Source organism: Streptomyces hyderabadensis (assembly GCF_020404845.1).
Taxonomy (GTDB): domain Bacteria; phylum Actinomycetota; class Actinomycetes; order Streptomycetales; family Streptomycetaceae; genus Streptomyces; species Streptomyces hyderabadensis.
Genome location: NZ_JAIOJZ010000011.1, coordinates 115,344 through 165,476, shown reverse-complemented (window position 1 = coordinate 165,476; position 50,133 = coordinate 115,344). Strand labels below are relative to the sequence as shown.

47 protein-coding genes and 1 riboswitch (1 of these 48 cut by a window edge) are annotated in these 50,133 nt (G+C 72.8%); of the genes, 17 read left to right on the top strand and 30 right to left on the bottom strand.

Annotation, left to right across the window (positions count from 1 at the left end):
- The first annotated feature begins 109 nt into the window (after window positions 1-109).
- Complete coding sequence (locus K7854_RS11610; protein ID WP_226026335.1) at window positions 110-1,030, top strand: MBL fold metallo-hydrolase; 921 nt, start codon at window positions 110-112, stop codon at window positions 1,028-1,030.
- Window positions 1,031-1,036: 6 nt separating this feature from the next.
- Here K7854_RS11610 and K7854_RS11605 read toward each other — a convergent pair whose 3' ends face one another.
- Entirely contained in the window at window positions 1,037-1,747 is a 711-nt protein-coding gene (locus K7854_RS11605) for a TetR/AcrR family transcriptional regulator (protein ID WP_226026334.1), read from the bottom strand.
- Window positions 1,748-1,800: 53 nt separating this feature from the next.
- On the opposite strand from K7854_RS11605, the gene K7854_RS11600 reads away from it, so the two are divergent.
- On the top strand, window positions 1,801-2,925 hold the full coding sequence (locus tag K7854_RS11600) for an FAD-dependent oxidoreductase (RefSeq protein WP_226026333.1): 1,125 nt from the start codon (window positions 1,801-1,803) through the stop codon (window positions 2,923-2,925).
- A 31-nt stretch (window positions 2,926-2,956) separates the two neighbouring features.
- Here K7854_RS11600 and K7854_RS11595 read toward each other — a convergent pair whose 3' ends face one another.
- Window positions 2,957-4,435: an FAD-dependent monooxygenase gene (locus tag K7854_RS11595; protein ID WP_226026332.1), complete on the bottom strand. Its 1,479-nt coding sequence runs from the start codon at window positions 4,433-4,435 to the stop codon at window positions 2,957-2,959.
- Between the two features lie 297 nt (window positions 4,436-4,732).
- On the opposite strand from K7854_RS11595, the gene K7854_RS11590 reads away from it, so the two are divergent.
- Window positions 4,733-5,869, top strand: a complete 1,137-nt coding sequence (locus K7854_RS11590; protein WP_226026341.1) for a PQQ-dependent sugar dehydrogenase — start codon at window positions 4,733-4,735, stop codon at window positions 5,867-5,869.
- A 145-nt stretch (window positions 5,870-6,014) separates the two neighbouring features.
- Window positions 6,015-6,689: a histidine phosphatase family protein gene (locus tag K7854_RS11585; RefSeq protein ID WP_226026331.1), complete on the top strand. Its 675-nt coding sequence runs from the start codon at window positions 6,015-6,017 to the stop codon at window positions 6,687-6,689.
- On the opposite strand, the gene K7854_RS11580 is transcribed toward K7854_RS11585, so the two are convergent.
- Window positions 6,673-8,562 carry a LamG-like jellyroll fold domain-containing protein gene (locus K7854_RS11580; RefSeq protein ID WP_226026330.1) on the bottom strand — a complete coding sequence of 630 codons (1,890 nt, stop codon included), beginning with the start codon at window positions 8,560-8,562 and terminating at the stop codon, window positions 6,673-6,675. The two genes, K7854_RS11585 and K7854_RS11580, sit on opposite strands and share 17 nt — an antisense overlap.
- A gap of 295 nt (window positions 8,563-8,857) precedes the next feature.
- Here K7854_RS11580 and K7854_RS11575 point away from each other — a divergent pair, with 295 nt between their 5' ends.
- Window positions 8,858-9,691: a PIG-L family deacetylase gene (locus tag K7854_RS11575; protein WP_226026329.1), complete on the top strand. Its 834-nt coding sequence runs from the start codon at window positions 8,858-8,860 to the stop codon at window positions 9,689-9,691.
- A gap of 45 nt (window positions 9,692-9,736) precedes the next feature.
- Here K7854_RS11575 and K7854_RS11570 read toward each other — a convergent pair whose 3' ends face one another.
- On the bottom strand, window positions 9,737-10,303 hold the full coding sequence (locus K7854_RS11570) for a TetR/AcrR family transcriptional regulator (protein WP_226026328.1): 567 nt from the start codon (window positions 10,301-10,303) through the stop codon (window positions 9,737-9,739).
- Between the two features lie 119 nt (window positions 10,304-10,422).
- Here K7854_RS11570 and K7854_RS11565 point away from each other — a divergent pair, with 119 nt between their 5' ends.
- The gene (locus K7854_RS11565; protein ID WP_226026327.1) at window positions 10,423-11,565 is read left to right on the top strand and encodes a saccharopine dehydrogenase NADP-binding domain-containing protein; all 1,143 of its coding nucleotides are present in this window, start codon (window positions 10,423-10,425) and stop codon (window positions 11,563-11,565) included.
- Window positions 11,566-11,568: 3 nt separating this feature from the next.
- Here K7854_RS11565 and K7854_RS11560 read toward each other — a convergent pair whose 3' ends face one another.
- Both K7854_RS11560 and K7854_RS11555 read right to left on the bottom strand, forming a co-directional pair.
- Window positions 11,569-12,477: an alpha/beta hydrolase gene (locus tag K7854_RS11560; protein WP_226026326.1), complete on the bottom strand. Its 909-nt coding sequence runs from the start codon at window positions 12,475-12,477 to the stop codon at window positions 11,569-11,571.
- The gene (locus K7854_RS11555) at window positions 12,474-13,031 is read right to left on the bottom strand and encodes a quercetin 2,3-dioxygenase (protein ID WP_226026325.1); all 558 of its coding nucleotides are present in this window, start codon (window positions 13,029-13,031) and stop codon (window positions 12,474-12,476) included. Before K7854_RS11555 ends, K7854_RS11560 begins: the two co-directional genes overlap by 4 nt.
- 109 nt (window positions 13,032-13,140) lie before the next feature.
- Here K7854_RS11555 and K7854_RS11550 point away from each other — a divergent pair, with 109 nt between their 5' ends.
- Window positions 13,141-13,602, top strand: coding sequence for a MarR family winged helix-turn-helix transcriptional regulator (locus K7854_RS11550; RefSeq protein WP_226026324.1), 462 nt, complete (start codon window positions 13,141-13,143; stop codon window positions 13,600-13,602).
- Between the two features lie 72 nt (window positions 13,603-13,674).
- Here K7854_RS11550 and K7854_RS11545 read toward each other — a convergent pair whose 3' ends face one another.
- From K7854_RS11545 to K7854_RS11505, 9 genes are all read right to left on the bottom strand, one after another.
- Window positions 13,675-14,601 carry an endo-beta-N-acetylglucosaminidase H gene (locus K7854_RS11545; RefSeq protein WP_226026323.1) on the bottom strand — a complete coding sequence of 309 codons (927 nt, stop codon included), beginning with the start codon at window positions 14,599-14,601 and terminating at the stop codon, window positions 13,675-13,677.
- 153 nt (window positions 14,602-14,754) lie between these two features.
- Window positions 14,755-15,330, bottom strand: a complete 576-nt coding sequence (locus K7854_RS11540) for a snapalysin family zinc-dependent metalloprotease (RefSeq protein ID WP_226026322.1) — start codon at window positions 15,328-15,330, stop codon at window positions 14,755-14,757.
- A gap of 123 nt (window positions 15,331-15,453) precedes the next feature.
- Entirely contained in the window at window positions 15,454-16,839 is a 1,386-nt protein-coding gene (locus K7854_RS11535) for a cellulase family glycosylhydrolase (protein ID WP_226026321.1), read from the bottom strand.
- Window positions 16,840-17,145: 306 nt separating this feature from the next.
- Window positions 17,146-18,369 (bottom strand): Gfo/Idh/MocA family protein, encoded by a 1,224-nt coding sequence (locus K7854_RS11530; RefSeq protein ID WP_226026340.1) that lies wholly within the window; start codon window positions 18,367-18,369, stop codon window positions 17,146-17,148.
- 124 nt (window positions 18,370-18,493) lie between these two features.
- Window positions 18,494-19,651 (bottom strand): ROK family transcriptional regulator, encoded by a 1,158-nt coding sequence (locus K7854_RS11525; protein ID WP_226026320.1) that lies wholly within the window; start codon window positions 19,649-19,651, stop codon window positions 18,494-18,496.
- A 94-nt stretch (window positions 19,652-19,745) separates the two neighbouring features.
- Entirely contained in the window at window positions 19,746-21,245 is a 1,500-nt protein-coding gene (locus K7854_RS11520) for a glycoside hydrolase family 36 protein (RefSeq protein WP_226026319.1), read from the bottom strand.
- Window positions 21,246-21,313: 68 nt separating this feature from the next.
- The gene (locus tag K7854_RS11515; RefSeq protein ID WP_226026318.1) at window positions 21,314-22,663 is read right to left on the bottom strand and encodes an ABC transporter substrate-binding protein; all 1,350 of its coding nucleotides are present in this window, start codon (window positions 22,661-22,663) and stop codon (window positions 21,314-21,316) included.
- Window positions 22,664-22,699: 36 nt separating this feature from the next.
- Window positions 22,700-23,650 (bottom strand): carbohydrate ABC transporter permease, encoded by a 951-nt coding sequence (locus tag K7854_RS11510; protein ID WP_226026317.1) that lies wholly within the window; start codon window positions 23,648-23,650, stop codon window positions 22,700-22,702.
- Between the two features lie 10 nt (window positions 23,651-23,660).
- A complete protein-coding gene (locus K7854_RS11505; protein ID WP_226026316.1) occupies window positions 23,661-24,614 on the bottom strand; it encodes a carbohydrate ABC transporter permease in 954 nt (317 codons plus the stop codon).
- 202 nt (window positions 24,615-24,816) lie between these two features.
- Here K7854_RS11505 and K7854_RS11500 point away from each other — a divergent pair, with 202 nt between their 5' ends.
- Complete coding sequence (locus K7854_RS11500; RefSeq protein WP_226026315.1) at window positions 24,817-25,098, top strand: DUF1905 domain-containing protein; 282 nt, start codon at window positions 24,817-24,819, stop codon at window positions 25,096-25,098.
- 11 nt (window positions 25,099-25,109) lie between these two features.
- Here K7854_RS11500 and K7854_RS11495 read toward each other — a convergent pair whose 3' ends face one another.
- Entirely contained in the window at window positions 25,110-26,072 is a 963-nt protein-coding gene (locus K7854_RS11495) for a DUF3500 domain-containing protein (RefSeq protein WP_226026314.1), read from the bottom strand.
- A gap of 399 nt (window positions 26,073-26,471) precedes the next feature.
- Between K7854_RS11495 and K7854_RS11490 the strand changes: the two genes are divergently transcribed.
- Complete coding sequence (locus K7854_RS11490; protein ID WP_226026313.1) at window positions 26,472-28,820, top strand: esterase-like activity of phytase family protein; 2,349 nt, start codon at window positions 26,472-26,474, stop codon at window positions 28,818-28,820.
- Between the two features lie 82 nt (window positions 28,821-28,902).
- On the opposite strand, the gene K7854_RS11485 is transcribed toward K7854_RS11490, so the two are convergent.
- The 4 genes from K7854_RS11485 to K7854_RS11470 form a co-directional block, all read right to left on the bottom strand.
- A complete protein-coding gene (locus K7854_RS11485; protein WP_226026312.1) occupies window positions 28,903-29,640 on the bottom strand; it encodes a VOC family protein in 738 nt (245 codons plus the stop codon).
- A 38-nt stretch (window positions 29,641-29,678) separates the two neighbouring features.
- A complete protein-coding gene (locus K7854_RS11480) occupies window positions 29,679-29,966 on the bottom strand; it encodes a DUF6355 family natural product biosynthesis protein (RefSeq protein ID WP_226026311.1) in 288 nt (95 codons plus the stop codon).
- A gap of 182 nt (window positions 29,967-30,148) precedes the next feature.
- Window positions 30,149-31,486 carry a hypothetical protein gene (locus K7854_RS11475; RefSeq protein ID WP_226026310.1) on the bottom strand — a complete coding sequence of 446 codons (1,338 nt, stop codon included), beginning with the start codon at window positions 31,484-31,486 and terminating at the stop codon, window positions 30,149-30,151.
- Window positions 31,487-31,601: 115 nt separating this feature from the next.
- The gene (locus K7854_RS11470) at window positions 31,602-32,825 is read right to left on the bottom strand and encodes a saccharopine dehydrogenase family protein (protein WP_226026309.1); all 1,224 of its coding nucleotides are present in this window, start codon (window positions 32,823-32,825) and stop codon (window positions 31,602-31,604) included.
- A 131-nt stretch (window positions 32,826-32,956) separates the two neighbouring features.
- Between K7854_RS11470 and K7854_RS11465 the strand changes: the two genes are divergently transcribed.
- On the top strand, window positions 32,957-33,721 hold the full coding sequence (locus K7854_RS11465; protein ID WP_226026308.1) for a TetR/AcrR family transcriptional regulator: 765 nt from the start codon (window positions 32,957-32,959) through the stop codon (window positions 33,719-33,721).
- 76 nt (window positions 33,722-33,797) lie between these two features.
- The gene (locus K7854_RS11460; protein ID WP_226026307.1) at window positions 33,798-34,715 is read left to right on the top strand and encodes an NADP-dependent oxidoreductase; all 918 of its coding nucleotides are present in this window, start codon (window positions 33,798-33,800) and stop codon (window positions 34,713-34,715) included.
- A gap of 18 nt (window positions 34,716-34,733) precedes the next feature.
- On the opposite strand, the gene K7854_RS11455 is transcribed toward K7854_RS11460, so the two are convergent.
- Both K7854_RS11455 and K7854_RS11450 read right to left on the bottom strand, forming a co-directional pair.
- Window positions 34,734-35,672: a pentapeptide repeat-containing protein gene (locus tag K7854_RS11455; RefSeq protein WP_226026306.1), complete on the bottom strand. Its 939-nt coding sequence runs from the start codon at window positions 35,670-35,672 to the stop codon at window positions 34,734-34,736.
- 163 nt (window positions 35,673-35,835) lie between these two features.
- Window positions 35,836-38,028 carry a 2Fe-2S iron-sulfur cluster-binding protein gene (locus K7854_RS11450; RefSeq protein WP_226026305.1) on the bottom strand — a complete coding sequence of 731 codons (2,193 nt, stop codon included), beginning with the start codon at window positions 38,026-38,028 and terminating at the stop codon, window positions 35,836-35,838.
- 144 nt (window positions 38,029-38,172) lie between these two features.
- Here K7854_RS11450 and K7854_RS11445 point away from each other — a divergent pair, with 144 nt between their 5' ends.
- Window positions 38,173-38,793, top strand: a complete 621-nt coding sequence (locus K7854_RS11445; protein WP_226026304.1) for a TetR/AcrR family transcriptional regulator — start codon at window positions 38,173-38,175, stop codon at window positions 38,791-38,793.
- Here K7854_RS11445 and K7854_RS11440 read toward each other — a convergent pair.
- Entirely contained in the window at window positions 38,772-39,608 is an 837-nt protein-coding gene (locus K7854_RS11440; RefSeq protein WP_226026303.1) for an alpha/beta fold hydrolase, read from the bottom strand. The genes K7854_RS11445 and K7854_RS11440 overlap by 22 nt on opposite strands.
- A gap of 108 nt (window positions 39,609-39,716) precedes the next feature.
- Here K7854_RS11440 and K7854_RS11435 point away from each other — a divergent pair, with 108 nt between their 5' ends.
- From K7854_RS11435 to K7854_RS11425, 3 genes are all read left to right on the top strand, one after another.
- The gene (locus tag K7854_RS11435; protein WP_226026302.1) at window positions 39,717-40,148 is read left to right on the top strand and encodes a MarR family winged helix-turn-helix transcriptional regulator; all 432 of its coding nucleotides are present in this window, start codon (window positions 39,717-39,719) and stop codon (window positions 40,146-40,148) included.
- A gap of 110 nt (window positions 40,149-40,258) precedes the next feature.
- Window positions 40,259-40,855 (top strand): TetR/AcrR family transcriptional regulator, encoded by a 597-nt coding sequence (locus K7854_RS11430; RefSeq protein ID WP_226026301.1) that lies wholly within the window; start codon window positions 40,259-40,261, stop codon window positions 40,853-40,855.
- 124 nt (window positions 40,856-40,979) lie between these two features.
- Window positions 40,980-41,465, top strand: coding sequence for a potassium channel family protein (locus K7854_RS11425; RefSeq protein ID WP_372481022.1), 486 nt, complete (start codon window positions 40,980-40,982; stop codon window positions 41,463-41,465).
- 28 nt (window positions 41,466-41,493) lie between these two features.
- On the opposite strand, the gene K7854_RS11420 is transcribed toward K7854_RS11425, so the two are convergent.
- Window positions 41,494-42,105: a TetR/AcrR family transcriptional regulator gene (locus tag K7854_RS11420; protein WP_226026299.1), complete on the bottom strand. Its 612-nt coding sequence runs from the start codon at window positions 42,103-42,105 to the stop codon at window positions 41,494-41,496.
- Window positions 42,106-42,155: 50 nt separating this feature from the next.
- Between K7854_RS11420 and K7854_RS11415 the strand changes: the two genes are divergently transcribed.
- Window positions 42,156-42,707 (top strand): GNAT family N-acetyltransferase, encoded by a 552-nt coding sequence (locus K7854_RS11415; protein ID WP_226026298.1) that lies wholly within the window; start codon window positions 42,156-42,158, stop codon window positions 42,705-42,707.
- A gap of 15 nt (window positions 42,708-42,722) precedes the next feature.
- Here the strand turns inward: K7854_RS11415 and K7854_RS11410 are convergent, their stop codons facing one another.
- The 3 genes from K7854_RS11410 to K7854_RS11400 all read right to left on the bottom strand — a co-directional run bounded on the left by K7854_RS11410 (window position 42,723) and on the right by K7854_RS11400 (window position 44,632).
- Window positions 42,723-43,115 (bottom strand): VOC family protein, encoded by a 393-nt coding sequence (locus K7854_RS11410; protein WP_226026297.1) that lies wholly within the window; start codon window positions 43,113-43,115, stop codon window positions 42,723-42,725.
- Window positions 43,112-43,414 carry an ArsR/SmtB family transcription factor gene (locus K7854_RS11405; RefSeq protein ID WP_226026296.1) on the bottom strand — a complete coding sequence of 101 codons (303 nt, stop codon included), beginning with the start codon at window positions 43,412-43,414 and terminating at the stop codon, window positions 43,112-43,114. The genes K7854_RS11410 and K7854_RS11405 overlap by 4 nt, the downstream gene beginning before the upstream one ends.
- Before the next feature lie 96 nt (window positions 43,415-43,510).
- A complete protein-coding gene (locus K7854_RS11400) occupies window positions 43,511-44,632 on the bottom strand; it encodes an FAD-dependent oxidoreductase (RefSeq protein ID WP_226026295.1) in 1,122 nt (373 codons plus the stop codon).
- Between the two features lie 292 nt (window positions 44,633-44,924).
- On the opposite strand from K7854_RS11400, the gene K7854_RS11395 reads away from it, so the two are divergent.
- Entirely contained in the window at window positions 44,925-45,368 is a 444-nt protein-coding gene (locus K7854_RS11395) for an OsmC family protein (RefSeq protein ID WP_226026294.1), read from the top strand.
- A gap of 69 nt (window positions 45,369-45,437) precedes the next feature.
- Here K7854_RS11395 and metE read toward each other — a convergent pair whose 3' ends face one another.
- The 3 genes from metE to K7854_RS11380 all read right to left on the bottom strand — a co-directional run.
- The gene (metE, locus tag K7854_RS11390) at window positions 45,438-47,756 is read right to left on the bottom strand and encodes a 5-methyltetrahydropteroyltriglutamate--homocysteine S-methyltransferase (RefSeq protein ID WP_226026293.1); all 2,319 of its coding nucleotides are present in this window, start codon (window positions 47,754-47,756) and stop codon (window positions 45,438-45,440) included.
- 168 nt (window positions 47,757-47,924) lie between these two features.
- A riboswitch (cobalamin riboswitch) is annotated at window positions 47,925-48,146 on the bottom strand.
- 34 nt (window positions 48,147-48,180) lie between these two features.
- Window positions 48,181-49,236 carry a nitronate monooxygenase gene (locus K7854_RS11385; RefSeq protein ID WP_226026292.1) on the bottom strand — a complete coding sequence of 352 codons (1,056 nt, stop codon included), beginning with the start codon at window positions 49,234-49,236 and terminating at the stop codon, window positions 48,181-48,183.
- 14 nt (window positions 49,237-49,250) lie between these two features.
- On the bottom strand, window positions 49,251-50,133 hold the 3' portion of the coding sequence (locus tag K7854_RS11380; protein ID WP_345604018.1) for a YbfB/YjiJ family MFS transporter. Its footprint extends 233 nt past the window's final position; 883 of the gene's 1,116 nt are visible here — the last part of the coding sequence; the start codon falls outside the window, past its right edge — the gene reads right to left on this strand; the stop codon is at window positions 49,251-49,253.

Genomic DNA, 50,133 nt, shown 5'->3' with positions numbered 1-50,133 from the left:
GTTAGGTGGACTCTAGGTCCTACCGTGGTCTAAACGCAAACGCATAGCTTTTAGTGCGAAGGGTCTCGCCCCGCGCCCACCGACACCCACCCGAAGGAAGCGACCGACCATGAGCACCGCCCCCGCCCCCGACCGGACCGCCGCCCCCTCCTGGACGGTGGGAGACGTCACCGTCCACCGCATCGACGAGGTCGCCCTGCCCGCCGCCACCGGATCATGGCTGCTGCCCGGCGCCACCCCGGACCTCGTCGCCGGGCAGCCCTGGCTGCGGCCCCACTTCGCCGCCGACGACGGCACCCTGCACCTCGACAGCCACAGCTTCGCGTTCACCGTCGGCGGGTCGCGCATCCTGGTGGACACCGGCATCGGCAACGGCAAGCAGCGGGCCAACCCCGCCTGGCACGACCTGCGCACCGACTACCTCCAGCGCCTTGCCGACGCCGGCTTCCCCCCGGACTCCGTCGACCTGGTGCTCCTCACCCACCTGCACGCCGACCACGTCGGCTGGAACACCCGGCAGGAGAACGGGACATGGGTCCCCACCTTCCCCAACGCCCGCTACCTGACCGCCCGCGTCGAGCGTGAGTTCTGGGCCGGGTACGGCATGGAGGAGGCGCGCAGGCAGATGTTCCGCGACTCCGTGTTCCCGGTGGAGGAGGCGGGGCAGCTCGACCTCGTCGACGTCCCCGCCGAAGGGCTGGAGGCCGCCCCGGGAGTGCGCCTGGTCCCCACCCCCGGGCACACGCCCGGCCATGTCGCCGTCGAGCTGACCAGCCGCGGCCGGACGGCGCTGATCACCGGCGACTGCCTCCACCACCCCGTTCAGCTCGCCCACCCCGGCGTCGGAGCCTGCGTCGACATCGCCCCTGAACGGGCCGAGGCCTCCCGCCGCGAGCTGCTCGGGTCGCTGGCCGGCACGGACACCCTCGTCCTGGGCACCCACTTCGCGCCGCCCACCGCCGGCCGGGTCGTCGCACACGATGACGCCTACCGGCTGGTGCCCGTCCCCGCTCGCCCCGGCCGGAGGTGACCGACGTCAACGCCCCGGCGCTCCACGCCCGTCGATGCCCGTGAGTCTGGCGGCCACGGCGTCGAGCACCCAGTCCAGGCCGGTCGCGAAGGTCTCCTCCGCGTCCACGTGCGCACCGTCGTACACGGCCTTGGCCAGCGCCGGGAATCGGCCCGTGTCCAGCATCCCGGTCAGGTACGGGCCGCGGGTGCGCTGCCACTCGGACCTGGACAGGCCCGTGGCGTGCTCGGCCCGCAGGTCAGCGAGCTCGCGCCTGATCGCGCCGGTGAAGTAGGCGCTGACCGTCTCCACGGCGCGCATGGCCGTGTCGATGTCCGCGAGGCCGTCGAGGGCGGCCAGCGTGGCCTCGCTCACGGCGAGGGCGTTCGGGCCGAGGGCCGGCCGGCCGCCGAGGAGATCGGCCAGCCAGGGGTGCCGCAGCGCGGCCCGCCTGGTGCGGTGGGCCAGTCCGTGCAGCGCCTCCCGCCAGTCGCCGGGCGGCTCCCCGGGCAGGATCTCGGCGTACACGGCGTCCATCATGAGGTCGAACAGCTCGTCCTTGGTGGAGATGAAGCCGTACAGCCGCATCGGGCCGGCGTCCAGCCGGGCGGCCACCTTGCGCACGGACACCGCCGCCAGTCCGCCCTCGTCGGCGAGCGCGACCGCCGCGGCGACAATCCGCTCCCGGTCGAGCGGAACGGGGCGATGCGGCGGCTCCGGCCGGTCCCAGACAGTCATGCCCCCACCGTACTGTTGCGAGACACCGTAGAGCGACAATACAGTGTATCGACATGAGACAACGTATCGCCGTGGTCGGCGCCGGTCCCGCCGGACTCGCCTTCGCCCGCGTCCTGCACCGCCACGGCCACCTCGTCGCCGTCCTCGAACGCGACCCCGGCCCCGACGCCCGGCCCACGGGCGGCATGCTGGACCTGCACGAGGGGCTGGGCCAGCTGGCCATGGACAAGGCGGGGCTGCTCGCGGACTTCCAGGCCGTGTCCCGTCCCGAGGGGCAGGCCATGCGCATCCTGGACACCGACGGGACGGTGCTGCGCGACTGGCGACCGGGTCCGGACGACCGGGCCAATCCCGAGATCGACCGCGGGCAGCTTCGTGACCTGCTGCTCGGCCCCCTGGACGTTCGGTGGGGGCAGGGCGTGGCGAAGGTGGTGCCGGGGGCCGGGGGCGGCGCGCGGGTCCACTTCGAGGACGGACGGCAGGAGACGTTCGACCTCGTGGTCGGCGCGGACGGCGCCTGGTCCCGCACCCGCCCGGCGGTCTCCGCGGTGACGCCGCACTACACCGGGGTCACCGCCATCGAGACCTCCCTGGACGACATCGACACCCGCCACCCCGGCCTCGCCCGGCTGGTCGGCGACGGTTCCGTGGCCGTGTACGGCGTGAACCGGGCGCTCGTCGCCCAGCGCAACAGCGGCGGCCACGTCAAGGTGTACGCCCAGTTCCGCGCGCCGCGGGACTGGCTCACGCATCTCGATGCGGCAGACGCCGAGGCCGTGCGGTCGAGTCTGCTGACGCTGTTCGACGGCTGGACCGTCCCTCTCCTCGACCTTCTGCGCCACGGCACCGCCTTCGTCCACCGCCCGCTGCACGTCCTGCCCGTGGCCCACACCTGGACCCACGTCCCCGGGGTGACGCTCGTGGGCGACGCCGCCCATCTGATGCCTCCCCTGGGGGCGGGCGCGAACCTCGCCCTGCTGGAGGGCGCCGAGCTGGCCGAGGCCGTCGTCGCCGCCGGTGACGGGGACCTGGACGGGGCGGTCCGCGCCTTCGAGGAACGGATGTGGACGCGGGCCGAGCGGTGGGCCCGGATCACGGCGGACGGTCTTCAGCGCCTGGTGAGTCCGGACCCCGCCGAGGCCCTCGCGGTCTTCGACCGGGTCCAGCCCTCCCGCTGAGCGGCGGCCCCCGTCGGCCGCCCGGGGCGCGTCAGCCGGCGGGCTCGCCGAACCAGCGGGACAGGTGTCCGTCGAGGTCCCGCTGGTCCGCGCCGATCCAGGCGACGTGACCGTCCGGGCGCAGCAGCACGCACGGCGCGTCCAGCGCCGCGGTGGGGTCCGCGAGGTGGTCCACGCGGTCCGACCAGCCGCCGGGGGTCAGGCGTCCGGTGCGGTCCAGCAGCAGGCCGCGTCCGCGCCGCAGCAGGCCGTAGAGGCGGCCCTGGGCCACGTCGACGTCCGGCATGCGGCGGCCGAGCAGGTCGGGGCCCTCGCCGAAGTCGTAGCGGATGCCGGTCGCGGTGATCTTCTCGGTGAGACGGCGGTTCACCTCGTCGATGTCCATCAGCTCGGTGAGCAGCCTGCGCACGGCCCGCGGACCCGGTTCGGCGGAGTGCAGTTCCAGCTGGGCGCGGGTGTTGTCCAGCACGTCCTCGGCGACCGGCCGACGCTCGGTCTGGTAGGTGTCCAGCAGAGTGTCCGGTGCCCGGCCGCCGATCTGCGCGGCCAGTTTCCAGCCGAGGTTGAACGCGTCCTGGACGCCGAGGTTGAGCCCCTGTCCGCCGGTGGGCGGATGGATGTGTGCCGCGTCCCCGGCCAGCAGCACCCGGCCGACCCGGTAGCGCTCGGCCAGCCGGGTGGCATCCCCGAAACGCGACAGCCAGCGCGGGGAGTGCACGCCGAAGTCGGTACCGGCGACGGCCCGCAGCCGCTGCCGGAAGTCGTCGAGGGTGGGCGGTTCCGCGCGATCGCCGACTCCCGCGGCGGGGACCACGACGCTGTAGACGCCCGAGCCGAAGGGGCGCAGCCAGAACCGCGTGCGGCTCTCGCGGACCCGGGCCACCCCGGCGGCGACCTCCTCCCGAGGCACGCCCACTTCCATCTCGCCCATCAGCGTCTCGTTCCGCGAGGGCTCGCCCGGGAAGCCGACCCCGAGCAGCTTGCGCACCGTACTGCGCCCGCCGTCACAGCCGACGAGGTAGCGCGCACGCAGCCGTTCACCCTGGGCCGGCTCCACGGTGACGCCCTCGTCGTCCTGCTCGAAACCGGCGACGGCCGCCCCGTGCCGGACCCGGGCCCCCAGGGCGACCGCGTGTTCCTCGAGGAGCCGGACGACGACCGGCTGCGGGATGCCCAGCAGACAGGCGTACGGGGAGTCCAGGTCCGCGGGAGCGGGTGCGGGGATGGCGGCGAAGAGTCCGCCGGCCGGGCGCCTTCTGCCGTGCCTGAGCAGACGGTCCAGGAGCCCGCGCATGGCCATCAGTTCGAGGCTGCGCATGTGCAGGGCGACGATGCGGACGAACGAAGCGGGCTCGCTGTCCCGCTCCAGGACGAGTACCCGCACCCCGTGCAGCCGCAGTTCGGCGGCCAGCGTCGCGCCGGTCGGTCCGCAACCGGCGATGATCACGTCGAAGTCGTACCCGGCCGGGTCCTTCGACGACGGCTCGGGGGTGAACAGTCCGGAGTCCATGGGTGTTGCCTTTCGGGAGTGCCTGGTGGTCGAGGCGCTCCCGGCGACACCTGGGTCAGTCGCCGGCCATGACGGGAAGGGGGAGCACCCACGTCGATACACGGTTCATGGGTCTCACCTCCTCGGGCGGTGTCACGGTCCAGCGCAAGCTACCGGCGCGGGCGGCACCCGTCCAGTTCTTTTCGGCCCTTGCCATCGCGCCGGAGCATTGGTCTGGGCCAGGATGCCGCGGCCCCCTATTCTCGGTGGTGGCCGGCGACGGAACTTCCCCCCACTCACCGCCTCCGGGAGGCCATGGTGAAAGTTCGCACCCGCATTTCGGCGATCATCGGCACGCTGGGACTGGCCGGGTCCCTGGCCCTGGCCACGGCATCCGCCGACGAGTCCCGCGCCCCCGGCACCGCGGCGCAGGTCGCGCTGACCGAGGTGGCCCGGGCCGAGAACCCGACGGCCGGTGCCGCGGGACCCGAGGACACGGTCTGGATCGCCGAACGAGCGGGCACCGTCCGGGTCCTGGACGACGACGGACTCGGCGAACCCGTGCTCGACATCTCCGACGAGACCACCACCGACGGCGAACGCGGCCTGCTCGGGATCACGTTCGACCCGGACTTCGCGCACCTCTACCTCTCCTACACCGACCTCCAGGGCACCAGCACCATCGACGAGTTCGCCGTCCAGGACGGTACGGTCCGGCAGGACACCCGGCGCACCGTCCTCACCCAGGAGCAGCCCGAGTCCAACCACAACGGCGGCGACATCACGTTCGGCCCCGACGGCCACCTCTACATCGCGTTCGGCGACGGAGGGGGCGGCGGCGACCCCCAGGGCAACGGTCAGCGGCTCGACACCCTGCTCGGCAAGCTGCTGCGCATCGACCCCCAGGGCGGCGACCCGTACGCGATCCCGGAGGACAACCCCTTCGCCGGCGACCCCGGAGCCAAGGGCGAGATCTGGGCGTACGGGCTGCGCAACCCGTGGCGGTTCTCCTTCGACTCCGCAACGGGCGACCTGCTCGTCGCCGACGTCGGCCAGAGTGCCTGGGAGGAGATCGACTGGGCGCCGGCGAGCAGCCCGGGCGGCGAGAACTACGGCTGGTCGCGGATGGAGGGAACGCACCCCTTCCGCGGCGGCACCGAGCCCGCCGACCACGTCCCGCCGATCCACGAGTACGACCGCACCGGCCTCGGCTGCTCCGTCACCGGCGGCTACGTGTACCGCGGCGCGGCGATCGCCGGCCTCAGGGGCCAGTACGTCTACAGCGACTACTGCGACGGCACCCTGCGCTCCCTGGAGATCGAGAACGGCGAGGTGACCGCCGAGCACGACCTCGGGGTGAACGGCGGCGAGGTCGTGTCCTTCGCCCAGCGCGGCGACGGGGAGCTGTACGTCCTCGCCATCGGGGGTGCGGTGTCCCGCGTGGACCCGGCGTGACCCCCGCACCGGCCCGGCCACCGGGCGCGCGTCGGCTCACCGGCCTCGGCGACGCCACCCTCCACGACCGGTGGGGCACGGCTCGTCCCCGGCGGCGCGTGGCACAGTGGAGGTGCCCCGTCGTCCCCCGGAAGGTCCCCGTCGCATGCGTCTCCTGCTCGTCAGGCACGGCCAGACTCCGTCCAATCTCAAGCACCTCCTGGACACGGCCGAGCCGGGCCCGGGGCTGACCGCCCTCGGCCAGGAACAGGCGGCGGCGCTGCCCGGCGCACTGGCCTCGGAGCGGATCGACGCCCTGTACGCGTCCACTCTCGTACGCACGCAGCTGACCGCCGCCCCCCTGGCCGCGGCGACCGGCCTGGAGGTGCGGATCCGGGCCGGTATCCGGGAGCTGACCGCCGGCGACCTGGAGATGCGCGGCGACGAAGAGGCGGCCCACACCTACATGCACACCGCCTTCGCCTGGTCCGAGGGGGACGTACGGCTGCGGATGCCCGGGGGAGAGAACGGGGCGGAGGCCCTGGCCCGTTTCGACGCCGTCGTCGCCGAGGCCCAGGAGGGCGGCGCGCGGACCGCGGTGATGGTCAGCCACGGCGCCGCGATCCGCATGTGGGTCGCGGCGCGCGCCGACAACGTGGACGTCGCCTACGCCGCCCAGCACCCCCTGGCGAACACCGGAGTCGTCGTACTCTCCGGCGCGCCCGACCAGGGGTGGCGGGCGCTGCTCTGGGAGGGCGAGTCGCTGGGACCCCGGCCCGTCACGCCGGGCCCGAACGATCCCACGGGCAGCACCGTGACGCCGTTCAGTCCGGGGGAGTGAGGAACTCCCGCACCGGCAGGGCACGCCCGACGATCCGGGTGTCGCCCAGCCAGCCGTAGAAGCCCTGCCCGAACCGTTCGTCGAACTGCGTGCCGCCCAGGACGAACGGTTTGCCGAGGGTGGCGATGCCGGTCGACGGCTGGGCGGGGTTGCGGGCGATCTTCGAGCCGTCCACGTACATCACCGTGCGGCGGCCGTCGTTGACGACGGCGATGTGCATCCAGCGCCCGACCGGCACCGCGTGGCTCCACGACGTGGGGTCGGCGTCCTGACGGTGCGGGTAGACCACGAACTGGAGGAAGCGCTCGGGGGAGAGGTTGAGGCTGCACGTCGGTTCCAGCGGGGACCAGCCCGTCGTCTTGCCCGCGTCGCCGTTGCGGCCCTCCCAGCTGAGGATGCCCATCCAGTCGTGGTTGCCCTCGAACGGCTCGGGCAGCCGGACGAAGGTCTCGATGGTGTAGCCGCGCGGGAACTTCTCGCTGTTCAGGGCCGCCCCGTCGGCGGTGGTGAGGACCGCGCCGCGGTCGGGGCCCTGACCGCCGTCGAAGCGGAGGCTGGCGTGCGCGGGCTGGCCGCGGTGGTGGTCCTGCGACCAGGTGAGCGCGTCGGCGCCACTGGCGTGCAGCCGGCGCACCGTCAGGTCGTTCCCGCGGCCGGTGAGGTCCCGCACCACGGTGCCGTCGGGCAGGGGCGCACCCGGCCGCTGGGCCGCGTCGGTCCCGGACGCGTCGAAACGCCAGTAGGCGAGCGTGCCGCGGGGCATCACGGCCCGGGCCGGCCGGGGCTTCGGCACGGGCCTGGGGGCGAAGCCGGCGAACCGCTCGTCGAAGTCGATGTCGAGCGTGAACCGGTCGGCGGGACCGGTGAGTTCGAGCGTCTCGGCCGCCAGCGGGGAACGCGCCCCGGGGTCGCGGGCGAGGAACCAGGGCGAGAACGTCTCCACGTCGACGACGCCGCGCACCAGGTCGAAGCCGTAGGTGCGGATCATTCCCGCGCCGCCGTAGTAGCGGTCCTGGTAGTTGGTGATGTGGACGTGCACGTCGTGCCCGGCGTCGTTGGTCAGCACGGTGCGCCCGGGCGGCCAGTAGTGCCCCCCGAGTGCCAGGAAGATCTGGTCGTTGCCCTTGATCAGGCCGTCCCACAGGCGTCGGCCGTGGTCGGACAGCACGGCCTCGCCGTCCTCCCCGGACCAGGCGATGTCGTGCGTGGTGAGCACCGCCGGCAGGGTCGGGTGCCGGTCGAGCACCCCCTGCGCCCACGCCAGGCCCCGGTCGGAGATCCGCCAGTCCAGGGCGAGGACCAGCCACTGCCGGCCGCCGGCCCGCAGCACGTGGTGGCTGTTGTAGCCGTCGGGCGAGGCACCGCCGAACGTCGGCATGGACCGGTAGCGGCCGGGCCCGAACGCGGCGAGGTAGGCGGAGTCGCCCCGCTGGTCGTCGGTGGACGACGGGATGTCGTGGTTGCCCGCGAGCACGCTGTACGGAACCCGGCCGTGCAGGACGCGGAAGGTGTCGGCCGCGAGCCCGATCTCGTCCTCGGTGCCGTGCTCGGTCACGTCGCCGAGGTGCGTCATGAACGCGATGTTGGCAGCGGCCCGTTCGGTGACGAGGTGGCGGAACGTCGCCCGCAGCGGGGCGGGGTCGGCGCTGTCGGCGTCGAACAGGTACTGGGTGTCGGGCAGCACCGCCAGCGCGAACCGGGGACTGTCGGCGTCGAACCGGCCGCCGGACCGCCCGGCGGCATCGGCCGCCTCGGCCGGGCCGGTGGCCGTACCGGCGACCACGGCACCGGCCGCCGGTACGGCCACTGCCGCACGCAACACCCCGCGTCTGTCGGGATGACGGCGACCACTGCTCTGTTCCTCTGCGCTCATCGGGGGCTCCACGGAACGGGTGACGGAAGGGGATCAGCCCGCATGCTGCTCACCCGCGCCGACCGCCCGATGGCGCCGAGCTGAACGCCGCCTGCCCGGCCGACGACGGACCGTGGCGGCACCGGGTCGGCCGTCGCACCCGTGCCCCGATCACGCGTACTGACCATTCGGACCCCGGCGGGGAACAGCGCGGCCTGCCCGTGCTGTTGCATGGGCGAAGGCTGCGGCGCCGGTTCCCGGGACCGCCGTGCCCGCCGTACGCAAGCGATATCTGTGTCCGCAGGAGGACTTTTCCATGACGAACCGACCCCTGACACTCATGGCCGTGCACGCCCATCCCGACGACGAGGCCACCGGAACGGGCGGCGTCCTGGCCCGGTACGCGGCCGAGGGCGTCCGCACGGTACTCGTCACCTGTACCGACGGCGGTTGCGGTGACGGACCGGGGGGTGTCAAGCCGGGCGACGAAGGGCACGACCCGGCCGCTGTCGCCGCGATGCGCCGTCAGGAACTCGAGGAGAGCTGCGAGGTCCTGAAGATCAGCGATCTGGAGATGCTGGACTACGCCGACTCCGGGATGGCGGGCTGGCCGAGCAACGACGCCCCCGGGTCCTTCTGGCGTACCCCGGTGGCGGAAGGCGCCGCGAGGCTCGCGGAACTGATGCGGCACTACCGGCCCGACGTGGTCGTCACCTATGACGAGAACGGCTTCTACGGCCACCCCGACCACATTCAGGCGCACCGCATCACCATGGCGGCCCTGGAGCTGACGGAGCTGACGCCGAAGGTGTACTGGACGACGGCGCCCCGCTCGATGATGGGGCGTTTCGGTGAACTCATGCGCGAGTTCGAGCCGGACATGCCGGAGCCGGACCCGGCCGAGGCCGCCGCGATGGCGGAGATCGGGCTCCCCGACGACGAGATCACCACCTGGGTGGACACCACCGCGTTCAGCGGTCAGAAGTTCGACGCGCTGGCCGCGCACGCCAGTCAGGGCGAGAACATCTTCTTCCTCAGGATGGGCAAGGAGAGGTTCGGTGAGCTGATGGGCATGGAGACGTTCGTACGGGTCCGGGACACCACCGGCGCGGCCGTACCGGAGAACGACCTCTTCGCCGGACTGCGCTGACCCGTCCGCCCGGCGGCAGGGGGCCGGGCCGCCCCCTGCCGCCGCTCAGGTCTCCGCGAGGGCGTCCCGCAGCCGGCCGGTCACCGCGTCCAGGCAGCTGCCGAAACTCGTCCGCCCCTCGGCGTCGATCCACTGCCGGAATGCGTGGCCGAAGGCCACCGTGGCGAGCTGAGCGACGAGTTCGGCCGTCTCGGCCTCGACCTGCCGCTGGACCAGGGCGTCGCGGAGCGCCCGGGTGACCGCGGCCGCCTTGGTCCGTTCGCGTTCCTGCAGCTCGGGGCTGGCGTCGATGACCGCCCGGCGCTCCGCCACGTCCTGCACCTGCTCCAGGAGCCGGGTGCCGACGCGGGACAGCGCGTCGAGGGCGGCGGCGAGCGGAGCCGCGTCCGGGTCCGCCGCGAGAACCGCTTCCGCCAGCGCCGGGGGCAGCCGCTCCGAACCGCCGAACAGGACCTCGCGCTTGTCGGGGAAATAGCGGAAGTAGGAGCGCCGGGTGAGCCCGGCCCGCTCGGCGATGTCCGTCACCGTCACGTTGTCGTAACCGTGCTCCAGGTAGAGCTCCAGAGCCGCCCGTTTCAGGCGCTGCTCGGCACCTGGATCCCACCTTGCCATGGGTCGACCCTAACAAATGATGTCTCACTGTGTCGTCGGTGCTAGCCTGAAGTCATGGCACGGTGTGTCATCACTGGGGCCCGACCCCGGTGCGGACCTGAGCAGGCAGGGGCGTGCGCATGACCGAGACCGGCAGGACGAGCGGAACGAACAGTGGGACGACGAGCGGGACGGCGAGCGGGGACCGGGCCGGCGTCGAGGTGTGGATCGTCGGGGCGACCGGCCGGGTGGGCCGGGGCGTGGCCGCGCGACTGGCCGAGCGGGGGCTGACGGTCGTACCGGTCGGGCGCAGCCGGGAGCGGATGGCCGCCGCCGGTGCCCGGGCCGGTCTGCCCGCGGACGCGAAGGTCGTCGTGGCCGACTCGGCGGAACGGATCGCGGACGAGATCGTCCGGGGACGCCCGCGGGTGGTGGTGAACACCATGGGCGCCTACGCCACCACGGCGCCGGTGATCGCCCGCGCCTGCATGTCCGGCGGCGGCCACTACGTCGACCAGGCCAACGACGTGGGCTCCGTGCAGGGGCTGCTCGCCCTGCACGACGAAGCGGTACGGGCGGGCAGCACCCTGGTCACCGGAGCCGGATTCGGGGTGCTGGCGACGGAGGCGGTGGTGGCGAAGCTGTGCGAGCAGCGCCCCGCGCCGCACCGGGTCCGGGTCGACTCCGTCGCCTCGGTGGCCGCCGAGGCGGGCGTGCTCGGCACGGCCCTGGCGGCCAGCATCGTGGACGCGCTGGTCGCGGGCGGGCGGCGCTACGAGAACGGACGGCCGGTGGCCGCGCGCCTGGGCGCCGACCCCCGGCGACTCACCTTCCCGGACGGGACGTCCGCCAAGTCGGCGGGTGTCGCGTCGGGAGAGCTGGTCGCGGCGCACGCGGTCAGCGGGGCACCGTTCGTCACCGCCACGTCCGCCCTCGCTCCGACCACCCCGCTCGTGCGTGCCCTGCTCCCGCTGCTGGGCCGGGTGCTGTCCGTCCCGGCGCTGCGACGCCGGGCCGTGAGCCGGCTCGGCCGCGTCACGACCAAGGCCGCGCCCCGCCCGCGCGAGCACTCCTGGGGACACGCCGTCGTGGAGTGGGCCGACGGCGCCCGGCGCGAGGGATGGCTCCGTGCGGGCGAGGCCATGGACTTCACCACGGACGTCACCGCCACGGTCACCGAACTGCTGGCCGGCGGCGACGGCAAGCCGGGGGCCTGGACGCCGGCGGCCGCCCTCGGGCCCGCCCTGGCGACCACCGCCGGTGGCGTCTTCGTACTCGACTGACGCTCACCGGGCCCCGGCGTCCGGCCGGGTGAAGTCCTGGGCGAACCGCAGCGACTGGTCGAAGATCTCCTCGACCCGGGCGGCCGGCAGACCGTGCCAGCCGTGGTCCGCGCCGGGCACGGTGCGCAGACGCACCGGCGCGCCCAGCTCGTCCAGCCGCCCGGCGAGATCCCGGCTGTGCGAGCACGCGACCATGGTGTCCTCCTCGCCGTGGACGAGCAGGATGGGGGGCGCGCCCGGATGGGCGTGCGCCAGGGGGCTGGCCTCCCGTGCGCGGTCCGGGCGGTCTGCCGGGGCGCCGCCCAGCAGCAGGGCCTCCGGCGTGCTGGACGACCGCGGATCGAACGGGCCGCGGGCGGTGGTCAGATCGGCCGGCCCGTACCAGACGACGGCGGCGACCGGGGCCGGTCCGGGGCCCGGGGTGAGGGCCAGGAGGGAGGCCAGGTGTCCGCCGGCCGACTCGCCCCACACCACCGTGCGGTCCATGTCCAGGCCCAGCTCGGCGGCGCGCAGACCGAGCCAGCGCAGCGCGGCGCGGAGATCGTCGACGGGCGCGGGGAACGGCGCCTCGCCGCTGAGCCGGTAGTCGGCGCAGGCCACGGCGATTCCGGCCGCGGCGATCCGCGCGAACGGTCCGGGATCCCAGTCCCGGGTCCGCATGCCCATGTCGTCGCGGCGGCCGCGGAGCCAGGCACCGCCGTGCACGAACAGCACCAGGGGAAGTGTCTTCCGCCCGGTGTTCTCGGGCAGCCAGAGGTCCAGCTCCAGGGGCCGGCTCCCGGCGCGTTCGGCGAAAGGGACGCCCCGCAGCACCCGGCTCCCCGACGGGCAGCGGGCCGCGGGCGGCAGGGGAGCGAGGTCCGGATGGGGCGCGGCGATCAGCTCGCGCAGGGGGCGGTGCCCGGCGGTCACGGGGTGCGCCACTGGTGGTCGGGGAGGAACCGCACGTCGTACTCCCGGGGCACTGTGGCGAATCGTTCCGGCTCGGGCACATAGGGCTCGGGCGGCAGTCCCAGGGCCTCGGCGGGCGTGCCGAGGCTCTCGAAGAAGCGCTCGAAGGTGCGGCCCGGGCCGGCGGCGACGCCGACGACCTGGCTGTGGTGGCGTTCCATCCGGTAGGCGTGCCGGCAGTTCTTGGGCACGAAGCCGAAGTCGCCGGGGGTGAGCAGCTTCTCCTGCTGATGGCCCTCGGTGTCCTCGACGAACAGCCGGACCGCGCCCTGGGTGATGTAGAAGACCTCGTGGGTGTCGGTGTGCAGATGGGCCGGGATGATGTCGCCCTTGGGGCCCTCGACGGTGAAGAAGTTGAAGGTGTTCTCGGTCTGCTCGCCGCCGGCGTAGATCGTGATCAGGTCGCCGAACAGGTGGGCACGGTCTCCCTCGCCCTTCTCGATGAAGTACGGCTTGCCCGGTTCGGCGGGTATGCGCGAGGCGCGCCGGTAGCGTGTGGCGTACTCGATGGTCATGGCTCTCCCGTGTCGTCGCCCGTTCGATGTCAGGTAGCCTGACACAACGGGTCGCCGACCGCCAAGTGGGCCGACGGACCGGCCCACCGCCCACCCCCGTGAGGAACTGATGCATCCCGCCGACCGCAACCTCCCGCAGCTGCTGGGCGATGCCCGGCGCTGGTTCGACGAGGCCCTGCTCGCCGCTCTGCGGGAGGCCGGCGCGTCCCAGGTCTCCCTGACGCAGTTGGGCCTCTTCAGCGTGCTGGACGAGGACGGCACGACGGTCTCGGAGCTGGCCCGGCGGATGGGCGTCACCCGGCAGACCGCGCATCAGGCGGTGCACGGCCTGGTCCAGCTCGGACTGCTGGAACAGGCGCCCGACCCCGCCTCCGCCCGGCGGCGGCTGATCCGGCGGACCCCGGAGGGTCGGCGTGCCCATCAGCAGGCCGACCGCGTGCTGCACCGGCTGGAGCAGGCGCTCGCCGAGCGGATCGGCCGGGATGCGGTCGCCGCGCTGCGCGCCGCGCTCGAGGCCCCGTGGGGCCCGGCGCCGACCGGCGGCCCCGGGGCCGCCGGTCCGCGCCCCTGAGGGCGGGCGCCCGGAGCGGACGCCCGCCACGTGCCGTCGCGCGCCTGACATCGTTGTCGAAGCGTGCGCGTCCTACGGCGTGTAGACCGCCTCGCTGCCGTACAGCTCCCTGGTGAAGGCGGAGACGTCGGCGCTGCGGTCGCTGCCGTCGAGGTTGTACGTCAGATAGACGCCGTACCCCTCGTCGACGGTGCGCCGGGCGAGGTCGGCGGCCGTGCTCTGCGAGGTCCGGCCGATCTCGACGGCCGCCGGGGACAGCTGCGCCTTGGGCAGTGCGATGCCGGGGACCTGCCAGGTGCCGTAGTACGGGTTCCAGGCGTAGTCGAACTCGGCGGAGACGTCGACGCCGCCGTACGACAGGCGGGACGCGGCCGGGCCGATGTTGTAGAGGCTGATGATCTTGTCCGGCATGTTCGCGCGCAGTGCCGTCACCAGGTGCACGAACGAGCTGTCGTTGGGCTGGCCGGTGCCGTTGTTGCCGTACTCGGCGTACTCGTCGTCGAAGTCGACGCCGTCGAGGCCGTACTCGGCCACCGTGTCCGAGAGTTGCTTCGCGAACGCCGAAGCCGCCTGCTGGGACGGGAAGTTGGCGAAGCCGGCGCCCTGGTGGTTGCCCAGCACCGACAGCAGGACCTTGATGCCCTTCTGCTGCAACGGCCGTATCTGCGTGGCCGCGTTGTCGAGGACGCGCTGCACGTTCTCGTTGAAGTGCAGGTAGGCCGTCTTCGAGGCGGTGTCGTAGTTGATGTTCGCCGCGAAGATCACGGCGACGTCGAAGGCGTTGCCGCCCCCGTCCGCCAGTGTGTACTTGCCGACGTTGAGCATGCTGTTGTTGTTCACCTCGATGTAGGCCACCGAGGTCGGCCCCTGCTTCACGGGAGCAGGGGCCGCTGGGGCGCCGGTCGCGCCGGTCGCGGTGGTCGCGCCGAGGACGAGGGCCGCGGCGGCCGAGAGCGCGAGCGCCGCTGTCCGCGCTCTTGTCCGTACCAGAGAGAACATGGTCGATCGGTCTCCCAACACTGGGTCGGCGCTCCGCCTGTTCGGTGCGCCGAGCGAGTGCCCCGAGTCTTCCGCCGGGGGTCTGACCTCCCGGAAGTGTGCTCGGATTCTTCACGGCTTCCACGCACGGCGCACCCCGGCGGCCCCGTCCGGTCAGTCCTCGACGAGTACGGGCACCCGTTCCGCGACCGCCGACGGCGAACCGGCCGCCTCACCGAAGTTGTCCTCGACCTCCGCCTTCTCCGCCGCGTTCGGGTACGGGTTCGTGCACGCAGTGCCCGCAGTGGAGCCCGACATCAGGCTGGAGCACGGTCCCGGCTTGCGATCCGGCAGTCCCAGGATGTGGCCGAGTTCGTGGGACGAGATACGAACCGTGTCGTAGCCCTGGTCCACCGCCTGACGGCCGATCCAGACGGTGCCGTTGCCCAGGGAGGTGGTGAGCGCCCGCGGCCAGCCGTCGTCGGCCAGGACGCGGATGTTGGCCCGCTGCCCGGCCGTGGCCGGACGCAGTTCCGCGCCCTCGACGCTCTCGTTCCAGATCGCCGCGCCCCGGTCGACCGCGGCCCTGAACTCGGCGGAGCCGCTCGCGTCGTAGGTGAGGACCCGGGCCGCGGCCGGGACGCCGGCGGCGTCGGCCGACGGGACCGCGGCCACGGCCTCGCCGCTCAGCAGCGGCAACGACAGCAGTGCGGCCACGGCGAGGTGCCCGGTCAGTGTGCGGACGTGCATGCTCGACCTCCTTGTGGGGGAGAGGAGTCGTGTTCATGACACCTGCCTCCCTGCCCACGGGGCGCCGCCGTCAATCAGTCAATTCGCGCGGGGCCCCGGCCGGTTCCGGGGCCCCGGCCGGGGTCAGCTCGTCGGGAAGTTGTCGGCGGTGCTGATCCGGCTCTTCAGCAGAGCCCCGGACTCGGTCAGCACGCCGCTGCTGCCGTAGTCGGTGCCCTCGCAGGTGCCCGGCTTGAACGCCGCGCTGCCCTCGTCGGCGTCCGAGTACGTCCAGTTCGCGTAGCTGATCTTCAACTGGTCGAGCAGGTCCAGCCACGCGATGCTGCTCGTACGGTCCACCGCCCCGCCGCCGGTGGCGCTCACCGTGCCGAACTCGGAGACGAACAGCGGAAGTTGCGCGGCCGCCCGGCTCACCGTCGCGCGGTAGGCGTCCTTGTGGCTCGCGGCGTAGAAGTGGAAGGCGTACATGATGTTGGTCGCGTTCACGGGGTTGGCGACCACCTCGCTCTCGTCGGCGCCGTCCGAGACGCCCAGCGAGGACCAGCCGCGGGTGCCGACGATGACGACGGCGTCCGGGTCGGCGGCCCGGATCACCGGGATGACCTGCTCGGCGTAGCTCTTGACGGCCGTCCAGCTCACGCCGTTGGGCTCGTTGGCGATCTCGTAGATCACGTTCTTCTTGTCCGCGTTGCGGGCGGCCACGGAGGAGAAGAAGGTCTTGGCGCGGTCGAGGTTGTAGTTGGGGTCGCCCGGGGTCAGCGTGTGGAAGTCGATCACCGCGTACATGCCGCGGGCCTCGGCCATGTCGACCAGGGTGTTCACCCGGCCGGTGAAGCCCGCCGGGTCGGTCTCGTAGCCGTCCTCCTGCACGTACATGGCGATGCGCAGCAGGTCCGACTTCCAGTCCTGTGCCAGTGCGTCCAGGGACGCGTCGCTGTAGCAGGGGCCGAACCACTGGATGCCGTGCGTGCTCATGCCGCGGAGCTGTACCGGACGGTCGTACTGGTTGCACAGATGTACGCCGCAGACGTGCAGTTGTCCGTTGACGGCGGCCGGGGTGCCGGCCGCGGGCGGGTCGGTCGGGGGATCCGTCGGCGGCTCGGTGACGGAACCGGTGCAGGTCACGCCGTTGAGCGCGAAGGACGTGGGCGCCGGGTTGGCGCCGGTGAAGGACCCCACGAAGCCCAGGTCGGCCGACGCGCCGGTGGACAGCGTGCGGTTCCAGTCGACGCCTTGGGCGGAGACCGTGGAACCGGACTGTGACCAGGACGCGTTCCACCCCTGGACGACCTTCTGTCCGGCGTCCGGCAGCGTGAACCGGAGCGTCCATCCGCTGACGGGATCACCCAGGTTCGTGATCTTCACCCCTGCCTGGAAGCCGCCCTCCCACTGGCTGGTGACGGTGTATTCGGCCTTGCAGCCGGTCGCGGCCTGTGCCGGTGGTCCGGCGAGTGCTGCGAGGCCGATGGCCGATGCGACGGCCGTGAGCAGAGCCAGAAGTCGTTTCACCGGATTCCTCCCTCGATGACGCGAGCATGACAATAGGAGCGCGATGGGGCGCGACGGGATGGGATGGGGTGCATTATGGGAGCGCTCCCAAAGGCTTCGAGCCGAGACCGTACACCGGTGCGCCGGTGAGCGACAGGTGCCGGACCGGCCGACTGTGCGAGGAAGCCGTGGACCTGCTCGGGCGTCCGGGTGGTAGCGGCCGCTGCCGGCCCGCGCGCGGAACAGCGCCCGCGTCGGACCGCGGGCGACCGCCCCGAAGGCCCGGAGGGGGAGGCCGGGCCGGCGCGTTCGCGTGCGCCGCGCGGGTCAGCTCCGCGGCCCCCGGCCCGCGGGCCGTGCGGGCTGGTGCTGCCGGAAGTGGTCGACGATCGCCGCCGACGGCGGGCGTACGTCGACCGGGGTGCCGCCCGAGCGCAGCGAGGTCGTCGCGGCGACCGCGGCGGCGACCGCCTCGCGCGCGGCCACCGGCGAGGTGTCCGTGGGGCCGCCGGCGGCGGCGAAGCGCAGGAACTCGTCGACCAGCGCCCGGTCCGCGCCGCCGTGGTCGTCCTGGGACGGCGTGGGGACGGGGACGGTGAGGTCGGCGTCGCGCCGGTAGCCGGAGCGGTGCCGGTTCCACACCTGGATCGTCGCGGGGTCGCCCTCCATGCCGTCCCCGAAGTTCTCCAGGCGGCCCTCGTCCCCGATGACGGTGTAGTTGCGCCAGTAGTCCGGCGTGAAGTGGCACTGCTGGTAGCTGGCGAGCACGCCGTTGTCCAGGCGGGTCAGCATCATGCTGATGTCCTCGACGTCGACGACGGGATTCAGTTCCCGCAACGCGGACGGCGGCCAGACCTCCGGGTCGAACCAGTCGGGCATGCGCCCGCCCGCCGGGGCCGGGTCGCCGGCCCCGCGCCGCGGGTTGTCGCCGTACACCGCCAGGGCGCCCTGCGCGACCACGTTCCTGGAGTAGCCCCCGGCGAGCCAGTGGATCACGTCGAGGTCGTGGGCGCCCTTCTGCAGGAGCAGCCCGGTGGTGTTGGCCCGCTCGGCGTGCCAGTCCTTGAAGTAGTAGTCCCCGCCGTGCCCGACGAAGTGCCGGCACCACACGGCCCGCACCCGCCCTATCGCGCCGTCGTCGATCAGCTCGCGCATCCGCCGCAGCACCGGGAGATGGCGCAGGTTGTGACCCACGTACAGGCGGGTGCCGGAGTCGTGGGCGGCCTGGAGCAGCGCGTCGCAGTCCTCGACGGTGATCGCCAGCGGCTTCTCCACGAACACCGGGACCCCGGCGGCCAGGAAGAACAGCGCGGGCCGCGTGTGCACATGGTCCGGCGTGAGGACGAACACGGCGTCCAGCTCGTCGTCGGCCATCTTCTCGTAGTGCTCGTGCAGCGCCACGTCCGGTCCGAACAGGGCCCTGGCGTCGTCCCGGCCCCGCGGATCCGGATCGGCGCAGGAGACGACCCGGGCGACGCCGGGACGGTTCGCCAGCGCGGCCACGGGTGCGCGCTGGCCGACGCCGATCACGCCGACGCGCAGCTCCGGCATCGCTGTCTGGTCACGGTGGCTCACGTGCTGTCCCTTCGTTCCCGGCAGGGGAGGAGTGGTGGATATGCGGTGTTCGGGCGTGCCGGAGCGGTACACCGGGCCCCGGCTCCGGTGTGCCGGGTGCCTATCGGCGTGGTGCGGCCGGCGCCGAGAGCCCGTCGCCCAGCAGCCGGTCGTCGACCTCGTCCAGCGCCAGGCGCACCGCGCCCAGGGCGACGCTCTCGTCGCCGAGCGTGGAGGCGCGCAGTTCCGGCAGGCGCAGGCAGTGCTTGGTCAGTTCGCGGCGCAGCGGTTCGAGGACCACGTCGGCGGAGCGCGAGAAGCCGCCGCCGTAGACGACGACCTGCGGGTCCAGGGTCAGCACCAGCGCGGCCACCCCCACCGCGAGGTCGCGGGTGTAGCGGCGCACCGCGGTCCTGGCCTCGCGGTCGCCGTCCCGGGCCGCCTGGAAGACCCACGCGGCGGCCTCGCCCGGGGCGGCCGTGGCCGGGATCCCCGGGCAGGACTGGAGGTGGTCCGGAGCCGTGAGCCAGCGCACCGCCTTGAGGGCGCCGATCTCCCCCGCGGCGCCGCCGTGGCCACGGCGCAGGGTGCCGTCCAGGATCAGACCGGCGCCGGTGCGCAGTCCGGCGAGGAGGAAGACGATGTCGTCGGCGTCCTGTGCCACCCCCTTCCAGCGCTCGGCCACGGCGGACAGCTTGCAGTCGTTCTCCACCCGGACCGGGCAGGAGAAGCGGGTCGCCAGGTGGGCGACCGGATCGGCCTCGGTCCAGCCGGGCAGCGGAGTGGACAGGCTGGTCCGCCCCGCGGCGTCGACCGGGCCGGTCACCCCGACCGTCAGCGCCCAGACGTCGTCCGGTGTCTTGCCGGTCGCCCGGAGCACGTCGTCGATCACCCCGTCGACCTCCGCCAGCCGTGCCGCGGGCGGCGCGTCGGGGTCGACCGGCCGGCGCAGCGTCCGTACGAGGTTGCCCTCCAGGTCGCTGAGGACCGCCAGCACCTTGTGCACACCGACGTCGATGCCGAGCACATGGCCGGCGTCGGCCCGGAACCGGTACCGGCGGGCGGGGCGCCCCACCACGCTGCCGGCCCCGGGCTCCTGCACCTCCGCCCAGCCCTCGGCGACCAGCGCCTGCACCAGTACGTCCACGGCGGGACGCGACAGACCGGCCCGGCCCGCGAGTTCGGTGACCGTCGACGGGGGGTTGCCGCGCAGCGCCCACACGATGGTCAGCTGGTTCATCTCGCGCATCCGGGACAGATCTGTTCCGGTCGTCGCCATGCTTGGTCACTCCCTGCGAGGGTTGCCGTGCGCGCCGCTGGATAATGCTGAGGAGTTTACTAACTCGGTTCGGCGGACGCGTTCGTGCCGGAGGTCAGGCGATCGGATACCGCTGTTCCGTCTCCGGGGAGACGGCCGGGGTGAGATCGACCTCCCGTCCGTCGAGGGCGAAGCGGTACCGGCCGAGCCTGTCCACCACCGGTCGTGCCTCCAGATAGGCGGTCATCGCTCGCAGCTCCTCGGGGCGCAGCCACCCCGGCGGGTCCGAGACCGCCCGGAACCCGCACACGTCGGCGAGATCGCGCAGCCACCGCTGCTGCTGTTCGGTGAGCAGGTTGAGGCGGCTGCGGAAGTACACCACGTCCGGGTCCACCTCCAGGAGCGGCTTCTGCCAGAGCCGGTGCACCGTGTTGACGACGGCGTTGCGGGCCAGCGCGTCAGAGGGGTCCTGGGTGGCGTAGTGCTCCCACATGGGGGCGACGTCCGGGCCGCTGCGCACCCCGTCGGCCAGGCCCAGCGACGGCAGCAACGGCGCCCCGCTGGCGAGCAGGTACACGTCGGGGCCCGCCGCCTCGCGGATGATCCGCAGCCCGGTGCGGTACGCCTCCTCGCGGCCGACGTCCGCCGACCGGGCGCCGGGCACCGCCCCGGCCTGCAGGAAGTCGAGCTTGAGATAGGTGAAGCCCCACTCCCCGACGACCCGGTGAACGATCCCCCGCAGGTGCTCCTGCGCGGCGGGGGAGGTGAGGTCGAGCGCCCAGTATCCGGTGCCCCAGTTGTGACCGGCGACCACGGGGGCCCCGTCGTCGCCGCGCAGCAGCAGCTCGGGCCGCTCCCGGGCGGTGCGCGAGGCGGGGTGGACGATGAACGGCGCGAGCCAGAGCCCGGGCCGCAGACCCGCGTCGGCGATCCGCCCGGCCAGGGCCCGCATCCCGGCGGGGAACTTGGCGTTGGCCTCCCAGTCGCCCACCGCCTCCTCCCAGCCGTCGTCGACCTGGACGACGTCGAAGGGCAGACCGCGCAGGGCGGCGATGTCCTCGGCGAGCCGTGCCTCGGTGATGTTCTCGTAGTAGGCGTACCAGCTGCACCACACGTTGCCGGCGCGTCCGCTGCCGCGTCCCATGTGTGCGCCGAGATGGCGGGCGTAGTCCGTGAAGACCGTGTCCTCGTCGCCGTAGGCGAGGAACCAGGGGGCACCCGCGCGCTCGTACCACCCGGCGAGCGTGTCCCGGTCAGCCGACAGCCGGGGTACGTCGAGTCCGAGCGCGCCGAGCAGCAGCACCCGGCCGTCCGCGCCCTGCAGGGCGGCGACGGCGGAGGAGTGGTGACGCGCGGGATCGTCCCACACGGGGTCGTCCGCCGTCAGCCGGCGCTCGGGGCTCTCGATGCGCAGCGGTTCGGCGGAGAGCCGGCGCCAGCCGCACGGGCTCCAGGAGTTGTGGCCGTGACGGTAGAACAGCGCGTCGCCGAGACCGTGCAGCAGGGCCACCCGGCCGGGCGGCAGCAGCAGACCGCCGTCGACGGGCTGAGGTGGGGCTTCGCCTTCGACCTCGACGGCGAAGTCGCGGTCGCCGAGGTCAACGAGCCGGGCCATGTGTCTCCTTGCGTTGCGGTGGGTGGTGGTGCGCCGGGTGAACGCCCGCGCCGGGCGGGTCGGGACGGCTATCGGAAGAGGGCGTTCACCTTGTCGTTCGCCGCTTCCAGGGCATCTTGCGGCGAGGTCTGACCGAGGATCGCCGACTGGATGGCGTCCTGGACGAGGGGATCGATCTCGGTGCCGTGCTCGGTGATGGGCAGCAGGAACGTGCCGTCCTTCGCCGCGACGGCGTCGGTGAAGACATGGACGTCCTCGCCCCTGGCCCGGTGGGCGGCGAGCGCCTTCTCGGTGGCGGACTTGAGCGCGGGGAAGACCACGGCCCGCTTCGCGACCAGGTTCTGGCAGTCGGCCGAGGCCAGGAACTTCACCCACTTCCAGGCCTCCTCCTTGTGCTTGCTGCCCGCCCAGATGGCGTCCGAGAGACCGTTGACGGCGCTCTTGCGGCCGGCCGGACCGACCGGCATCGGCGCGAAGGCGAACTGCTGCTTCAGCTTCGGACCGGTGTAGCTGGAGATGGCGTAGGAACCCGCGACCGTCATGGCGCCCTTGCCGGCCGCGAGCAGCTCGGAGTTGGCCATCTTCGACTGCTGGTCCAGGCGCGGTGCGTACCCCTTGTCGATCAGGTGCTTGAACCAGGAGATGGTCTCGACCAGCTTGGGATCGTCGTAGCGGTAGTGCGTGCCCCACGGGTTCTTGTCCAGGTACTGGAAGCCGTTGGCGGCGGCGAACTCGCCCCAGCCGTTCTGCCCCTGGGAGCCGTCGGCCCACTCCGGCAGGAAGCCGTAGACCTCGACGTGGTCCTTGTCGAAGCCGGGGTCGAGACCGTTGCGCCCCTTGTCGTCCAGCGTCGCTCTGGCGATGACCTGCTCCAGGGTGCCGCCGTCGGAGGGGTTCCAGGTCAGCTTCGCCAACCGGCCGGCGTCCATGCCCTGCTCCTCGAGCATCGCCGTGTTGTAGACCAGCCCCACCGTGTCCCAGTCCTTCGGCAGGCCGTAGCGTTTGCCGTCCTTGACCCAGGGCTCGGTGAGGCCGGCCTGGTAGCCGGAGAGGTCCACCCGGTCCCGCTCCACATAGGGCTGGAGGTCCAGGACCTGGCCGCCGGAGACGTAGGTCGCGGAGTAGGTGGACTGGTTCGTCCACACGTCCGGGGCGTCGCCGGACACCAGCTCGGTGGTGAGGTTCTGCCAGTACTGGGTCCAGGCGGTCTGGGTGAACTCGACGGTGATGCGGGGGTTGGCGCGGTGGAAGGCGGCCGCGCAGTCCTGGTAGGCGGGCAGCTGCCGGTCGTCCCACAGCCAGTAGTCGAGGGTGACGGAGCCGTCGGCCGCGTCGTCGTCGCTGCCGCAGGAGACGAGGGTGGCCGAGGCGGCCAGGCACAGCAGGGCCGCGCCGACGCGCTGGCGCAGGGATGTCATGGGTGAGGCCTCTCTGGCTGGTGCCGCGTGCTGGGCTTATTTGACGCCGGTGAAGTTGAGCGACTCGACCAGACGCCGGCCGAGCAGGATCAGCAGGACCAGGACGGGCAGCACCGACAGCGTCGAGCCGGCCATCAGCCCCGTCCAGTCGGGCGAGGTGTTGGGCGACTGCTGCTGGAAGATGCCGAGCGCCACGGTGAGCACCCGGGTCTCCTCGTCCCGGCCGGTCAGCAGCGGCCACAGGTAGTCCTTCCAGGCCCACACGGTGGTGGTGAGCCCGATGGTCAGCAGCGGGCCGCGGCTCATGGGCAGCACCACCCGCCAGAACAGGCCCCAGGCGCCCACCCCGTCGAGGACCGCGGCCTCCTCCACCTCGCGGGGGATCGACAGGAAGAACTGGCGCAGGAAGAAGATGGCGAACGGCGTCATCAGCACACTCGGCGCGACCATGCCGGCGAAGGTGTTGAGCCAGTCGAGGTTCTTCACCAGGACGAAGTTCGGCATGACCGTGAAGATCGGCGGCACCATGAGCGCGGCGATCAGCACGCCGAACACCGCGTCGCGGCCGGGGAAGCGCAGCCTGGCAAAGGCGTAGCCGGCCATGGCGCAGCACAGCGTCTGCAGTACGGCGATCAGACCGCTGTAGACCACGGAGTTGAGCAGGTAGCGCAGGAAGTCCACCTGCGCGCCCGACCCGCCGGCGGCCATGGCCTCCTCCTGGCTGGTCAGGCCCAGGACCCGCAGGAAGTTGATCGTGGTCGGGTGCTGGGGGACGAGCCCGGTGGAGTCGGAGTAGAGGTCGGCCGCCGGGGTCAGGGCGGTGCGGACCATCCAGTAGAACGGGAAGACGGTCGCCACCAGCGCGACGACGAGCACCACCCAGGCGGCGACGCGTCCCGGCGAGACGGCTCTGCGGGTCCGGGGCCGGGTCCGGGCAACGCCCTTCGCTCCGGTCAGAGCCCGTGTCTGTGTCTGTGTCTGTGTCACGTCCGCCTCCTCAGGCCAGGTCCGAGCGGGAAGCGCGCAACAGGCGCATCTGCACCGCCGTCAGCACGCCGAGGATCAGGGCGAGCATCACGGCCACGGCGGAGGCGTAGCCCATGTGGAAGTAGGTGAAGGCCTGCTCGTAGATGTAGTAGTAGATGACCCGGGTCGCCCCCACCGGCCCGCCGCGGGTGGTCACCGCGATCGTGTCGAAGATCTGGAAGGAGCCGATCATCGACACCACCAGCACCAGAGCGAGCACGGGCCGCAGCAGCGGCAGCGTGATCCTCGTGAACATCCGGAACTCACCGGCACCGTCCAGGGACGCGCTCTCGTACAGGTGCTGCGGGATCTGCAGCATCCCGGCGTACAGCAGCAGCGCCGTGTATCCGGTGTACGCCCAGGTGTTGACGGCGGCGATGGACGGCATGGCCCAGTCCGGCGAGGAGAAGAAGCCGGTGGTGCCCATGCCGAGCGCGTTCAGGAGATGGTTGACGAAGCCGAGGTTGGTGTCCAGCAGCCACAGCCACAGGAGACCGACGGTCACGTTGGGCACGAGCCAGGGCAGCAGCAGCATGGCGCGCAGGGCCACCGAGCGGGTCAGCCGGTGCATGAGCGTGGCCAGGAGCAGCCCCAGCACGGTCTGCGATCCGATGTTGACCACGACGTAGTAGCCGGTGACCTTGAGCGCGTTCCAGAACTGCTCGTCGCTCACCAGGTCCCGGTAGTTCTCCGCGCCGGTGAAGTCCGGAGCGGCCAGGAGGTTGTAGTCGGTGAGCGAGTAGTAGACGCCGCGCACCGTCGGATAGGCGTAGAACAGCGCGAAGCCCACCAGCGCGGGCGCCAGGAACAGCCACGCCACCCTCCGGTCGTCGCGTCGCCGGCGCGGCCTGCCGGAAGCGGGTGCCCCGCCAGGGTCCGGGCGGGCGGGCCCCGGCGGTCGCGCAACTGCGGTGTGGGCACCCATGGTTCCCCTCCGAAGGTATCTGCGCCGCACCTCTTGCCAGTGGGGCACCGTGGTTACATATTGATGAGGTGAAGTGAAACTTTGTCAACGCTGCCGCATAAAAAAGGAACGGAGGCTGGCCTCGCCGGAGCGATGAGTTTTCCTGCCTGCCCCGGTCCTACCTGGTGACACCGGCAGAACTACCGAACAGGCGGTATCCGAGATGGACGAGCAGTTCACCGCGACCCTGCTGAAGAGCCCGGCCCAGGGCGGCTGGACCTACGTCGTGTGGCCCGAGTCGGTCGCCTGCTTCGGCACCCGCGGCCTGGTGAAGGTCCGGGGCACGATCGACGGTCATCCGTTCCGGGGTTCCTTCATGGCCCTGGGCGACGGCACGCACAAGCTGCCCGTGAAGGCGGAGGTCCGCAAGGCGATCGGCAAGGAGCAGGGGGACACCGTGACCGTCCGCCTGCTGGAGCGCGTGGACGCCCCGCACGCGCAGTAGACGGGGTGACGCTAGGCGTGCCGGTCCGTGTAGTGCCCCCGGAGCAGGTCGGCTCCCCAGTCGTGGCGGACGTGCCGCCAGACCGAGTGGGCGTGGTTGCCGCCGTCCTGGGTGTTGTCGTACTCGATCAGGAAATCCGGGGCGCGCACGCAGTAGTAGTGCCGGTCGCCGGGCTCGAGGCCGCCGGCCCAGGCGAAGGCGAGGGTGCTCAGCCCACGGCGCACGGCGTCGGACCAGCACTCCTGCCCGTACGCCGCGGGCGCGCGGTCGAGATAGCGGCGCACCAGACGCTCCAGGAGCCGCTGCTGCCCGGGCGCCATGCGGTCGTACGCCAGACCGTCCGGCAGCAGCCCCGGATCGGCGAACGGATCGGCCCGGGTCAGGATGTCGTCCGGCGGCGTTGCGGAGAAGACCGCCGACCTCCGCGCGGTGCCGTGCAGGCCCGTGACCAGCCGCCTGGCCAGGTCCTCCTCCGGACCGAGGAGCCGGTGGCCCGCCCGCGGGCCGGTGCCGATGCGAGCCGGTTCCGAGCCGACGAAGTGCGGCGTCACCCGGACCCCGGCCGCCGTGACCAGTACGTGGACGGCGAGATGGTGGCCGTTCATCCGCCAGCCCCAGGGCTCGTCACCGTCCGGGTCGCCGAGCAGCCGCACCCAGTAACGGTCCGCGCCCGGGGATCCCGGCAGGCCGCGACGGTGCCGTTCCACCTCGATCGCACCGCGCACCAGCTCAGCACCCGCCGCGCTGTGCGCCGTGGCCAGGAGCACGTCGACCGCCTCGCGCTGCCGGCCGTCGAGCCCGTCGGTGCAGAGCCCGGGACGCGGACCCGGCAGATAGGTCCACTCGCGCAGTTCCGGCGCGTCCAGCCGGCCGGGGGCCACGCGCAGCACACGCACCTGCTCCGGCTCCAGGACGGCGAGCAGCGCACGTGCCGCCTCCCGCATCCCCGAGGCGACGTCCGTCGACCCGTGCACGCCCACGCCGCTCCCTCCGCCGACGGAACCCATTCTGCGCGGTGTGCGCGGCGGTGTCATGCCGCGCACACCGGATCCGGACGGCCGCGCCACCGGTTGCCGCTCAGTGCGGTGCCGGTGCCGGGTCCACACCGCAGCCGGCGGTGAACAGCGACAGCGGGACGAACGGCAGTACTCGGCGCACGCACCCGTCCCTCCGCCGAGACCGCCCCGAGCGGCGTCCCCGCCCGACCGCCGCAGCGGGCGACCCCGAGCCCCGGGCCCCGGGCCTCCTGGGCTCCACCCCGAGCCTCGGGTTTCGGGCCTCCTGGGCTTCACCCGCCGTTCACCCACCGTCCTCGGAGCACTCGTCCGCGGCTGAAAACGTGCCCCGACGGAGTGGACCTGACCGGAGGAAAGATGTCCCCCAAGAGCAAGAGAACCCGCGCCGCACTGACCGCCCTGGTCGTGGCCGCCGGCACCCTGGCGACCACGGGAGCGGCGCAGGCGGAGCAGTCCCGCCCCGGGCAGCAGCAGCAACAGCTGCGGCGGCCGGGCCTGTTCGAGCGCACCGCCACCTACCCGGTCTTCCAGAACCGTCCGGCCGGTGAGGACGCGGCGGCCGGGACCGTCGCGGAGATATCCGCGGTCAGCGAGGACGGCCGCACCCTCGTCCACACCGACGCGGTGGCCCGGCGGATCGGCTTCCTGGACATCACCGACCCCGACCGCCCGCGCGGCCTCGGCACCCTGTCGCTGGCCCGGCTCGGCGACGCCGAGGACGAGCCGACCTCGGTGACCGTGGTGGGCCAGTACGTGCTCGTGGTCGTCAACACCAGCGTGAGCCACGCCCAGCCCTCCGGCCGGCTCGACGTGGTCTCCCTGCGCGACCGCGAGCGGGTGGCGAGCTTCGACCTCGGCGGCCAGCCCGACTCCATCGCGCTCAGCAAGGACAAGCGGTACGCCGCCGTCGCGATCGAGAACGAGCGGGACGAGGAGGCGACCCCGCCCGGCCGCGACGAGGGCGACCTGCCGCAGGCACCGGCCGGCTTCGTGCAGATCCTCGACCTGGGCCGGGGCGCCCCGCCCGCGCACTGGCGGACCCGGGCGGTTGCGCTGACCCGGGCCGACGGCCGGGCCCTGCCGGTGCTGGCCGAGGCCGGCATCACCGAACCGACGGACCCCGAGCCGGAGTACGTCTCTGTCAACGGCCGCAACCAGCTCGCCGTGACGCTCCAGGAGAACAACGGCGTCGTCCTCGTCGACCTGCCGACCGGCCGGATCACCAAGGCGTTCAGCGCCGGCACGGCCTCGGTGCGCGGCATCGACACCGCCGACGACGGCAGGATCGACCAGACCGGCTCCATCGAGGACGTCCCGCGCGAGCCCGACGCCGTCGGCTGGATCGACGACCGCTACCTCGCCACCGCCAACGAGGGCGACTGGCGCGGCGGTACCCGCGGCTGGTCCGTGTTCGACAGCCGCACCGGCAGGCCCGTCTGGGACGCGGGCAACGGCTTCGAGCGGCTCGCCGTCCGCCACGGCCTGCACAACGAGGACCGGGCCGGGAAGAAGGGCTCCGAGCCGGAGGGCATCGCGATCGCCGAGTACGACGGCGTGCCCTACGCCTTCGTCGGCTCGGAGCGCGACAACTTCGTCGCGGTCTACGACGTCAGCCGCCCCACCCGGCCGGTCTTCCGTCAGATACTGCCCGCCACCAACGGCCCCGAGGGCCTGCTGCCGATCCCGTCGCGCTCACTGCTCGCGGTCTCCAGCGAGGAGGACGACGCGGAGGCGGGTGTGCGCGCCTCGGTGAGCCTGTTCCGACTGGGGCGGGGCACCGCCCGCACCGCCTCGTTCCCCGGCATCGTCTCGGCCGACGACGCCCACGGCGCCCCGATCGGCTGGGGAGCGCTCGGTGCGCTGTCCGCGGTGCCCGGCAAGCCGCACCAGCTCTACACGGTCACCGACGCCGCGTACGCCACCACCCGCGTCCTCACCGTCGACACGGCCCGCCGCCCCGCGGTCGTCACGCGGGAGCTGACCGTCAAGGACTCCGCCGGCCGGCCCGTCGGCTATGACGCCGAGGGCATCCACGCCCGGCCGCAGGGCGGCTTCTGGCTCGCCGTCGAGGGCGGGACGGGCGCGGACAACAAGCTCGTCCGGCTCGACGCGGGGGGTGTGACCCGGCAGGTCGTCACGCTGCCCGCGGACGTCGCCGCGGGCCTCGGCAAGCAGGGCTTCGAGGGGGTCACCGCCACCACGGACCGGCGCGGCCACGAGATCCTCTGGGCCGCCCTCCAGCGCGAGGCCGAGGGCGACCCGGCGGGCGTCGTACGGCTGGGACGCTACGACGTGACCGCCGGCACCTGGAGCTGGTACGGCTACCGGCTCGAATCCACCAGCACGCCCGGTGACTGGATGGGGCTCTCCGAGATCACGGTGGTCGGAGACCGGCTCGCGGTCATCGAGCGCGACAAGCTCAACGGCCCGGCCGCCTCGGTCAAGCGGATCTACACCGTCGACCTGCCCGCGTCGGCGGCGCCCGACGGGGCCCTGCCGGTCCTGCCGAAGAGGCTCGCGCACGACGTGCTGCCCGACCTGCGGGCCACGAACGGCTGGACGCAGGAGAAGCTCGAAGGTCTCGCGGTGGGCGGTGACGGCCACGTCTACGCCGTCACCGACAACGACGGCCTCGACGACGCGACCGGAGAGACTGTCTTCCTGGATCTGGGCACGGACCGACGGGTCTTCGGCCGCCGCCGCTGACGCCCGGACGGGGAGGGTCCGGCAGGGTGCCCGGCCCTCCCCTTCCCGGCGGCCGTCGTCGAGTCGGCGCCCGCGCGGCGGGTCAGCCCCGGCCGAGGACGCAGAACTCGTTGCCCGCGGGATCGGCCATGACGACCCAGGAGACGTCACCCTGCCCCACGTCGGCCCGTGTCGCGCCGAGACCTTCGAGCCGGGCGACCTCCCTCGCCTGGTCCTCGACCGGGTCCGACATCACGTCGAGATGGATGCGGTTCCACACGACGTCGTCGTCCGAGGTGCGGCGGAATTCGAGGTAGGGCCCCACTCCCTTGGCGGAGCGCAGCAGAGCGCCGTCGTCGGTCAGCCGGTGGACCGTCCAGTCGATCGCCCCGCCCCAGAACCGGGCCATCTCCCGTGGGTCGGCGCAGGCCACGACCACCGCCGCGACAGGCCCCGTGTCCCGGTAGAGCTCGCGGGGCTCCAGGACGCTGAACATGTTGCCCTCGGGGTCCCTCATCACCGTCCACGGCATACCGTCCCCGCCCAAGTCGGCGTGCGTCGCCCCGAGTTCCTCCAGGCGGCCGACCAACTCCGCCTGATGGGCGTCGGAGGTGGTGGCCAGCTCGATGTGCACCCGGTACTTCACCGACTCCGGGTCCGGGACACGGACGAGATCGACGCAGACGGCGGACGGGTCCGGCCAGTCGAAGCCCGCTGGTTCCAGGTTGGTGACGCCCGGCCCTTCGCTCGACATGCTCCAGCCGAGCGCCTGGGCCCAGAAGCGGCCGAGCGCCGAGTCGTCCCGGGCCTTGAAGTTCACCTGTACGAGTTCCAACGTCATCCCGCACACCCTAGCGGCCCGGAACGATCGGGCGGGGTTCAGCAGGTGCGGCCGGTGTACCAGGCGCCGTCGATGTCTGAGCTGGAGCCGATCCACGTCACGCCGGGCCCCACGCACTGCTCACTGTTGGGCCCCCAGTCGTCGATCTCGATGACGATGTGCGAGCCGTCCGAGGTGCAGTGGTTGTAGTAGGCGTCGGAGGCGGTCTCGTAGAAGCCGCAGGGATTCGCTGCGGCTGGGCCGGCGCTCAGGGTGACCGCCCCGGCGGAGGCGAGCGCCAGGGCGAGGGAGGCGAGGGCGCTGGTCACGATACGACGAGGTGACAAGGTGAGCTCCGTTCAGTGGGGGACCGGCGGCCGAACTGCCCGTGTCCGTCGATCCGTTGCCGATGCGAGGCCCAGGGTTTCAGCTCCGCCGAGCCGTTTCGGTCCACGGAGGCGCCGTTCACCCGGCGAATCGATTCATTGCTGCGCCGATCAGTTGATCTCCGCCGGTTCACCCGACGGCGTCACCGGTCGCGGTGCCGTGACCGCCGGAGCCGGAGGCGCCGGGTGCGTCGGCCGGGAGCGGGGGCGCCGGGGTCGGACAGGCGCAGCGATATGCGGCGGCGTGCGACCAGGCCGACCACGATCAGCAGCAGGAACGGCAACCATGCGATCGCGTACGCGACGCCGTAGTGCCGGATGTCCAGGATCGACCGGTCGGAGTCGACGTCGCTGCTGTTGACGCCGAAGTACGCCAGCAGCAGCGCGGGCGGCAGCGCGATGAGCGAGCCGACGGCGATCACCGCGGCCAGCACCCGGTCCCGGTCCTCGGCGTACTGCTGGGAGGCCGTCTCGAGGTCGACGCGGCGCGTGGCGAGCACGGCGTTCACGCGCTCGACGATGCGGGAGGTGTTGGCCAGCGCGTCCGCCAGCGACGAGACGTCGCGCAACGACGAGTGGAAGCTCTCGACCAGCAGCTCCGGGATGAGGATCGTGTCGGCGTAGGCCTCGACGCTGAAGCTCAGATCGAGCTGGAGGTCGTTGAGCCGGCGCGAGAGCTGCCCGACCAGGGCGCGGGCGTCGTCCGTCGTCTCGACGGCCGCGGCCCGGTCGAGGTCCAGTGCCTCGAACGCCTGCCGCCGGATGCGGTGCACGGCCGCGACCGCGGTGAGGATGCCGGCGGCGGCCAGCCCGAACGCGTTCTCCACCGGCGGTGCGAAGCCGACGATCAAGGACACGCCCCTGCCGTGCGCGACCATGGTCTGCCCCGCGTTGTTCAGCGTCTCGGGCCGCCGAATGCCCAGTGTGGCGCCGGTGCCGCTGTCCAGCGTGCCGCGCAGCACGATGGTCAGCACGTCCTGGCCGACCGCGTCGCCGGGCACGTGCTCGGCCAGCAGACGCCGGGCGAGGGCCGCTCCGGGGAACACGCTCTGGTGGACGTTGCGCCCGAAGGCGAGCGGCGGCCGGCCGGCGGGCCGGTCCGGGATGCCGCGGGCCCGCAGGCGCCCGTCGAGCCACTCGGTCAGCGGCACGCCGTCGACGCGGGTGGCGGAGCGGTTCTGCCAGGTGGCGTACAGGGTTTCGGCGATCTCCGCCGAGCCGTCGGCGTCGTCCGCGATCTCCACGTCCACGAAGAGCAGCGGGTCCCGGCGCGGCGTGACGGCCAGGGTGATGGCCGCACCGTCGACCCGCACCGCGTTCGGCGGCAGCGTGATCTCGCGGACGCGCTCGTGCAGCACCAGCCGGGGCAGCAGCAGTTCGGCCGCCTCGACGTGGGCGGTGAACCGGCCGAGACCGAGCGCCTCGGACAGCGGGCGGAGCATCTCGTCGGGCACGTCCACCTGCGGCGTGAGGTGGTACATCAACAGCAGGCGGGTACGCGACCTGACAGCTGCGTCGGACCGTGGCACTACGTCCCCCTCCGGCAGACACCCGTGCGGGGCAGCAGCCTAGGGGTGCTGCCGGTACAAGTCCCGTTCAGACCTGCTCGCGCAGGCCCCAGGGCGAGCCGTACTCGGTGAGCAGGTCGAGGAACGGGCGGGCCGGCAGCGCCTCGGCACCGAGGACACCGGCGCCGGACCAGGCGCCGGTGGCGAGCAGTTCGAGGGCGACGACCGGGTTGACGGCCGTCTGCCAGACCACCGCCTGCGACCCGTACTCGCGCATGGACCACTGGTTGTCGACCACGTGGTACAGGTAGACCTCGCGCGGCCTGCCGTTCCTGGTGCCGGTGACCCAGGTGCCGGCGCAGGTCTTGCCGGTCATCCTGTCGCCCAGACCCGCGGGGTCCGGGAGGCACGCGGCGACCACGTCACGCGGCGAGACCCGCACCGGTCCGTCCTCGCCCCGCACGGTGACCGGGCCGGTCGAGTCCAGGCCCAGCTCGTGGAGGGTCTTGAGCCGGGCGATGAAGGCGTCTCCGAGGCCGTACTTGAACGTGACGCGCCGGGCGTCCACCCAGCGGGGGATCAGCAGCACCTCCTCGTGCTCCACGTTCACGCACTCCACCGGTCCGATCCCCTCGGGGAAGTCGAACACCTCCGGCTCGCTGAACGGGGCGGTGGTGAACCAGCCGCGGTCCCTCTCGTAGACCACCGGAGGGTTCAAGCACTCCTCGATGGTGGTCCAGATGCTGAAGGACGGGGCGAACTCGTAGCCCTCCACCCGCAGGTCGGCGCCGTCGCGGACGCCGATCTCATCGATCTCGTCGAAGAGCTCGTCCGCGGCGTACCGGGCGAAGACGTCGGACAGCCCCGGCTCCACCCCCATGCCCACCAGGGCCGTGCGCCCCGACTCGGCCCACCGCTCGGCCAGTTCGAACTGCGCGTCGCCGAGCTTGACACCGCACTCCTCGTACGGCCGAGCGGCGTGCGGAGCGGACAGCGACATGGCCATGTCCAGGTAGTGGGTCCCGGCGGCCAGGGCCGCCCGGAACAAGGGCATGACGAACCGCGGATCCGTGGCGTTCAGCAGGATGTCGCACCGGTGCTCCGAGAGCGCCCGCCGTACCGCGTCCTCGTCGGAGGCGTCGAGGCGCAGGGCACTGAACCGGTCCCCCTCTCCCGGCAGCGCGTCGACCGCCGCCCGTGCCCGGGAGTGGTTGTAGTCGGCCACGACCATGTGGGTCAGGAACCTCCTGCGGGCCGCGATCCGGGTGACGGCGGTGCCGACACCGCCCGCGCCGACGAGAAGCACGCGCATGACGGAGACCTTTCGTGCGGGAGGCCGCTGCCTCCGGAGGGACCCGATGCAACCGGGCCCCCTGCTATAAGGTCAACCGTGTTGGCATAAGGGTCGCCGGGATACGGCGCGGCCGCGGACGGAGGTGGCGGATGCCGAAGAAGGTGGTGCCCGAGGAGGCGCGCCGCAGACGCAGGCCGACACGGCAGGGCGCGGTGCTCTCGGAGGACCTCATCGTGCAGACCGCCCTGCGGGTCCTGCGCGAGCACGGCACCGCCGGGCTGACCGCCCGGCGGCTGGGGGCGGCGCTGGGGGCGGACCCGAGCGCCCTGTACCGCTACTTCGCGGGCATGGACGACCTGGCACGGGCCGTCGGCAACGAGCTGATGGGACGGGCCCTGGACGGCTGGTCGGGGGGCCGTGACTGGCGCGCGGACCTGCGTTCCCTCGGCCTCGCCCTGCACTCCTGCTACCTGGCCCACCCCCAGGCCGCCGTGCTCACCGCCAGCCGGGTGAGCGGACGCCCGCGCGAGATCGCCGTGGACGAGGTGATCCTCGGTCTCCTGCGGGGCGCGGGGCTGAGCGACCCGGCCGCCGTGCGCTTCTACCACGCGTTCATCGACCTGACCCTGGCCTTCGCCGCGCTCGACGCCGGTGCGCTGGCCCTTCCGGACGACGCCCGCAGGGCCGACGAGGAGATGTGGGCGTCCACCTACGCCCGGCTGCCCGCCGCGTCCCACCCGAACATCGCCGCGACCGCCGACCGGCTCGCGGCCCGGATGCCGCACAGCGCCTACCCGGTGGTCCTGGACACCCTGCTGGACGGCATCGCCGCCGAGCTGGCCGCAAGTGGCTCGTCCGGTCGCCGTCGAAGTGGCCCACACGGGGGGAGTGGGGTGGGCATACGGTCGAGATGACGACGCACGGTGTGCCGACGCGAGCGCGCACGGGCATCGTGTGCCCGACGACCGCCGCACGCTGCGGGGACCTCTTATGCAAGCCATCACCGTTCACGACCGCGAGGCGGGTGCCGACGGGCTCGCCCTGACGGAACTGCCGTATCCGCACGCCGCCGAGAACGACGTCGTCGTGCGGGTGCACGCCGCCGGCTTCACGCGCGGAGAGCTGGACTGGCCCGGTACCTGGACCGACCGGGCCGGCCGCGACCGGACACCGAGCGTCCCCGGACACGAACTGTCGGGGGTGGTCGAGGAACTGGGCTACGGAACCACGGGGCTCACCGTCGGCCAGCGGGTGTTCGGCATGGCCGACTGGACGCGCAACGGAACGCTGGCCGAGTACACCGCCGTGGAGGCCCGCAACCTGGCGCCCCTTCCCGCGGGCGTCGACCACACCGTGGCCGCCGCGCTGCCCATCTCGGGTCTGACCGCGTGGCAGGGCCTGTTCGACCACGGACGGCTCACCACGGGGCAGACCGTGGTGATCCACGGCGCCGCGGGAAGCGTCGGCTCGCTCGCGGTCCAGCTCGCACGCGAGGCAGGCGCCCGGGTGGTCGCCACCGGGCGTTCCGCCGACCGGGACACCAGTCTGGCCCTCGGCGCCGACGTCTTCCTCGACCTGGAGTCCGAGCGGCTGGAGGACGCGGGAGAGGCCGACGTCGTGTTCGACGTCATCGGCGGCGAGGTCCTGCACCGCTCGGCGGCGCTGGTCCGGGCCGGCGGCACCCTCGTCACCATCGCCGCACCGCCCGAGGTCCGGCCGGAGAACGGCCGGGCCGTCTTCTTCGTCGTCGAACCCGACCGGGCCCGACTCGGCGAACTCGTGCGGCGGGTGAGGCAGGGGCGGCTCCGGCCGGCCGTCGGGGAGGTGCGCCCGCTGGCCGAAGCTCCCGCGGCCTTCGCTCCCGGCCGCGGCAGACACGGCAGGACCATCATCCGCGTAGCGAACTGACCCCGACGACGCAGGACTTCAGGCCGGTCTGTTCGAGTTCACCGTCGCGGGCGGCATCAGGCTCGGCGGAGGGGTCTGCCAGGCGTCGAACTCCGGGGGCGTTCCGAGACGGTCGGGGTCGGCCCCCGACAGGTCGACCAGTCCGCCCGTGAAGCGGGCGCCGAGGAAGGAGACCTGGGCGCCGTTGAACTCGGCGCCGTCGAAGGAGATCTCCGAGCCGCTGAACGTCGTGCGCGCGAACGTGACCCGGCCGCCGGCGAAGTCGGTTCCGCCGAAGGTCACCCGGCCGCCGCTGAAGTGGGCGTCGTCGAAGGACACCCATCCTCCGGTGAAGCGCACCAGGCTGAACGAGACGCGGCCACCCGAGAAGCGGGCCCCGCTGAAGTCCGCCGCCCGCAGGACGGCGCGGGTGAAGTCGAAGTCGTGACCCTGCCAGCTCGTCGGGGCACCCTCACGCAGGTGCGCGGCGATGATTCCGGTCAGGGAGAGGCGTATCTCAGTCTCCTCGTCGTGGTACCAGGGGGTGTCGGAGGGCACGTAGGGCATGCGCACATAGGCACAGAGCACGTCGATGCAGACCTGGCGCTGTTCGGGCCAGTCGTCGGCGAGCGAGGCCAGGGCGTGGATCCCGGCGAGCCGGACCATCGGCAGCTCATGGCCCAGCTGTGAACTCGCCGTGACGAAGCGCTCGTTGAACAGGCGGACGTCCTCCCTGCGTTCGGCGGCCTCGGCGATCCGCTGCCTGCGGTAGGCGACGACGAGGGCCAGTGCACCGCCCACGCCGGCGACCACGGACAGGGATATCTTGATGAGATCGAACCTCTTGTCGGCCGCCAGGGCATGCGGGCCGGTGAGCGCCGGACATCCCAGGGCGGCCCACACCAGACAGGCGGTCAGCAGGAACAGGGCGACACCGAGTGCGGCAACCACCGCAACGTGCCGGGACAGTGCCCACATTCGATCGTCCTGCGGGCGAGACATCCCTGAGTACCTGTCGGTCGGAGTCGGCATGCCCACACCATGCCATGGGCCGCTTGGGTGTCCGATGCGGGACTGAAGAGAAGGTGACGAACGTCTTCGTCGCCGGCCTCGGAGACGGCGCGGACGCCACCCTCGGCGGCTACGGGGCGGTCGGTCGGAGACCGCCGGGGTCCCTCGGGCCGGAGATGTCGAGCGACACCGCCGACAGCGGACAGCCCAGGCACGTCAGCACGTACCCGTCGGCCCGCTGCTCCGGCGTGAGGCACGTGTCCTCGGGCTGAGTGACGTCCCCGTCGCGCACACGTGCCATGCACTCGCCGCAGCTGCCGACGGTGCAGGAGTACGGCATGGGCAGTCCCGCGGCGAGCCCGGCGTCGAGCAGTGTCTGGCCGGGCTCGACCACGGTCGCGCCGACGACCTTGCCGTCCTCCTCGATGCTCATGTCCCGGGGCGCCTCGGCGGTGAGCGCGGTCGCGCCGCCGGTGAAGCGTTCCTGGTGCATGCGCCCGTCCGGCACACCGAGACCCCGCAGGACGTCCTCGACGGTGTCCATCAGCGCCTCGGGCCCGCAGACGTAGTGATGGGTGCCGTCGGACAGGGGCAGACCGGTCACCCACCGGCGGACCCCCTCGGCGTCGAGTCGGCCGTCGCGGCCGGTGAGGACGTGAGTGACCGTCAGCCGGTCCGGAAGGTCCTTCTCCAGCCGGGTCAACTCGTCGGCGAAGATGATGTCCTCGGGGCTCCGGCTGCTGTAGAGCAGATCGATCCGCCCGGCCGGCGCCGGTGCGGACAGGCGGGTCCGGATCATGCTCATCATGGGTGTGATGCCGCTGCCGGCCGCGATCAGCACCAGGTGGCCGGGCTCCTGGGCCCGGGCGTGGAAGGCACCCGAGGGGCCGCGCACCGCGAGGCGGTCCCCGGGACGCAGGTCGCGGTGGGCGTGCGTGGAGAAGAGACCGCCCCGCACCTGCTTCACGGTCAGTTCCAGACGGGGCGCGCCGGGGACCGAAGAGGCCGAGTAGGCGCGCCGTACCGGACGGCCGTCCACGTCCGCGACCAGGGTGAAGAACTGCCCGGGGTGGAAGTCGAACGGCCCGGCCTGCCCGGCCGCGTCCGCAAGGACCAGGGTGCGGACCGAGGGTGTCTCCTGGCGTATCTCTACTACCCGCACCGGCCGCAGGGGGCTCCCCGCCGCCTCGCCCCGGGACCCGTCGCCGCGGTCGGCGGCCGCGGGGGCCCGGACGTCCTCGTAGCCCTCCTTGCGCAGCCCGGAGAGGTAGGCGCGGTCGACGACCTTCCGCATCAGCCGGCTCACTCCGGGCAGGGCGGTGACGAACCCGATCAGCCGTGCCGAAAGGCGTCCGGACTCCGCCGAGTTGGCGGCCAGATGCGCGCTGCCCAGGGCCATCATGTCGGGTACCCGGCCGCGGGCGGCCCGTCCTTCGGGCGTCCACAGGCGCGCACCGGCCACCGCGTCGTTGCCGCTCACCTCGGCGTGCTCCACATCGATGACGAGCGCGAGCTGCGGTGGCACACCGCGCAGCGCCATCGTCTCCAGCAGGGCGGCGTCGTCGGTGATGGCGGCCCGGCCGTGGACGTGCAGCACGCCGCTGCGGCCGGGGACGAGTGCGGCCAGCGAGAGCCGGTCGTCCCGCAGCAGGTTGTGCAGGGTGTCCGCGCGCTTGTTGCCCCTGCGGTCGGCCAGGACCAGCGTGCGGCCGTCCAGGACACGGGCCACCGGCTGCCGTTCTCCGCGCGGGCTGGTGTCGCTGCCGCCGTCCGCGTCCCACGTGGACAGGGCCAGGAAGGGCGACGCGCTCAGGAAGTCGCTCACGCCGGGGCCGGACAACGGCCCTTCGCCCGGTGCCGCCCCGGCCGCCCGGGCCGGGGCGGGCGGTTCCCACAGGCCGGAGCGGATGACGGCCTGCGCGCAGTGCACGTACGCCTCGGTGACGTCCACGGCGGTCTCCCCGCCCCCCTGGGCGGACGCGGTGCCGTTGACGCGCAGTACCTCGCCCACGCCGGGCAGCAGGAAGAACAGCGAGACCGGACCGTCGGCCGGCCCGGCACCGGGGAAGGAGAACCGCCGGGGGGAGTGGACGCGCGCGAAACCGGGGGCGCCGCCGACGAAGGTGGTCCGGGGGGTGCCGTCCGCGCCGAGGTGGCCGAAGGCCGCGATCGGACTGCAGGCCAGGACGGCGCGGCAGCCCGCGTCGAGGGAACCGATCTGCTTGCCCATGATCATCGCGGTCGGGCGGCCGACGACCGCCTCGATCTCCGCCACGGAGGCGAGCCGGCGCAGCGCGTCCGGCCGGAAGGTGTGCTGTCGCATGTCGTTCCTCTTCAGTCCGGGGCCGACCGGCCCGCATCCCGGTATGAGCGACTCGGACCGCTTGTTTCCGCAGCTCATGGCACTATTCTGAGCAATAGCTCACCTCTTGGCTACTCGCTTTCCGCTGCCCGGAAGGATCCATGGATGACGTCCGCCGACCGCCGTCTCGCCCCACGTCGCAAGCCTCGACAGGTCCGCGCCGAACTCACCCGTGAGCGCATCCTCAGCGCCGCTGCTCACGTTTTCGCCGACTACGGCTACGCCGCCGGCACCACCAACCGGATCGCCGAGCGCGCCGGGATGTCCATCGGCTCGCTGTACCAGTACTTCCCGAACAAGGACGCCATCCTGGCCGAGCTGCTGGTCCGGCACATCGACCGTGGCGCGTGGACGGGCGCCGACGAGCTGGACATGGCCCCCGGCAGCCTGCCGGAGGTGGTCCGGTCGCTGGTCCGGGACGCGATCGACCACCACCGCGACGACCCGCAGCTGCTGCGGATCATGTTCGAGGAAGCGCCGGCCTCCAGCGAACTGATCGAAGCGATCGACCGGCACGGCAAGATGCGGGTCGGTCAGGTGCGCGAGGTTTTCGCCCGCCACCCGGACGTCCGCGTGCAGGACCTCGACACGGCCGCTGAACTCGTCGTGGGAACCGTCGAGATGAACACCCACAAGCTCATGGCGAGCCCGCGGCCGGTCCAGGTCGAACGGCTGGAGGCGGAGCTGGTCGCCATGATCACCCGCTATCTCCGGGGCGACGGGTAACCGCACGGCGTTCCGCTCCGGGCGGGGGCGAGGAGCGCTTCGAGTACGGCCTCGGGGGTCTCGACCTGCGGGAGGTGGCCGGTGCGGGGGAGGAGCGTGAACCTCGCCCCCGGGATCGCGGCGGCGTAGGCCTCGCCGTACGCGGGATCGACAATGCGGTCGTGCTCGCCCCACAGGACGTGGACCGGGAGGTGCAGGGCCCCGAGCCGCTCGGCCAGGCCCGGGTCGGACATGGCCGGGCCGGTGTAGCCGATCAACGCCCGTACGTCGGGACTCGGACCGGTGCCGTCGCCGCCCGGCGGCACGGATGCCCTGCTCGGGTCGTAGAAGGAGTGCGCCAGGAGTTCGGCCCGCGAGAGGCCGCCGACGTCGGTCATCGGGTGCCCCGGGACCTCGATCCCGATTCCGTCGACGACGACGGCGCCGCTGACGCGCGGGCTGTTCAGCAGGGCCATCTCGGCGGCCAGCCACCCGCCGAAGGAGTTGCCGATCACCGTCACGTCGGTGAGGTCGAGTTCCTCCAGCATCGTGACGTAGGTCCGTGCCAGCCCGGCGACGCCGGACAGCCCGGCGGCCTTCGGTGTGCCCGCGAACCCCGGGTGGGTGGGCAGCAGCACGTGGGAGTGGGTGCGCTGGGCCAGCAGGGCGGCGAAGGCGGTCATGGTCCGCACGCCTCCTCCGCCGTGCAGCAGGAGGAACGGCCGGGTGCGGTCCAGGCCGTGGACGGTGACCTCGACCGCGGCCGCCGAGCCGACGTGGAGGGTTCGGGTGTGGGGAGGCCGGGAGGTGTCGGCGTCGATCGGAGGAGTGCTCATCGTTCCTGCCTTCGCTGTGGTCCGTGGGTCGCCCGAAGCGGCTATCTCAGGAACCTTATATAAGGGTGCTGATATAAGCAACCTGTTCTATGGCTTAGAATCTCCCGCATGACGTACCGCTCCTCCGACGTGGCCCTGGCCGTCAAACGCCTGCAGTACCGCCATCACCGCGCGCTGAGCCGTGCGCTGGCGCCTCTGGGGCTCTCGCTCGTGCAGTGGGACACCCTGCGTCACCTGCACCGCCGGCCGGACGCCTCGCTGCACGACCTCGCGGTACTGACCTTCCAGACCGACCAGTCCTTCGGCACCCTGGCGGCCCGGATGGCCGACCGGGGGCTGATCGAGCGGGTGCCCGGACCGGGGCGGGCGGTGCGGCACCGGCTCACGGACGAGGGCGCCCGGCTGCGCGCCGAGGGCCAGGGCGTGGTGGACGACGTCATCGCCTCCTCCTTCCGTGCCCTGTCGGCCACCCAGCTCGACCAGCTCGGTTCGCTGCTGGACGCGGCCCTCGGCGACGACGCGCCGGCAGGGTCCGACTGACGCGGACCGTGCCCCCTCCGGTGTGCCGGGCGGGGGTGCGCCGGTGCGGCTGCCACTGGCAGGTCCTCCGGCAGGCGAGGGGACTTTGCCCCGTGACCTAGTGTGGGGGCATGGCGAGATGGGAACCCAACGCACCGCAACGGCTGGCCCGGGCAGCGCTCACGCTGTTCGCCGAGCGCGGTTACGACGCGACGACGGTCAACGACATCGCCGAGCGGGCGGGGCTGACGAAGAGCACCTTCTTCCGGCACTGCAACGACAAGCGCGAGGTTCTCTTCCTCGGCCAGGACGTCATGACCGCACGGCTGGCGGAGACCGTCCGCGCGATACCGCCCGAGACACCGCCGGCCGAGGTGGTGGCGGCCGTGCTGGACGCGGTCGGCGTCTTCTTCCCGTCCGAGTACCGCTCCGTCTCGGCCACCCGCGCGACGGTCATCGCCGCGCACGCCGAGTTGCGTGAGCGCGAGTTGCTCAAGAGCGCGGAGCTGGCGAGCGCCATCGAGAGCGAGGCGCGCGCACAGGGTCGCGGCGAGACCGCCGCCCGGTTCCTGGCGGCCGTCGGGCTGCTCGCCCTCGACACCGCCTACCGCCGCTGGATCGCCGACCCCGACGGGCGGAGCTACGCCGACCACGCGGGGGCCGCCCTGGAGGAGATCGTCGCCCAGGCGAGCGAGCTGCCCGACGCCGCCCGGGCGCGGCGGGGCTGACTGCGCACCGCGCGACACGGAGGCGCGTCCCCGCGTCGGCGACGCCGCGGCTGTTCGGGTGGGTTCGACGCGCACCGGCGCGTTGCCGTCTCGTCGTCCCGGCCGGTGACGGAGCATGCGACGCATGCTGTCCGGTCTCCTGGCCAGATTGGTCGACCTGCTGCTCGGACGCCGGGGCGGTTCGCTGCACGCGAGGGCCTCGTGTGCCGCGACGGTCCTGCTGGCGGTCGTGGTCCTCGTCGGTTCGTACCTCGCCGTCCTGGCGGAGCGCGGCGCACCGGGGGCGCAACTGACCACCTATCCGCGGGCCCTGTGGTGGTCCGTGGAAACCGCGACGACCGTCGGCTACGGCGACCTGTATCCCGTGACCTTGTGGGGGCGGCTCGTGGCCGTGGTGGTGATGGTCGCCGGAATCACCTCCTTCGGTCTGGTCACCGCCGCGCTGGCCACCTGGTTCGTCGGAAGGGAACAAGAACGCCGGGGGCACTTCGCGCGCCATGCCGAGGAGGCCGCCGAAGAGGTGTACAGCCAGGCGAACCGGACGCTGCACGAGCGCTTCGACCGGTTGGAGCGGATGCTCGACGACAGACGCGGCGGTTCGTCCCCGTGACGGCGCTCCCGCGCGGGCACGGCCGGCGTCAGCCGCCGCCCCGGTCGCTGCCCGCCTCGGCGGTCAGCGCGGCCAGGTAGCCGTCCAGCAGCTCGACCTGCCGCTCGGGCGGGAAGGCCGAGGGGTCGAAGAGGGCCTGGACCACCAGTCCGAGGACGAAGGACTGCGCGCTCGCCGCGATCCGGGCGGGGTCGCCCGGGGGCAGTTCGCCGAGATCCTGCGCGGCGGCCACCCGGGCGCGCAGCCGCTCGCGGCCCTGGGCGTACTTGCGGGCGTAGTCGGCGGTCAGGGCGGGGTCGCAGAGCGCGGCGTCCCAGGACGAGACCCAGACCCGGTTGCTGTCGGTGGCCCCGGAGGTCAGCGGCAGGATGTCCAGCAGGGCGTCCCGGAACGCGGCCAGGCCCTGGCCGGCGTCTCGGCGGGGACGGGCGAGCGTGCGCCGTTCCAGCAGGTCGAGGGCGTATGCGAGCAGGGCGCGCTTGGTGGGGAAGTAGTGCGTGAGCAGCCCCGTGGTCGCACCCAGCTCGGCGGCGACGGCGCGCAGGGTCAGACCGGCGAAACCGCGGGTGGCCATGACCTGCCACACCGCCGCGGAGACGTCCCGCCGCCGGGCCTCGTGATCTCCCTTGGTGCGTGGCATGGCGCCACGGTACATTGACACAACAAGTGTTGTGCAAACGGGGAGGCCTCATGTTCTCGGTGTCGCTGGGTGACGCTGCTCGTCTCGGTCCGCTGGAGGTGTGGCACGCCGAGGAGTTCGCCGGTCATCTGGACCGGGCCCGTGAGCACATCCGTCCCTGGGTCGGGCCCGCGTTCGTCACCGACGACATACAGGGAGCGCGGGCCACCCTGGAGCGGTACGCCGCACGTCAGGCCGGCGACGGCGCCCGCCTGTACGGCATCTGGCGTGCGGAGACGCTGGTGGGCGGTGTGATGTTCACCGACTTCGACGCCGCCTTCGGCACCTGCGAGATCGGCTGCTGGCTGGAGCCGTCGGCCGAGGGCCACGGCCTGATCACGCGGGCCTGTGGCCTGTTGCTGGACTGGGCCTTCACGACCCGGGGGCTGCACCGGGCCGAATGGCACTGCCGCGCGGACAACGACCGCAGCGCCGCGGTCGCCGCACGGCTCGGCATGACCCTGGAGGGCGTGCGACGCGAGGCATGGCCGTACGCGGGCGTGCGTCACGACAAGCAGGTCTGGGCGGTGCTGGCCCCCGAGTGGCGAGCCTCGGGGCGGTGACGCGGCGACGGGCCGTCACTGCGGCTGGGTGGAGATCTGGATCAGGTTGCCGCAGGTGTCGTCGAAGACGGCGGTGGTGACGGGGCCCATCTCCAGGGGCTCCTGGGTGAAGCGGACGCCGAGTGCGCTCATTCGCTCGTACTCGGCGTGGACGTCGTCGACGGCGAACTGGGCGAGGGGGATGCCGTCCTCGACGAGGGCGTCGCGGTAGGGCTTGACGGCCGGGTGGCCCGCGGGCTCCAGCAGCAGCTCGGTGCCGCCGGGCTCGTCGGAGGAGACGACGGTCAGCCACCGGTCCTGTTCCCCCACCGGAACGTCGTGCTTCTTCACGAAGCCGAGCACCTCGGTGTAGAACTTCAGCGCCTTGGCCTGGTCGTCGACGAAGATGCTGGTCAGGTGGATCCTCATGGAGTCTTCTCCTCGGGTTCGGGCGCGTCGGGGGCGGGCCACCGCTCGGTGATGTGCCGCAGCGGCGCGGTGTTCAGGTCGTGGTACTTGTAGCGTCCCTCGCGCCGGGACCGCACGAGCCCGGCGGCCTCCAGCACCGCGAGGTGCTGGGAGACCCCCTGGCGGGAGATGGCCAGCCGGTGCTTCATGCTCAGCCGCGAGCAGATCTCGAACAGGGTCTGTCCGGACTTCTGCACGAGTTCGTCGAGGATGATGCGGCGCGTGCGGTCACTCAGCGCTCTGAAGAGTTCGTCGGCCACGACGCCACTATAGGCAAGTCATGGCTTGCCTATCAAGCCGACCGGGTGCCACCCGCGGCCACGGGTGGCACCCGCGGCCACGGGTGGCGCCCGGGCTCACCCGCTGTGCTCGGTGACCAGGTCGACCAGGCCCCGGGCCGTGTTGCCGGCGGAGTCGAGTCCGGGCATCTCGTCGGTGGCCGACTCGGCGCTGCGGGGGAACATGGCCCGTTCGTACACGGTCAGCGCCGTCTCGACGTCACCGGGGTGCGCCGCGATGGCCCCGCCCAGTTCCGCACCGTCGAGCATCGCCAGGTTGGCTCCCTCACCGTTGGGGGCGGAGAGGTGGGCGGCGTCGCCCAGCAGGGTCACACCCGGTACCCGGTCCCACCGGTGCCCGGTCGGCAGGGCGTACAGGGAGCGCAGGACCGGTGCGACGTCGCTGTCGGTGATCAGTGCCGTCAGCTCCGGCGCCCAGCCCTCGAATTCCCGGGCGATCCGCGCGGTGGCCGCGGCGGGATCGGCGAAGTCGACGGCGGCGAACCAGTCCCGGGGCCGGGCCAGCCCCACGTAGGCGTGCAGAGTGTCGTCCTTCTCCCGGTGGGCGAATATCTCCTTGCCCGGCGAAGGGGCGAGCAGCATTCCGCCGCCGACGGCCTTGGCGGCGGCCGGGTGCCGTGAGCCGGAGTCGAACAGGTAGGTCTCGACGACCGATTTGCCGATGTACTCGGGTGTGGCGCAGGAGAGCAGCGGCCGCACGCGCGACCACGCGCCGTCCGCACCGACCAGCAGGCCGGTGACGACGGTGCCGCCGTCGGCGAACGTCACCTCGTGCCGCCCGTCGCCCAGGGAGCGGGCACCGCTGACCTTGTGCCCCCACCGCACGGTGCCCGCCGGGAGCGAGTCGAGCAGGACCTGACGCAGGTCGCCGCGCTGGACCTCCGGACGTCCGCCGGTCCCGTCGTCGGGCTGGTCGAGCAGCACGGTCCCGTCCGTGTCGAGCACCCGCAGCGCCTGGCGGCCGGGCAGCACGACGGCCCGGAACTCGTCCGTCAACCCGGCTTCCTCCAGCGCGAGTTGTCCGTTGTAGTCGTGAATGTCGAGCAGTCCGCCCTGCGCGCGTGCCGAAGGGGAGGAGTCGGCCTCGTAGACGGTGACCGGGATCGCGTGGACATGCAGGACGCGGGCCAGCGTCAGCCCGCCGAGCCCGGCGCCGATGATCGTGACTGGGGTGTGCATGGTGACTCCTTCGGTATCGGGCCGTCCGGTTGGCTCCGGCCGGCCACCTCCCGAAAGGTGCCAGCCGCCGCCGACGAGCCGCCGACATCCCACCGACAGCCGCCGACAGCGCCCCTGCACGGCGCCGACGCGGGCACCGACATCGCTCTGACAGATCCGGCGCGCCGCCACGAGGAAGACGCGGCCCGCCCGCCGGGTGGTGCAGTCGGCGACGAGGAGGACGGTCTGCTGCGCGCCGAAGACGGGGCGGGGGAGGGGGCGCCCGACCCCGGCCGTGACTAATGTGAACGGCATGAGCGAACACTCGGAGCGTTCCGTCGTCGTCGAACGCACCAGCAGCGGCCAGTACGTGGCGACCAACGCCCGCGGCGGATCGATCGCCTTCGGCACGGCCCCGGACGGCGGCCAGGACAGCGGGTTCACCCCCGTCGAGCTGTTCCTGGCCGCGATCGGCGGCTGCACGGCCGTGGACGTCGATGCCGCCACCGGCCGCCACGCCGAGCCCACCCGGTTCTCCGTGACGGTCAGGGGCGACAAGGTCGTCGACGACCTGGGCAACCGCATGACGAACCTCGAGGTCGCGTTCACGGTGGCCTTCCCGGACGACGAGGAGGGGGCCGAGCGCGCCCGCGCGATCCTGCCCCGCGCGGTCAAGGCCTCCCACGACCGGCTCTGCACCGTGAGCCGGACCGTCGAGATCGGCACACCGGTGACCACGACGGTCACCGACGCCTGACACGCGTGCGGGGACCGCGCGGCACCGGGCACGGTGCCGCGCCCGTGCCCGGGCCTGAGGGTTGGGCGCTCAGGAGGCGGGCAGCTCACTCCGGACGGTGCGGGCGGCGGCGACCAGGTTCTCCAGCGCGGCACGGGTCTCGGGCCAGCCGCGCGTCTTCAGGCCGCAGTCGGGATTGACCCACAACCGTTCCGCGGGGATCGCCTTCAGACCGGTGCGCAACAGGTCCGCGGCCTCGTCGGCGCCGGGGACGCGCGGGGAGTGGATGTCGTAGACCCCCGGTCCGGCCTCGCGGGGGTAGCCGTGGGCGGCGAGTTCGCGGGCGACCTGCATGTGGGAGCGGGCGGCCTCCAGGCTGATGACGTCGGCATCGAGGTCGTCGATCGCCTGCACGATGTCACCGAACTCGGCGTAGCACATGTGGGTGTGGATCTGGGTGTCCGGACGCACTCCGGTGGTGGTGAGCCGGAAGGCCTCGGTGGCCCACGCCAGGTACGCCGCACGGTCGGCGGCCCGCAGCGGTAGGGTCTCGCGCAGCGCGGGCTCGTCGACCTGGATGACCGCCGTCCCGGCCGCCTCCAGGTCGGCGACCTCGTCGCGCAGGGCGAGGGCGACCTGGCGGGCGGTGTCGGCGAGGGGCTGGTCGTCGCGGACGAAGGACCAGGCGAGCATGGTGACCGGCCCGGTGAGCATGCCCTTGACGGGGCGCTCGGTCAGCGACTGGGCGTAGGAGGTCCAGCGCACCGTCATCGGCTCGGGCCGGGAGACGTCCCCGGCCAGGATCGGCGGACGGACGTAGCGGGTGCCGTAGGACTGGACCCAGCCGTGCCGGGTGGCGAGGCAGCCGGTGAGCTGTTCGGCGAAGTACTGGACCATGTCGTTGCGTTCGGGCTCGCCGTGCACCAGGACGTCGATGCCGGTCGTCTCCTGGAAGGAGATCACCTCCTGGATCTCCGCCTCGATGCGCTCCTCGTAGCCGCCGGTGCCGAGGCGGCCCGCGCGCAGGTCCGCGCGGGCCCGGCGGAGTCCGCCGGTCTGCGGGAAGGAGCCGATGGTCGTGGTGGGCAGCAACGGCAGTCCGAGACGGGCGCGTTGGGCCGCGCTCCGTTCGGCGTACGGCTGCGAGCGGCGGGTGTCGGCGTCCGTCACGGCCGCGGCGCGGGCTCGTACGGCCGGGTCGCGGGTGATCGGCGATCCCGCACGGGAGGCCAGGTCGGCCCGGTTGGCGGCGAGTTCGGCGGTGACGGAGCCGGTGCCCCGGGCGAGCGCCTCGGCGAGCGTGACGACCTCGGCGGTCTTCTGCCGGGCGAAGGCCAGCCAGCGCCGGATCTGCGGCTCGACGTCCCGCTCGGCGGACGCGTCGAGCGGCACGTGCAGCAGCGAGCAGGAGGCGGCCACGTCGACCCGGTCGGCGAGTCCGAGGAGGGTACCGAGAGTGGACAGGGACTTCGACAGGTCGTTGATCCAGACGTTGCGGCCGTCGACGACGCCGGCGACCAGTCGCTTGCCGGGCAGCCCGCCGACCGCGGCGAGTGCGTCGAGGTTGGCCGCGGCCGCCCCGGTGAAGTCCAGGGCGAGCCCTTCGACCGGTGCCTTGGCCAGGACGGGAAGCGCGTCGCCGAGCCGGTCGAAGTAGGAGGCCACGAGCAGCTTCGGCCGGTCGGTGAGGCCGCCGAGCACGCGGTAGCAGCGCTCGGCGGCCTGCAGTTCGGCCGGGGTGCGGTCCTGCACCAGTGCGGGCTCGTCGAGCTGCACCCACTCGGCCCCGGCCGCCCGCAGGTCGGCGAGCACCTCGGCGTACACGGGCAGCAGCGCCTCCAGCAGCGTCAGCGGTTCGAAGCCGGCGGGCACGCCGGGGGCGGGCTTGGCCAGGAGGAGGTAGGTGACGGGGCCGACCAGCACGGGCCGTGCGCTCAGCCCGAGAGCGAGGGCTTCGGTCAGCTCGGCCACCTGCTTGGCGGAGTCGGCCGTGAAGACGGTGCCGGGGCCCAGCTCGGGGACCAGGTAGTGGTAGTTGGTGTCGAACCACTTGGTCATCTCCAGCGGCGCGACCTCCTGGGTGCCCCGGGCCATGGCGAAGTAGCCGCCGAGCGCGTCGGCGTCGACGGCCGCGCGGTGCCGCTTCGGGATCGCGCCCACCATGACGGTCGTGTCGAGGACGTGGTCGTAGTACGAGAAGTCACCGGTGGGCACCTCGTGGAGGCCCGCGTCGGCGAGCTGACGCCAGGTGCTCCGCCGCAGCCCGGCGGCGGTCGACCGGAGGGCGTCGGCGCCGACCCGCCCCTGCCAGTAGCCCTCGACGGCCTTCTTCAGTTCACGGTTGCGGCCCTGGCGGGGATAGCCGTACACGGTGGCCCGTGCCGCCGCGGCTGCCGACTTCGCTGTCACGGAGATCTCCTTCGCGAGATGAATCCCTGAGATCCCGGCGACGGGACGAGAGCGCGAAGGAGTGACGAACCGGACGGCCACGAGCCGCGCGGCACAAGCCCGGTCGCTCCGTCCGATGTGTACGCCGACCCGCCCTCGAGGTCACCGGGATGTCCGCGTACGGATCGGTCCGCACGCGGGCAGTTGGCAGGTCTTCGGACTCGCGGGCGTGTCCTGACGACGTCAGGGCTCCTACTGGCCGTCGCTTCCCGGGCCCGGTACCTCGGGCCCAGTGCGTGTGACGGCGGTCGTTCCCGCTCACCGCTGCGGGGCAGTCCCGGATTCCCACCGGGTTCCCTCTTGCGACACCCCGCCTGGCTGACGGGGCGAACCAGCTGCTCTGCCAGCCTACGGGGTGGCGCCGGGAAGGGAAGCCGACGGTGCGTCATCCGGCAGGTGAGTCGCGGCACGTCGGGATCCGCCCGGCGAGGCGGTCGAAGGTGTCGGCGGCGGGTTCGGCCGCGGCCTGCCGGTGGCCGGTTCCGGCCCACAGGTGGATCAGGCGGGTGTCGCCTGCCGCGGTCGCGGCCCTGCGGAGCGGGCCGGTGAGGTGGTGCAGGGCGGGATAGCCGAGCGGGGCGACGGGGTCGTAGTGGTCGGTGAAGTGATTGCGCAGGGCGCGCGCGGGGCGCCCGGTGAAGGCGCGGGTGACGGTGGTCGCGGTGAAGGCCGGGTCGACCAGGGCCGCCTTGTGCGGGGCGGAGGCCCCACTCTCGTGGGTGCGCAGCAGGGCGGTGCCGACCATGGCGGCCTCGGCCCCCGCGGCCAGCGCCGTGGCGACGTCAGCGGCTGTGGTGATGCCGCCGGTGGCGACGACGGGCAGGGCCACGGCGCGGCGTACGGAGGCGATCAGGTCGGTGAGGCGGACCGGCCGCGGTGGCCGCGCGGGGGTGAGGGTGGCCGAGTGGCCGCCGGCCGCCGGTGCCTGGACGACGAGCACGTCGACGCCGGCCGCGGCGGCCCGGCGTGCCTCGTCGGCCGAGGTGACGCACTGCAGCACGGTGCTGCCGGCCCTGCGCAGCGCCTTGACGACCGGAGGGCCGGGGATGCCGAAGGTGAAGGACACCCAGGGGACGGGGTCGGAGACGAGCAGGTCGATCTTGTCCGTCCAGTGGTCGTCGTCCTCCAGGGGGTGTGCGGGCAGGGTGACGCCGTAGCGCTCGGCCTCGGGCCGGATCGCGCGTACGTAACTCCCGTACGCGGCCGCGGAGATGGGGACCGGGTTCGGGACGAACAGGTTGACGCCGAACGGGACGCCCGCGGCGCGGGTGGTGCGGATCTGTTCGGCGAGGGCCGGTGCGGTCCGGTACCCGCCGGCGAGGAAGCCGAGGCCGCCCGCCCGGGCGGCGGCGGTCACCAGCGCGGGGGTGCTCGGACCCCCGGCCATGGGGGCCGCGACGAGGGGAAGGTCTGCTCCGAGGTCGGACAGCAGGGCGCTCATGTCGACTCCTGGTCTCAGGCGGTGGTGGGTGCGGGGCCGAGGTGGTGCGGGAAGCGGACGCAGACCGCGGCGGAGGCGGCTGCGGCCACGACGACCATCGCGCTGCCGAGCAGGAGCGCCTGCCGGTAGCCGTGCTGCAGCAGCGGCGCGGCGAGCAGCGGACCGAGGATCTGGCCGATGCCGTACCCGGCGGTCAGCAGGGCCACGGAGCGGGGCACTTGGAGATGGCTGCCGATGGACAGGGCGATGGTGCTCACCCCCATGAAGGTGGCGCCGAACAGGACCGCGGAGACCAGCGCCGGCAGGGCGCCGCCGAGCAGGGCGGGCAGGGCGATCCCGGCGGCCTGGATGGTCAGCGAGGCGAGCAGGAGCGCGGGCCGGGACCACCGGCGGGCCAGCCGGGTCCACAGCGCGCAGGAGGGCAGCGCGGCGAGACCGACCACCACCCAGGCGCCGCTGCCGAGCCGTCCGCCCACGTCCTGCTGGATCGCGGCGACCAGGAAGGTACCGGCGATGATGTAGCCGATCCCCTCGAAGGTGTAGCTGGCGAGCAGGGCGAGGAACCAGCGATGGGTACGGGGCCGTCGGGCCGGGACGCCGGTCGCGGACGTGGCGCCGTCGGACGGCCCGGCGAGCGGCCAGGCGAGCGCGGTGAGGAGGGCGGCGAGCGCCGCGCAGGTCCACCAGGCGGCCTGCCAGGTGGAGGCGGCCTGTACGGCGAGGACCAGCAGGCCGGACAGTGCGATCCCGGCACCGACCCCGCCGAAGGCCCAGCCGGCCAGGTGGTGGGCGTGGGCCCGCAGGCGCGAGAGCAGCACGCCGACGGCTGCCACGAAGACCAGGGCGCTGGCGGCCCCGGCCACCAGGCGCAGGGCGAACCAGGCGGTGCCGTCCGAT

Bases quoted from the DNA above. Each gene is read 5' to 3' on its own strand.
- K7854_RS11610 (WP_226026335.1), top strand. From the start codon at position 110: ATGAGCACCGCCCCCGCCCCCGACCGGACCGCCGCCCCCTCCTGGACG.
- K7854_RS11455 (WP_226026306.1), bottom strand. From the start codon at position 35,672: ATGTGGGCACTGTCCCGGCACGTTGCGGTGGTTGCCGCACTCGGTGTC.
- K7854_RS11385 (WP_226026292.1), bottom strand. From the start codon at position 49,236: ATGAGCGCCCTGCTGTCCGACCTCGGAGCAGACCTTCCCCTCGTCGCG.
- K7854_RS11465 (WP_226026308.1), top strand. From the start codon at position 32,957: ATGCCGAAGAAGGTGGTGCCCGAGGAGGCGCGCCGCAGACGCAGGCCG.
- K7854_RS11605 (WP_226026334.1), bottom strand. From the start codon at position 1,747: ATGACTGTCTGGGACCGGCCGGAGCCGCCGCATCGCCCCGTTCCGCTC.
- K7854_RS11525 (WP_226026320.1), bottom strand. From the start codon at position 19,651: ATGGCGACGACCGGAACAGATCTGTCCCGGATGCGCGAGATGAACCAG.
- K7854_RS11580 (WP_226026330.1), bottom strand. From the start codon at position 8,562: ATGAGCGCAGAGGAACAGAGCAGTGGTCGCCGTCATCCCGACAGACGC.
- K7854_RS11540 (WP_226026322.1), bottom strand. From the start codon at position 15,330: ATGCACGTCCGCACACTGACCGGGCACCTCGCCGTGGCCGCACTGCTG.
- K7854_RS11550 (WP_226026324.1), top strand. From the start codon at position 13,141: ATGCATCCCGCCGACCGCAACCTCCCGCAGCTGCTGGGCGATGCCCGG.
- K7854_RS11555 (WP_226026325.1), bottom strand. From the start codon at position 13,031: ATGACCATCGAGTACGCCACACGCTACCGGCGCGCCTCGCGCATACCC.
- K7854_RS11410 (WP_226026297.1), bottom strand. From the start codon at position 43,115: ATGAGGATCCACCTGACCAGCATCTTCGTCGACGACCAGGCCAAGGCG.
- K7854_RS11600 (WP_226026333.1), top strand. From the start codon at position 1,801: ATGAGACAACGTATCGCCGTGGTCGGCGCCGGTCCCGCCGGACTCGCC.
- K7854_RS11485 (WP_226026312.1), bottom strand. From the start codon at position 29,640: ATGACGTTGGAACTCGTACAGGTGAACTTCAAGGCCCGGGACGACTCG.
- K7854_RS11500 (WP_226026315.1), top strand. From the start codon at position 24,817: ATGGACGAGCAGTTCACCGCGACCCTGCTGAAGAGCCCGGCCCAGGGC.
- K7854_RS11460 (WP_226026307.1), top strand. From the start codon at position 33,798: ATGCAAGCCATCACCGTTCACGACCGCGAGGCGGGTGCCGACGGGCTC.
- K7854_RS11595 (WP_226026332.1), bottom strand. From the start codon at position 4,435: ATGGACTCCGGACTGTTCACCCCCGAGCCGTCGTCGAAGGACCCGGCC.
- K7854_RS11415 (WP_226026298.1), top strand. From the start codon at position 42,156: ATGTTCTCGGTGTCGCTGGGTGACGCTGCTCGTCTCGGTCCGCTGGAG.
- K7854_RS11420 (WP_226026299.1), bottom strand. From the start codon at position 42,105: ATGCCACGCACCAAGGGAGATCACGAGGCCCGGCGGCGGGACGTCTCC.
- K7854_RS11585 (WP_226026331.1), top strand. From the start codon at position 6,015: ATGCGTCTCCTGCTCGTCAGGCACGGCCAGACTCCGTCCAATCTCAAG.
- K7854_RS11450 (WP_226026305.1), bottom strand. From the start codon at position 38,028: ATGCGACAGCACACCTTCCGGCCGGACGCGCTGCGCCGGCTCGCCTCC.
- K7854_RS11475 (WP_226026310.1), bottom strand. From the start codon at position 31,486: ATGTACCACCTCACGCCGCAGGTGGACGTGCCCGACGAGATGCTCCGC.
- K7854_RS11425 (WP_372481022.1), top strand. From the start codon at position 40,980: ATGCTGTCCGGTCTCCTGGCCAGATTGGTCGACCTGCTGCTCGGACGC.
- K7854_RS11395 (WP_226026294.1), top strand. From the start codon at position 44,925: ATGAGCGAACACTCGGAGCGTTCCGTCGTCGTCGAACGCACCAGCAGC.
- K7854_RS11435 (WP_226026302.1), top strand. From the start codon at position 39,717: ATGACGTACCGCTCCTCCGACGTGGCCCTGGCCGTCAAACGCCTGCAG.
- K7854_RS11520 (WP_226026319.1), bottom strand. From the start codon at position 21,245: ATGGCCCGGCTCGTTGACCTCGGCGACCGCGACTTCGCCGTCGAGGTC.
- K7854_RS11515 (WP_226026318.1), bottom strand. From the start codon at position 22,663: ATGACATCCCTGCGCCAGCGCGTCGGCGCGGCCCTGCTGTGCCTGGCC.
- K7854_RS11505 (WP_226026316.1), bottom strand. From the start codon at position 24,614: ATGGGTGCCCACACCGCAGTTGCGCGACCGCCGGGGCCCGCCCGCCCG.
- K7854_RS11400 (WP_226026295.1), bottom strand. From the start codon at position 44,632: ATGCACACCCCAGTCACGATCATCGGCGCCGGGCTCGGCGGGCTGACG.
- K7854_RS11530 (WP_226026340.1), bottom strand. From the start codon at position 18,369: ATGCCGGAGCTGCGCGTCGGCGTGATCGGCGTCGGCCAGCGCGCACCC.
- K7854_RS11430 (WP_226026301.1), top strand. From the start codon at position 40,259: ATGGCGAGATGGGAACCCAACGCACCGCAACGGCTGGCCCGGGCAGCG.
- K7854_RS11470 (WP_226026309.1), bottom strand. From the start codon at position 32,825: ATGCGCGTGCTTCTCGTCGGCGCGGGCGGTGTCGGCACCGCCGTCACC.
- K7854_RS11570 (WP_226026328.1), bottom strand. From the start codon at position 10,303: ATGGCAAGGTGGGATCCAGGTGCCGAGCAGCGCCTGAAACGGGCGGCT.
- K7854_RS11575 (WP_226026329.1), top strand. From the start codon at position 8,858: ATGACGAACCGACCCCTGACACTCATGGCCGTGCACGCCCATCCCGAC.
- K7854_RS11565 (WP_226026327.1), top strand. From the start codon at position 10,423: ATGACCGAGACCGGCAGGACGAGCGGAACGAACAGTGGGACGACGAGC.
- K7854_RS11490 (WP_226026313.1), top strand. From the start codon at position 26,472: ATGTCCCCCAAGAGCAAGAGAACCCGCGCCGCACTGACCGCCCTGGTC.
- K7854_RS11545 (WP_226026323.1), bottom strand. From the start codon at position 14,601: ATGTTCTCTCTGGTACGGACAAGAGCGCGGACAGCGGCGCTCGCGCTC.
- K7854_RS11445 (WP_226026304.1), top strand. From the start codon at position 38,173: ATGACGTCCGCCGACCGCCGTCTCGCCCCACGTCGCAAGCCTCGACAG.
- K7854_RS11440 (WP_226026303.1), bottom strand. From the start codon at position 39,608: ATGAGCACTCCTCCGATCGACGCCGACACCTCCCGGCCTCCCCACACC.